Origin of the sequence: Thermogemmatispora aurantia (assembly GCF_008974285.1) — a bacterium.
Lineage (GTDB): Bacteria > Chloroflexota > Ktedonobacteria > Ktedonobacterales > Ktedonobacteraceae > Thermogemmatispora > Thermogemmatispora aurantia.
In genome coordinates this window covers 1,667,975-1,725,645 of sequence record NZ_BKZV01000001.1, presented here as the reverse complement: position 1 = coordinate 1,725,645, position 57,671 = coordinate 1,667,975, and the positions used below count along the sequence as shown (strand labels likewise).

Annotated in this window: 48 protein-coding genes (2 of these 48 running past the window's edge); 15 read left to right on the top strand and 33 right to left on the bottom strand. The window is 60.1% G+C overall.

From position 1 onward, the window contains the following. Window positions 1-439: the 3' portion of an MBL fold metallo-hydrolase gene (locus KTAU_RS06750; protein ID WP_151727598.1), read on the top strand. The gene continues 302 nt to the left of window position 1, outside the view; 439 of the gene's 741 nt are visible here — the last part of the coding sequence; the start codon falls outside the window, past its left edge; its stop codon occupies window positions 437-439. A 27-nt stretch (window positions 440-466) separates the two neighbouring features. Here KTAU_RS06750 and KTAU_RS06745 read toward each other — a convergent pair whose 3' ends face one another. Further along, window positions 467-3,859, bottom strand: a complete 3,393-nt coding sequence (locus KTAU_RS06745; RefSeq protein ID WP_151727597.1) for a glycosyltransferase — start codon at window positions 3,857-3,859, stop codon at window positions 467-469. 36 nt (window positions 3,860-3,895) lie between these two features. Next, the gene (locus KTAU_RS06740) at window positions 3,896-4,693 is read right to left on the bottom strand and encodes a glycosyltransferase family 2 protein (RefSeq protein WP_151727596.1); all 798 of its coding nucleotides are present in this window, start codon (window positions 4,691-4,693) and stop codon (window positions 3,896-3,898) included. 356 nt (window positions 4,694-5,049) lie between these two features. On the opposite strand from KTAU_RS06740, the gene KTAU_RS06735 reads away from it, so the two are divergent. Together KTAU_RS06735 and KTAU_RS22510 are read left to right on the top strand one after the other, a co-directional pair. Beyond that, the gene (locus KTAU_RS06735) at window positions 5,050-6,114 is read left to right on the top strand and encodes a DUF488 domain-containing protein (RefSeq protein WP_151727595.1); all 1,065 of its coding nucleotides are present in this window, start codon (window positions 5,050-5,052) and stop codon (window positions 6,112-6,114) included. After that, window positions 6,009-6,476, top strand: a complete 468-nt coding sequence (locus tag KTAU_RS22510; RefSeq protein ID WP_503827348.1) for a DUF8757 domain-containing protein — start codon at window positions 6,009-6,011, stop codon at window positions 6,474-6,476. Before KTAU_RS06735 ends, KTAU_RS22510 begins: the two co-directional genes overlap by 106 nt. Before the next feature lie 23 nt (window positions 6,477-6,499). Here KTAU_RS22510 and KTAU_RS06725 read toward each other — a convergent pair whose 3' ends face one another. Further along, window positions 6,500-7,318, bottom strand: a complete 819-nt coding sequence (locus KTAU_RS06725; RefSeq protein WP_151727593.1) for a lipoate--protein ligase family protein — start codon at window positions 7,316-7,318, stop codon at window positions 6,500-6,502. A 32-nt stretch (window positions 7,319-7,350) separates the two neighbouring features. Then, window positions 7,351-8,589 (bottom strand): tRNA guanosine(34) transglycosylase Tgt, encoded by a 1,239-nt coding sequence (gene tgt, locus KTAU_RS06720; RefSeq protein ID WP_228026337.1) that lies wholly within the window; start codon window positions 8,587-8,589, stop codon window positions 7,351-7,353. Between the two features lie 563 nt (window positions 8,590-9,152). On the opposite strand from tgt, the gene KTAU_RS06715 reads away from it, so the two are divergent. The 3 genes from KTAU_RS06715 (at window position 9,153) to KTAU_RS06705 (ending at window position 15,650) form a co-directional block, all read left to right on the top strand. Continuing rightward, a complete protein-coding gene (locus KTAU_RS06715) occupies window positions 9,153-9,458 on the top strand; it encodes a zinc-ribbon domain containing protein (RefSeq protein WP_112430092.1) in 306 nt (101 codons plus the stop codon). Between the two features lie 438 nt (window positions 9,459-9,896). Then, the gene (locus tag KTAU_RS06710; protein ID WP_151727592.1) at window positions 9,897-12,527 is read left to right on the top strand and encodes a RelA/SpoT family protein; all 2,631 of its coding nucleotides are present in this window, start codon (window positions 9,897-9,899) and stop codon (window positions 12,525-12,527) included. 525 nt (window positions 12,528-13,052) lie between these two features. Continuing rightward, window positions 13,053-15,650, top strand: a complete 2,598-nt coding sequence (locus tag KTAU_RS06705; RefSeq protein WP_151727591.1) for a RelA/SpoT family protein — start codon at window positions 13,053-13,055, stop codon at window positions 15,648-15,650. A gap of 157 nt (window positions 15,651-15,807) precedes the next feature. Here KTAU_RS06705 and KTAU_RS06700 read toward each other — a convergent pair whose 3' ends face one another. From KTAU_RS06700 to der, 19 genes are all read right to left on the bottom strand, one after another. After that, complete coding sequence (locus KTAU_RS06700) at window positions 15,808-17,277, bottom strand: ATP-binding protein (protein WP_151727590.1); 1,470 nt, start codon at window positions 17,275-17,277, stop codon at window positions 15,808-15,810. Between the two features lie 247 nt (window positions 17,278-17,524). Beyond that, window positions 17,525-18,337 (bottom strand): pseudouridine synthase, encoded by an 813-nt coding sequence (locus KTAU_RS06695; RefSeq protein ID WP_151727589.1) that lies wholly within the window; start codon window positions 18,335-18,337, stop codon window positions 17,525-17,527. Beyond that, window positions 18,334-19,521, bottom strand: a complete 1,188-nt coding sequence (locus tag KTAU_RS06690) for a DUF2851 family protein (RefSeq protein ID WP_170293104.1) — start codon at window positions 19,519-19,521, stop codon at window positions 18,334-18,336. Before KTAU_RS06690 ends, KTAU_RS06695 begins: the two co-directional genes overlap by 4 nt. 133 nt (window positions 19,522-19,654) lie before the next feature. Continuing rightward, window positions 19,655-20,062: a hypothetical protein gene (locus KTAU_RS06685; RefSeq protein WP_151727587.1), complete on the bottom strand. Its 408-nt coding sequence runs from the start codon at window positions 20,060-20,062 to the stop codon at window positions 19,655-19,657. Window positions 20,063-20,174: 112 nt separating this feature from the next. Then, window positions 20,175-21,653, bottom strand: a complete 1,479-nt coding sequence (locus tag KTAU_RS06680) for a hypothetical protein (protein WP_151727586.1) — start codon at window positions 21,651-21,653, stop codon at window positions 20,175-20,177. A 606-nt stretch (window positions 21,654-22,259) separates the two neighbouring features. After that, on the bottom strand, window positions 22,260-22,754 hold the full coding sequence (locus KTAU_RS06675) for a DUF3054 domain-containing protein (protein WP_151727585.1): 495 nt from the start codon (window positions 22,752-22,754) through the stop codon (window positions 22,260-22,262). Between the two features lie 118 nt (window positions 22,755-22,872). Beyond that, window positions 22,873-23,019, bottom strand: coding sequence for a CcmD family protein (locus KTAU_RS06670; protein ID WP_112430076.1), 147 nt, complete (start codon window positions 23,017-23,019; stop codon window positions 22,873-22,875). 105 nt (window positions 23,020-23,124) lie between these two features. After that, window positions 23,125-23,868 (bottom strand): cytochrome c biogenesis protein CcsA, encoded by a 744-nt coding sequence (gene ccsA / locus KTAU_RS06665; protein WP_151727584.1) that lies wholly within the window; start codon window positions 23,866-23,868, stop codon window positions 23,125-23,127. A gap of 83 nt (window positions 23,869-23,951) precedes the next feature. After that, window positions 23,952-24,638 (bottom strand): heme exporter protein CcmB, encoded by a 687-nt coding sequence (locus tag KTAU_RS06660; RefSeq protein ID WP_151727583.1) that lies wholly within the window; start codon window positions 24,636-24,638, stop codon window positions 23,952-23,954. Beyond that, the gene (gene ccmA, locus KTAU_RS06655) at window positions 24,638-25,462 is read right to left on the bottom strand and encodes a heme ABC exporter ATP-binding protein CcmA (RefSeq protein WP_151727582.1); all 825 of its coding nucleotides are present in this window, start codon (window positions 25,460-25,462) and stop codon (window positions 24,638-24,640) included. The genes KTAU_RS06660 and ccmA overlap by 1 nt, the downstream gene beginning before the upstream one ends. Window positions 25,463-25,563: 101 nt before the next feature. Further along, window positions 25,564-26,976: a carboxypeptidase-like regulatory domain-containing protein gene (locus KTAU_RS06650; protein ID WP_151727581.1), complete on the bottom strand. Its 1,413-nt coding sequence runs from the start codon at window positions 26,974-26,976 to the stop codon at window positions 25,564-25,566. Further along, the gene (locus KTAU_RS06645) at window positions 26,951-27,346 is read right to left on the bottom strand and encodes a hypothetical protein (RefSeq protein WP_151727580.1); all 396 of its coding nucleotides are present in this window, start codon (window positions 27,344-27,346) and stop codon (window positions 26,951-26,953) included. The genes KTAU_RS06650 and KTAU_RS06645 overlap by 26 nt, the downstream gene beginning before the upstream one ends. Then, window positions 27,346-27,915 carry a cytochrome c-type biogenesis protein gene (locus KTAU_RS06640; RefSeq protein WP_151727579.1) on the bottom strand — a complete coding sequence of 190 codons (570 nt, stop codon included), beginning with the start codon at window positions 27,913-27,915 and terminating at the stop codon, window positions 27,346-27,348. Before KTAU_RS06640 ends, KTAU_RS06645 begins: the two co-directional genes overlap by 1 nt. After that, the gene (locus KTAU_RS06635; protein WP_151727578.1) at window positions 27,912-30,095 is read right to left on the bottom strand and encodes a heme lyase CcmF/NrfE family subunit; all 2,184 of its coding nucleotides are present in this window, start codon (window positions 30,093-30,095) and stop codon (window positions 27,912-27,914) included. The genes KTAU_RS06640 and KTAU_RS06635 overlap by 4 nt, the downstream gene beginning before the upstream one ends. A 129-nt stretch (window positions 30,096-30,224) precedes the next feature. Further along, the gene (locus tag KTAU_RS06630; RefSeq protein WP_170293103.1) at window positions 30,225-30,689 is read right to left on the bottom strand and encodes a cytochrome c maturation protein CcmE; all 465 of its coding nucleotides are present in this window, start codon (window positions 30,687-30,689) and stop codon (window positions 30,225-30,227) included. Window positions 30,690-30,889: 200 nt separating this feature from the next. Continuing rightward, a complete protein-coding gene (locus tag KTAU_RS06625) occupies window positions 30,890-31,369 on the bottom strand; it encodes a CopD family protein (RefSeq protein ID WP_112430060.1) in 480 nt (159 codons plus the stop codon). A 125-nt stretch (window positions 31,370-31,494) separates the two neighbouring features. After that, window positions 31,495-32,139 carry a TlpA family protein disulfide reductase gene (locus KTAU_RS06620; RefSeq protein ID WP_151727576.1) on the bottom strand — a complete coding sequence of 215 codons (645 nt, stop codon included), beginning with the start codon at window positions 32,137-32,139 and terminating at the stop codon, window positions 31,495-31,497. A gap of 298 nt (window positions 32,140-32,437) precedes the next feature. After that, window positions 32,438-33,001, bottom strand: coding sequence for a type 1 glutamine amidotransferase domain-containing protein (locus KTAU_RS06615; RefSeq protein ID WP_151727575.1), 564 nt, complete (start codon window positions 32,999-33,001; stop codon window positions 32,438-32,440). Window positions 33,002-33,270: 269 nt separating this feature from the next. Next, entirely contained in the window at window positions 33,271-34,698 is a 1,428-nt protein-coding gene (der, locus tag KTAU_RS06610; RefSeq protein ID WP_151727574.1) for a ribosome biogenesis GTPase Der, read from the bottom strand. A 355-nt stretch (window positions 34,699-35,053) separates the two neighbouring features. On the opposite strand from der, the gene KTAU_RS06605 reads away from it, so the two are divergent. Further along, window positions 35,054-35,530 (top strand): Clp protease N-terminal domain-containing protein, encoded by a 477-nt coding sequence (locus tag KTAU_RS06605; RefSeq protein ID WP_151727573.1) that lies wholly within the window; start codon window positions 35,054-35,056, stop codon window positions 35,528-35,530. 83 nt (window positions 35,531-35,613) lie between these two features. On the opposite strand, the gene KTAU_RS06600 is transcribed toward KTAU_RS06605, so the two are convergent. From KTAU_RS06600 to KTAU_RS06590, 3 genes are all read right to left on the bottom strand, one after another. Continuing rightward, the gene (locus KTAU_RS06600) at window positions 35,614-39,060 is read right to left on the bottom strand and encodes a beta-sandwich domain-containing protein (RefSeq protein ID WP_151727572.1); all 3,447 of its coding nucleotides are present in this window, start codon (window positions 39,058-39,060) and stop codon (window positions 35,614-35,616) included. Between the two features lie 208 nt (window positions 39,061-39,268). Next, window positions 39,269-40,561 (bottom strand): NAD(P)/FAD-dependent oxidoreductase, encoded by a 1,293-nt coding sequence (locus KTAU_RS06595; RefSeq protein ID WP_151727571.1) that lies wholly within the window; start codon window positions 40,559-40,561, stop codon window positions 39,269-39,271. A gap of 153 nt (window positions 40,562-40,714) precedes the next feature. Beyond that, window positions 40,715-40,939, bottom strand: coding sequence for a hypothetical protein (locus KTAU_RS06590; RefSeq protein ID WP_151727570.1), 225 nt, complete (start codon window positions 40,937-40,939; stop codon window positions 40,715-40,717). 223 nt (window positions 40,940-41,162) lie between these two features. Here KTAU_RS06590 and KTAU_RS06585 point away from each other — a divergent pair, with 223 nt between their 5' ends. From KTAU_RS06585 to KTAU_RS06575, 3 genes are all read left to right on the top strand, one after another. Further along, window positions 41,163-42,230: a phospholipase D-like domain-containing protein gene (locus tag KTAU_RS06585; RefSeq protein ID WP_151727569.1), complete on the top strand. Its 1,068-nt coding sequence runs from the start codon at window positions 41,163-41,165 to the stop codon at window positions 42,228-42,230. A gap of 210 nt (window positions 42,231-42,440) precedes the next feature. Further along, complete coding sequence (locus tag KTAU_RS06580; protein ID WP_151727568.1) at window positions 42,441-43,229, top strand: helix-turn-helix domain-containing protein; 789 nt, start codon at window positions 42,441-42,443, stop codon at window positions 43,227-43,229. 699 nt (window positions 43,230-43,928) lie between these two features. Further along, on the top strand, window positions 43,929-46,211 hold the full coding sequence (locus tag KTAU_RS06575; RefSeq protein ID WP_151727567.1) for a transglycosylase domain-containing protein: 2,283 nt from the start codon (window positions 43,929-43,931) through the stop codon (window positions 46,209-46,211). Between the two features lie 17 nt (window positions 46,212-46,228). On the opposite strand, the gene KTAU_RS06570 is transcribed toward KTAU_RS06575, so the two are convergent. Both KTAU_RS06570 and KTAU_RS06565 read right to left on the bottom strand, forming a co-directional pair. Continuing rightward, entirely contained in the window at window positions 46,229-47,095 is an 867-nt protein-coding gene (locus KTAU_RS06570; RefSeq protein WP_228026336.1) for a PHP domain-containing protein, read from the bottom strand. Window positions 47,096-47,354: 259 nt separating this feature from the next. After that, entirely contained in the window at window positions 47,355-48,089 is a 735-nt protein-coding gene (locus tag KTAU_RS06565; RefSeq protein WP_228026335.1) for a response regulator, read from the bottom strand. 348 nt (window positions 48,090-48,437) lie between these two features. Between KTAU_RS06565 and KTAU_RS06560 the strand changes: the two genes are divergently transcribed. The 4 genes from KTAU_RS06560 (at window position 48,438) to KTAU_RS06550 (ending at window position 51,943) form a co-directional block, all read left to right on the top strand. Continuing rightward, entirely contained in the window at window positions 48,438-49,067 is a 630-nt protein-coding gene (locus KTAU_RS06560) for a histidine phosphatase family protein (RefSeq protein ID WP_151727565.1), read from the top strand. Between the two features lie 444 nt (window positions 49,068-49,511). Then, window positions 49,512-51,059: an MFS transporter gene (locus KTAU_RS06555; RefSeq protein WP_151727564.1), complete on the top strand. Its 1,548-nt coding sequence runs from the start codon at window positions 49,512-49,514 to the stop codon at window positions 51,057-51,059. Between the two features lie 22 nt (window positions 51,060-51,081). Next, complete coding sequence (locus KTAU_RS21505; protein ID WP_170293102.1) at window positions 51,082-51,231, top strand: hypothetical protein; 150 nt, start codon at window positions 51,082-51,084, stop codon at window positions 51,229-51,231. Between the two features lie 181 nt (window positions 51,232-51,412). Next, on the top strand, window positions 51,413-51,943 hold the full coding sequence (locus KTAU_RS06550; RefSeq protein WP_170293101.1) for a DinB family protein: 531 nt from the start codon (window positions 51,413-51,415) through the stop codon (window positions 51,941-51,943). 54 nt (window positions 51,944-51,997) lie between these two features. Here the strand turns inward: KTAU_RS06550 and KTAU_RS06545 are convergent, their stop codons facing one another. From KTAU_RS06545 to KTAU_RS06525, 5 genes are all read right to left on the bottom strand, one after another. Continuing rightward, entirely contained in the window at window positions 51,998-52,276 is a 279-nt protein-coding gene (locus KTAU_RS06545) for an Lrp/AsnC family transcriptional regulator (protein ID WP_151727562.1), read from the bottom strand. A 311-nt stretch (window positions 52,277-52,587) separates the two neighbouring features. Further along, on the bottom strand, window positions 52,588-53,553 hold the full coding sequence (locus tag KTAU_RS06540; protein ID WP_151727561.1) for a ribonucleotide-diphosphate reductase subunit beta: 966 nt from the start codon (window positions 53,551-53,553) through the stop codon (window positions 52,588-52,590). Then, window positions 53,534-55,180 (bottom strand): long-chain-fatty-acid--CoA ligase, encoded by a 1,647-nt coding sequence (locus KTAU_RS06535; RefSeq protein WP_151727560.1) that lies wholly within the window; start codon window positions 55,178-55,180, stop codon window positions 53,534-53,536. The genes KTAU_RS06540 and KTAU_RS06535 overlap by 20 nt, the downstream gene beginning before the upstream one ends. A gap of 42 nt (window positions 55,181-55,222) precedes the next feature. Next, the gene (locus KTAU_RS06530; protein WP_151727559.1) at window positions 55,223-55,657 is read right to left on the bottom strand and encodes a MaoC/PaaZ C-terminal domain-containing protein; all 435 of its coding nucleotides are present in this window, start codon (window positions 55,655-55,657) and stop codon (window positions 55,223-55,225) included. 356 nt (window positions 55,658-56,013) lie between these two features. After that, on the bottom strand, window positions 56,014-56,499 hold the full coding sequence (locus KTAU_RS06525) for a hypothetical protein (protein WP_151727558.1): 486 nt from the start codon (window positions 56,497-56,499) through the stop codon (window positions 56,014-56,016). Window positions 56,500-56,891: 392 nt separating this feature from the next. Between KTAU_RS06525 and KTAU_RS06520 the strand changes: the two genes are divergently transcribed. Then, window positions 56,892-57,671: the 5' portion of a thiamine pyrophosphate-dependent dehydrogenase E1 component subunit alpha gene (locus KTAU_RS06520; protein ID WP_151727557.1), read on the top strand. Its footprint extends 258 nt past the window's final position; 780 of the gene's 1,038 nt are visible here — the first part of the coding sequence; the start codon lies at window positions 56,892-56,894; the stop codon falls past the right edge of the window.

Here is a 57,671-nt window from a genome sequence, read left to right as displayed (position 1 = left end):
CGATGGACTGATGCGCCTCTTCAGTCCACACAGCTTCCGCCAGCCCCATTATCAGATTCTGGTCCACGAAATTACAGAAGATGCGTTTCAGATCGGTCCTTACCTCTTTGATTTCATCGAACTGCCGCCTGCGGGTAACCACGGCCTGCGTTTCAGCTGGCAGGGGCAGCGCTACGCCATTACCGGCGACTCCTCCTTTCATGAGCAAGAGCGCCTCTTTCTGCAGGGCGTGGACCTGGCCATCATCGACTCTGGCCATCTCAGCGATGACGAGATCGTCCAGCTGGCCGCTGCTACCCAGGTCAGGACGCTCGTCTGCTCGCATCTCTACCGCGAGCTTGACGCGGCCCGCCTGCAGGAGCGGGCACGCGCCGAAGGCTATCGCGGCCTGATCATCGTTGGGCGTGATCTCATGACCTTTGCCTTGCCTGACGAGTGAGCCAGCGAACAGACGAGCACTGAGACCTTAGTCGTTTGGGCAGAGACGATGAGCAGTTAAGAGTTCCGGTGGAATCGGGCGATCTGGCAGCGGAGGACGCCCGCGGTGATGGTAGAGGTGCATACCGCTGCGAGAATCGATCAGCACCAGCGTGAACTGGCGCAGCAGGGGGCTGCCCGGCGGCAGCGCTCGCGCCACGCGATCGCCCGGAAGCCGTGGATTGAGCACGATCCAGTCAATGCTGGCTGCGGGATTGCGCAGGGCCTGCTGCCAGAGCCGGCCCGAGCCATCGTAGATCACATTGCGGAAGTTGATGCCGGCCTCCGACACGTCGAAATTGGTGGGAGAGACGTCCTCTAAGATCAGGCCGCCGTTGTAGTGTCTGGCCAGGTAGATGCTGACCGGGTGGGTGCCGGTGCAAGAGTTCCCGTAGAGGCCGTCCTGCAGGGTCACAATACCGGTCGCGGCGATGAAGCAAGCCTGACCACAGATCGCTCCGGCGCAGGCCAGGCGCCCCAGGAGATGGAGCCTCCCCCGCAACAGGCGCAACCCACTGCTCATCAAAGTGGCCAACAGCAGGGCCGCCGGCACCACGACCGCCGCGCCGTGCCGATCGTTGTAGAGGCGCCCGGGATCATGGCCCGGCCCGATCTCCGGTAGCAGGATCAGCGCCTGCCCACTGTAGATCGAAAGCACATAGAAGCCGAGCGGGGCCATGAAGGCAATCAGGGCCAGGGTCTCCGGCCTCAGCCGGTGACTGAGCAGAAAGAAGATGAAGGACAGCAACGATAGAAAGAGTAAGAATGGCCCAAAGGTTTTCACTGAGAGCAGCATGTAGGTCAGTAACGAGAGACTGACATTGTGATAGGTATAGAAGCGACCAGCTCGGGCAAAGCTGGAGAGCAACATCTCAGAGGAAAAAGGGCCGTGCAAGAAAAAGAAAGTGTCGCCGAAGATGATGCGGTTCCAGGCCAGCCAGAGTGCGATGCCGAGGCCTCCCAGGAGGGCAAAAACGAGGGTGTTAGCGCAGATCTCGGCGAAGGAGCGTCGCTTGAGCAGGCTGGTCAGGCTGACCAGGAGAAGCAAGCAAACAAAGAAAGACCAGCCTTCGTAGCGGGAGAGCGTTGCCAGGAAGGTGCTGGCAGCCGCCAGTACCAGGTAGCGCGGGCGATTCTCCTGGGCCCAGCTCAAGAAGTAGTAGCCGGCCACTGTCATCATGCAAATCAGGGTCAGCTCGGTGAGCGGTGTCGACTGAAGGTAGAGGATATTGGGGTTGAGCATGAAGACCAGGGAACAGAGGAAGGCGGCCCAGCGGTCGCGTGTCAGGCGCAGACCACCGCGGTAGAGGTAGAGGGCAGCGATGATATAGCAGATCATTGAGACGAAGCTGCCGGCTAGCCCAGAGTGCCAGAGGAAGTCATTCCAGACGAAAGGCAGCATCAGCACGTGAGGCAGTGGCAGCCAGACGCCGCCGAGCTGGGCCAGGCCAGGTGTAGCGCTATCAAAGACGCTGCGAGCGATGCGCAGGTGGGCGTAGGCATCGCCGTAGAGCAGAATCTCCTGATGCAGAAAGAAGTAGAGGCAGGCGGTGATGCTGCTCAGGCAAGCGCAGAGGAAGGTCACCAGTGCTCCCAGGTCATGGGGGCGCGAGCGGCGAATGCGTGGCAAGGGGCGGATGGTCGTCTCTGGTGTTAAAACCAGGCGCAGTGGCCTGAAGGGGGTATGGGCGCCCAGGCGGATAGGGGTCAGACCAACCTCGATCTCGCTCGGCCCGCGCTGAGGAGTCGCGGGGATCACCGTGGAGCTGAACTGATTGATAGGTTGTGGCTGCTTGAGCAGGTGGAAGCCGTGGAGTGTCTTCTGCCAGTAGTGAGGTCGGATCAGTAGCTCGACGAGGGCCAGATAAGCGGCCAGGCTGTCCAGTAACCAGCAGCAGGGCATCAGCAAGGCCCAGGGCACCAGCGCATAATAGCGGCGATGCAGCAGCGCCAGCAGGTTGAGGTAGAGGTGGAAAAAGTTGCCGAAGATCAGACAGAAGGCGCCTGCGTAGAGGATGGGACCGGGGAAGAGCAGGTGATAAAAAGCCTGGTAGCGGCCACTGGTGCAGACGTAGAAGATCGAGAGCGCCCAGACGAGGGGGTTCAGTAGGAGGCTGGCGGCGCTGGCGCCGATCACCAGTTGCACGCTGCAGAGTTCGCGCAGGCGCCGCTCGCGCCAGTAGACCAGGGGGTGGCGCATATAGACCAGGTAGGTCTGCATATAGCCCTTAATCCAGCGCGAGCGTTGGCGCAGCCAGTTGCTAAGGCGAGAATTCGCCTCCTCATAGGTCGTTGAATCGAGAATCACTGTCTTGAAGCCATGCTGAAAGAGGCGCAGGCCGAGATCGCAGTCCTCGGTAACATTGAAGGCGTCCCAGCCGCCGACGGCGCGCAGCACCGAGACGCGGAAGTGGTTTGAGGTGCCACCGAGCGGCAGCGGCAGACCGAGCCGTTGCAAGCCCGGCAGCACCAGATCAAACCAGAGGGAATACTCAGCAGTAAAGAGGCGAGTCAGGAGATTTTGCGAAGGATTATAGCAATTCAGACGTGCCTGCACACAGGCCAGCGAGTGGTCGTGCTGAGCGAAGGTCAGCACAGCTTTTTTCAGCTGCAAAGGATCGGGGATATCCTCGGCATCGTAGATGACCAGGTAGTCGCCCCGGGCGTGTAGTAGTCCGTAGTTACAGGCGCGGGCCTTGGTGCGGGGATAGCCGCGCGGCACGACAAGCACCCGGAAGTGGGCGGGGAGGGCCAGCTGCTTGAGGGCGGCGCGCGTCTCCACGTCATCTTCCTCTGTCAGCAGGAGGATCTCCAGGCGATCGCGAGGGTAGTCCAGGGCGCGCAGAGCGTTCACCATCTGGCCGACCACGGCAGCCTCACGGTAGAGCGGGCACAGGATAGTGTAGCGGGGCCAGTCGACATTATTGAGGGCGCTGATCAGATGCTCGTCGATCCCCTCATCGCCGCTGGCCTCGGCTGGGGCCAGCAGGTGGGTACCCAGAATGGCGAACTGCAGCAGCAAGTGGGCAACATAGAGCAGCGTGATCAGGGTCGAGGCCACAACGAGCAGCGTTGGCCCTTTCCAGGCCAGAGCGCCGCCCCAAAGCAGCAAGAGGCTGCCCAGTATCGCGAGCTGGGCCCGGCTGAAGGTGTGTAGGGCGGCGCGCTCAGGGTGGAATGGTGCAAAGACGGTCACCTCCTTGCCATGAATCAGGATCGGACGGCAGGCCACACGCTGGTATTCTGCAAGCTCGCGACTGTTGCTGCGCGTCGCGCTGGGGCTGACGTTGCCCTCTAGCCAGCGCCGATAACGCGCCACACGGTTGCGAAATTGTAGCTCGCTGAATTTAGGGGATTCTTTTGTCAGAAGACCGGACGCCATTGAATCCTCTCCTCCACACTCCTCCAGTGATACTGCTCAAATACATCCATGCTCTTCCTGATAGCAGCGACCGCTATAATTGCTCAGCTCGCAGAGGGCTTCCCAGTAGAGGGCGAGCTTGCGCCGCAGTGACGGCCTGACGGGCTCGCTCGCTTTCTCTGGGCCAATCGCGATCTCGGTGTAGACGTAGCCAGCGCGCACAAATTTATGGATTATTTCGGCATTAATGAGGTGCCCCTGCATCTCCAGGGCTTGCTGGCGGAAAAACTCGGCGCGGTAGAGCTTAAAGGGACAGGAGAGATCGCGCACACGCAGGCCCAGGGTGAAGCGCAGTAGCCAGCTCCAGAGCAGCGCGGTCAACTGCTGCCAGCCCTGGCGCTGGCGAAAGCCAAGCACTGCGTCGTAGTCGCTCAGCAGGGCAAAGCTGCGCTTGAGGAGGTCCACATTCAAGCCAGGCTGAGCCTCCGTGAGGAGGACGAACTCTTTGCTGGCTTGACTCAAGGCGCTGACCAGGGCCTGGCCATAGCTGCAACTCGCGGGCTGGTGCAGGACGATCAGACGCGGTTCCTCCGCGGCAAGGCGTTCGAGCAGTATGCCGGTGCGATCGTGGCTCCCGCGATCGACAGCGAGAATCTCCAGGTCATCGGCCCAATCTGCCAGGTTGCTCAGCAGCGAGCGCACTACCGGTTCGATGCTCGCTTCGTCGTTCTGCGTCAAGAGCACGATCGAGAGGCTGCGTGGAACAGCGGCGGCTCCACTATTGGACAGGGCTTGCGCCCTGCCCGACGCCTCCGTATCCTTGGTATCGCTGTGTGCCAGGGACGATATGCTCATTGTGCTAGATATCCTTTCTCTAGATATGTGGCTACAGGTGCTTATTACCGTCTTTCTTCACACCGTAGAAGAAAGCTTTCCTTGCCTTTCTTAAGCTATTATGTGGGTGAAGAACGTAATATATATTTGCATGCAAAAGAGTCACGATCGAAACGGGACGGAGGGCGTACTTTGCCTCCCGATGGCACGCTTGCAAAATGATTTTGCATGAAGTACAATCGGAATAATGGAGTATTACCGCTGCTCTCAGTGGTGGAGGTGCGATGTAGGACTCCTTCCCTGTGGGTGTAGCTGGGCGGTCGGCTTTTCGTTGTAGTAGCTGAAAAGGCGATAAAGTGAGAGGAAGCTACCGACCCATGACTATGCTCTATCGTCAGCGGTTGCTCTTAGCGCTGGCCGAGCTGGCGGGGGGAGAGCTGGATGAGGCGAAAGCGCGGCTGCTGGTAATGCTCTTGTCTGTCGATGCTCAGCGCGAGCGAAGACAGGCTCCTTATGAATTCGTTGTTTGGGGGAAGCACTGGCGCAGCTTCGTCCTGGAGCATGATCTGCAGACGCTGCGTCTGCGGCGTTATCTGACGCCACCACCGCGGGTGGCGCTGGCTGCTGCGGCAACGGGAACCTCCTTCCTGTCCCGACTCCGTCCGGATGATCGCCGCTTGCTGGAGCAGGTGTGGGAAGAAAGCCAGGGCTTCGCTGCTGATCAGCGCAGCGCCTTGCGGCTGCTCGGGCGAGAGCTTGCCGCCTCGTCGCTGCCGAAGGAGGTCTCTCGCGGAGCGGAAGAAGCTGTCTGCCTCTTCACGCTTGGCTATGAAGGCTTAAGCCTGGACGCCTATCTGTCCCTCTTGCTCTCACATGGGGTACGTCTCCTGGTCGACGTGCGGCGCAATCCATTTTCGCACAAGTTCGGCTTTGCCAGGAGGCGCCTGGCTCAGGCCCTCTACGAGGTAGGGATCGCCTACCTCCATTTGCCAGCTCTGGGAGTACCCTCTGAGCTACGGCGGGAGCTGGCGACCGAGGAGTCCTATCGTGCGCTCTTTGTCCATTATGCCACTGACCTGCTCCCGCAGGCGAGGGCGAGCATCGAGAGGCTGGCGGCGCTCATTGCTGAACAGCGACGGGTGGCGCTGACTTGTTTTGAAGCTGATCCCGGCCACTGTCATCGTGCTGTGCTGGCTGCTTATTTGCAGCAGCAGGGGTACATTGAGGCCCCTATCGTGCATTTAATGTGTAACGCTGTCTCTCATCCAGCGCGGCAGAATCTCAGTAGTCACGACCAGCGCCAGCAGATACTGCCCGCGCTAGATGACAGCTCGCCGTGCTCAAGCCTCGGGAGATCATCGACTTCAGGATCGAGCCAACGAGCCGCTGCTGGAAGCAGAAATGGAACGATTATTTTTTACAAAGCAATCTATTGGATATAGATAGTACTGGAGAGGTAAAGAGGAGAGTTCCAATTAGAAAGCTTCCTTACAAGTACTCCTATGTCTTTATGAGTAAGGGAGATACAAATCCACGCAAGCTCTTTATAGAAGATTGGGAACTTGGCGCGCTGTACTGGAACTGCTTGACGGAGGCGCAAGGCGATGAAGCCGAAGCCAATCGTCTCGTGCGCCAGAAGTACCTCGATGAGTTCTGCTCGACGAGAGATATCTATCTGTTTCTGGGTACAACCTGGCAGTACCATCGGATAAGTCCTAACCCTTTTATTATTATTGGTGTTTTCTATCCGCCAAAGCAGTCCCAAAGGCAAAAAACCGCCCCTATTCAGCTCAGCCTTTTCTAAAGGGGAAAAGTAGCAGCAACAGTTCAGACCAGCGTTAAACGCTCCTTGCGCCACTCCAGCTTGCTATATTTCTCGGCCACGAGCTGCTCCGCCAGCTCCAGCTCGGAGCGGCTCAGTTCGCCCGGCAAAAACTCTTGAGCCAGCGCCTGACTGAAGCCCTGGCGAAAAGCCTCTGCTACCTGCTCCCAGCTCACGTCTGGCACAAAGGCGTGCAGCGGCTGTGTCTTCTGGCGATAAAAGGCCAGAGCCTCGGCCCGGGCTGCCTCATTGGGGAAGCGTAAGAGTTCATAGAACTCCTCGGCCCGATCGTCCAGAGGCAGAGACCCTTGCTGCAGCAGGGCATCCTCGCGCCAGACCTGGGCGCTGCCCACGAGCTTGTAGCCGCCGCTTGTCAAATCAGCCTGAGTTGACGAAGCGAAGCAGGCCGCCGAGGGATGCTTCTGGACACGACCGTCGCTGATCTCCGCCTGTACCCCCAGCAAGGCCAGTGCCTCCAATAGGCCGCGGGCCAGATAGGTATAAGCCGCCACCACCCCGGACGGTACCCCATAGCGCCGACCGATCACCACACTGTAGGTGAACTCATCGCGGTGATAGACAGCGCGGCCCCCTGTTGGACGGCGCACCAGAGCCACGCCGCGCTCGCGGCAGAGATCGCTGAGAATCTCGCGCTCCACGTTCTGAAAGCGGCCCAGTGAGATCGACGGCTGTGACCAGCGGAAAACACGCAAGGTTGGCGGCGCCTCGCCGCGCAAATGGTGAATGAGAATGGCCTCATCGATGGCCATATTCAGGGCCGCATCGTGTACACCGCTATCGAGAAAGCGAAACATCTCGGCCATAGGCTGCTATCCTTCTTCTCTCCAAACCGGGCTTAGGACGACGTTGCGCGGGAAGCCACTCGGGCCAGCCACTTCGCTCGCTGTTCCTCGCGTGCCCTCTCTGAAGCTGGCACATAGCTGGCCAGGAAGGCATCGCGGAAAGCTGGAAAGGTTCCGGCCAGAATCGCCGCGCGCGCCTCCGCGGCCAGACGCAGCATGAAGCGCAGGTTGTGAATGCTCCCCAGGCGATAGTAGAGCTGCTCCTCTGCCCGTGCTAAGTGGTGCAGGTAGGCAGCGCTATAATTGCGACAGGTATAACAATCGCAGCCCTCCTCGACAGGACCATGCTCTGTGCGAAAGCGGGAGCGCTTAATATTAACCCGTCCGTAGCGCGTAAAGAGGCCGCCGTGGCGCGCCACCCGCGTTGGCAGCACGCAGTCGAAGAGATCCATCCCCAGGTCGATCCCCATAATCAGGTCCTCTGGTGAACCGACTCCCAGCAGATGGCGCGGCTTCTCGCGCGGCAGTGCGGGCGTTGTCGCGCGCAGCAGCTCCCACATCAGTGCTTTCGGCTCGCCGACCGACAGGCCCCCAATTGAGAGACCGAAGAAGGGCAAGGAGCCGATGAAGCGGGCGCTCTCCTGGCGCAACTCAGGCTCGAAAGCCCCCTGGACGATCCCAAAGAGGGCCTGGGGACGCTCCGGGCGATGCGGGTGCTGCGTGAAGGCCTCCAGGGCGCGCAGGGCCCAGCGGTGAGTGCGCTCCATAGCCTGGCGGGCCTCCTGGGGCGTACAGGGATAACCGCTACAGATATCCAGAGGCAGGACAAAATCGGCGCCCAGCTCGGCCTCGATCTGCAAGCCACGCTCGGGAGTCAGCAAGTGCAGCGAGCCGTCCAGATGCGACTTAAAAGTCACACCTTCCTCGGTGAGCGTGCGCAGGTGGCCCAGACTAAAGACCTGGAAGCCGCCGCTATCGGTCAACAGCGGACCGGGCCAGCGCATAAAAGCGTGCAAGCCGCCGAAGCTATCGATCAGCTGCGAACCGGGGCGCAGCATCAGATGGTAAGTATTGGCGAGGATAATCTGCGCGCCTGCGGCCTGCACCTCCTCGGGGGTCAGACACTTTACCGTGGCCTGCGTGCCAACGGGCATAAACATCGGCGTCTGAATCAACCCGTGGGGGGTCTGGAGCGTACAGGCGCGCGCCCAGGTTGGGGCCGACGGCACTGGAGGATTCTCAACGTCGATCGTAAAAGCAAACGAGCTGGAACGAGCCGCGAGTGCGTCCACTGGCCACTCCCTTTGCAACAACAAGCTTGCCTGATGAGAGGGGGCCGGCCCAGTCAAGTCAGCGCCGCCGGGTGGGGATGCCGGGCCGCGTTTGACGAAGCCCTGAGTCACCAGGCAGCAGCTCAGATCAGCTCAGGAGAGCGAGAGGGCGCGAAACCTGAGCCAGGCAACCTCACTCACACCTATCTGCCGGGCGCGACTCCTCTGTTGAGAGAGTATAGCCAATTGGCAGGGTTTACGCAACGTCTTGCCCGACGCAAGCTCTATCTGGCTGCGGCGCTGGCTCTTTTTGACAAAGCGAGAAACATCGTGAAACCAATGTAAGGCCGTCCACTTCACATGAAAAGCGCGTAAAAATATCAAAACGCTGACTGATTGGGACTAGAATCACTTGAAAAACAGCAAAAGTTGGTGTATGCTTTCAAGCGGTAATCCGAGACTGGTCTTGCGCACAGTGCCATCAGGCATGGGTCCCACGCTGCTCAGGGCGACAAACAGACTGGTGACAGAGGCCAGAAATGGACCTGAAAGGATACCGACCATACCACTAAGGAGGTCCTTGGTTGAGTTTCGTCGACAAAACTCTCAAGTGCCGTGATTGCGGAAACGAATTCGTCTTCACAGCAGGGGAACAGGAGTTTTTCCAGCAGAAGGGCCTGCTGAACCAGCCTGCGCGTTGCCCGGCCTGTCGGGCCTTGCGGCGTCAGGCAGCGGGAGGAGGCAGCCGGAGTGAGCGCGCGCCGCGTGAGATGCACACGGTGATCTGCGCCGAGTGCGGGCAGGAGGCCAAAGTGCCCTTCCTCCCTCGCAACGACCGGCCTGTCTACTGCAGCAGCTGCTATGATAAGGCGCGCGTGGCGCGACGCTAGCTGGAGACGTCCGCTGCAGATCAGTCCCTGATCGGACGAGCTGGACAGGTCAGGTTCATTGCCTGCATCCGGGCTGTGAGGTGGCCAGGAGCGCAGGAGAGACGGGGACAGATAGCGTACCCCTTGTTCGCCTCCCTCCACTGCGCGGCTCTGCTTGTGGCTCGCGCTCTTGTGAGGGACGGTGATCCTGGAACGTAGGAATCATTGTAGCAATTTATCTGCTTCACGGACAAGACCAAGGTCTGCTCTTGGCCTTGTCTCTTTCTTTTCTTCGTTCATCGGCGCTCGGGTGCTCGCCGCTCGCCGTCGACTGCTTGACAGTAATGCCTCGCACCTTATAATTACAAGGTAATACACAGGCAGGTGTCTAACATTTCTCAACGGCCAGCTAAATTCGTTGAACAGTATACGCACAGGCAGAGGATCGGGTACCCAGATATGGATTCACGTGAACAACATGGAAGCCGGCATGAGGCGGGTACCCTGATGGGGCCAGAGGGAACTGATGGCCGACTCGTGGCCTCGATGGTTTCCCCAGATATGAGCGTGGACACCGATGCACTCATCACTGCAGCCCCGGATGCCGCCAGTCAGGATCAGGATCGGCAAGGGCGGCGACAGCGAACCTGGACGGTGATCTATCCATATCAGCCCTCTGATGGGCGTCTGGAGGGCGATGCCCTTGAGCAATTGCTGGCGGAGACACGGGCTTATCTCTCGCCACAGGATCTGGCGAAGATCGAGCGGGCTTACGAGCTGGCGAATCGGGCCCATATGGGGGTACGGCGTCGCTCGGGCGAGCCATATATTCAGCATCCGCTGGCGGTGGCGCTTATTCTGACTCAGATGCGCATTGACGCCGATGGCATTGTGGCCGCCTTACTCCATGATGTGGTTGAGGACAGCGATTATACCTTGGAGGAGGTACGGGCCCAGTTTGGTCCGGCGGTGGCGACCATTGTGGACGGGGTGACAAAGTTTGATGCTCTGGCCGGCAAGCCCGGGTCCGGCTCCCCGTCCGGGAGCGAAGCGTGTGCGCCTGCCCCCGAGTCCGAACGCGCAGAGGAGACTGTACGCGATCTCAAGAGCCGCCTGCGCTCCGAGACGGTGCGCAAGATGCTCCTGGCGATGGCGGAAGATCCGCGCGTGGTCGTCATTAAGCTGGCCGACCGCCTGCATAATATGCGTACGCTCAGCGCCATGCCACCAGCCAAGCAGCAGATTATTGCCCGCGAGACAAGCGAGATCTATGCGCCACTGGCGCGACGCTTGGGCATGGGCCTGGTGCAGGCCGAGCTGGAGGATCTGGCTTTTTATTATCTGGAGCCGGAACGCTACGAGCGTCTGGCGCGTGAGGTCGAGGAAGAGCGGCGCAAACGTCAGCCGTATGTCGATGCCGTCTGCAGCGCCATTGATGAGGAGATGCGCCGCGCCGAGATTCATGCCGAGGTGCTGGCCTGGCAGAAGCATCTGGCCAGTATCAACCGCAAGTTGCTGCAGAGCGGCGGCGAGGTTAGTCAGCTGCATGACCTGGTCTCGTTCCGTATCCTCGTTGATAGTGACCACGACTGTTATCTGGCCCTTGGCCATATCCATGCTCTCTGGCGGCCAAAAGATGGGCGCATCAAGGACTATATCGCTACCCCCAAGGTCAATGGCTACCAGTCCCTCCATACGACGGTCTTCTGCCTCGATGATCGCCTCGCTGAGATCCAGATCCGCACCCATGAGATGCAGCGCACAGCGGACTATGGGATCGCCAGCTATTGGTACCTGCGTGAGCGCGGTGGCTCTCGCCTCTCCTATCGGGAGATGATCGCCTGGATCGAGCAACTGCGCGAGTGGCAGCGTGAGCTGCCGCAGAGCGCCGATGATTTCATAGAGGCCGTCAAGGGCGATATCTTCCAGGAGCAGATTTTTGTTTTTACCCCTAAGGGGGAAATTAAGGATCTTCCCCGAGGATCGACCCCGGTCGATATGGCCTATCGTATCCACACGGATATCGGCGATCACTGCGCGGGGGCGCGAATCATCACCAGCCTGGGCGATAGCGAGCGCCTGGTGACGCGTCTGGTCCCGCTGGATTATGAGCTGAAGAGTGGCGAGATTGTCGATATTGTGACCAACCAGGCGATTCATCCGACACGCGACTGGCTGACCTTTGTGCGGACGGCCAATGCGCGAACCAAGATTAAGCGCTACCTGAAGAATCACGAGCGTGAGATCAATCTGCAGCTTGGACGCGAGCGGCTGGATCTGGCGCTGAAGGCGGCGGGAGCGGTGGGCCTTGAGGCTCTGCGCGATGAGGAGCTGCTGCCCTTAGCGAGCGCGCGCAAGTATCAGTCGGTGGAGGCCCTCTATGTGGCGCTTGGACGAGGTGATCTGCCGATAGAGGACCTGGTCGAGCAGCTGCTACCGGTCTTGCGCGAGCGTGGGGCGCTGCGGCAGGCCGAAGCTATCGCTGGATCATCTGACTCCGGGGGGCTGCCGGTGGTCGCCGGTCCGGCACTCAATGGGCACCGTTTGCCTGCACCAGGTGCGGAGGCACAGACCAGCGAACGGCCTCTGGCCCCTGGCGTGGCCACACGCCTCGCTCATTGCTGTTGTCCCCTTCCGGGGGACACCATTGCTGGCTTTCTAAGCCCGAATAAGGGATTGATCGTTCACCGCCAGGATTGCCGTACGCTCCAGCGCTTCCGCGAGCGTGTCAAAGGTCGGATCTTTGCTCTGGACTGGTCGCAGGTCAAGACGCAGTCCTATCTAGCCCCTATCACTATTGTGGCCCGTGATCGGGCTGGCCTCCTGCGTGATGTAGCGGCGGTAGTCAGTGATGCTGGCATCAACATGACGGCGGTCTCCTCAACGACGAATCCGGCCTTACAGAAGGCCGTGATTACGGCAACAATGGAGATCCAATCGGTGGACCAGATCGAGCGCGTTTTCAAACGCTTGCTCCAGGTCAAAAGCGTGGTTAGCGTGCGGCGCAACCTGGGGCATCGGGCTGGCCAAAGTGGTAGAGTCAATAGCCGCATAGGCGAGGAGAGCACTCTTTCTGAGCCACTCAGCTAACCCGGCAAGGCAGGCGCAGAGCGTTTTTGAACAGCAAGCGAGCGGAACGCTGCTCTGTGGCCGCGCTCTGGCTGGTGCTCTCCCTCGTTGCCAGGCGACGTGCTCCCTACCTTTGACTGAGTAGGCAGGCATGGACGGCTGAGCTTGCCGCTGTTGCCTCTGTGGCGGGCTGGCTGCGAGCCATTTCTCTCCTCTCTGGTGGAATGGTACTCTTTACCCTGGGGTTGTCCAGGAGATATCATCTGTATTCGCCGAACTGATTGCGCGTTGGTTCCGCGCTAGCAGGGGTTTCCCTGGAGTCTGTGCCTGCTGAGCGCAGCTAGACAAGGCTATCTGCAAGGTCTATAATCTGAAAGGATGTACTGCTAGAACCTGTGGAACTCTAGGCCCGGGATGCTGCCAGGAACGAGTGAAGGGGCACATTGGTCAAAAAGAACGGTGGCAGGGCCTCTGGCGATTCTTGTAAAGCTACCCTGGAAGAACGATAAGTGAATCTGCACGAGACCATATCCTGCAGTTTTCTGCATGAAATATAGAAATGTGCACATGGTAGAGATGACGATCGAGCCTGAGTCAGGCCGGCAGTTGGGAGAGCGCTTATCCGTGTCTGCGGCGGGGGCGCCGGGGGAAGTGGGAACCGGCGGAGGTCTGACGATTGCTGTTGGAGAGAAGCCCCCCGACGAGCGTGCGGCAGAAGCCTTGCTAGCTCGCGTCCGCGAATATATGTCTCCCGCTGAAATTGAGCAGGTGCAGCATGCTTTGCGCCTGGCACAGGAGCGCTGTCGCGGCGTCAGGGGAAAGCGTGCCCTTCCTCCCCTGGAACATGCGCTGGGGGTGGCCTTAATCCTGGCCGAAATGCGCATCGATGCCATCGGCGTCGCCGCGGGCCTGATTTTCGAGGCGGTTGATGCCGAGCTGCTCTCGTTGGAGCATGTGGCTGAGGAGCTGGGGCAGCCGGTGGCGCGAGTAGTGAGCAGTATGCTGCGCCTCAACATTCTGGAGCGCAAGAAGCAGGTTGGCGCTCAGCTCTTGCCAGCGGGCCGTAGCGAGGTGGAGAGCAGCCGCGAGAGCCGCAAGCGGCGCAACCGCGATGCGCTGCAGCATCAACAGGCGGAAACGGTGCGCAAGATGTTCCTGGCCATGTCCGATGATCCGCGGGTCGTGCTGCTGAAGCTGGCCTATCGCCTGCATGCGATGCGTATGTTGCGCGATCCAGTTTTCCAGTATGACCCGCAGGAGCGGCTGACAATGGCGCGCGAGACACGCGAGATTTATGCACCGCTGGCGGGCCGCCTCGGGATGTCGCGCGTGGAGTGCGAGCTGGAGGATCTGGCTTTCGAGATCTTGCAACCTGTGCAATATGCCTGGGTCCGCGATCAGATGGAGGCCGAGAAAAAGCAGTGGGGGGCCTATGTGGAGAAGGTCTGTGAGATTCTGCGCCGCGAGATGGCGGCCATCGGCCTGAAACATGTGGAGGTCTCTGGGCGCATTAAGCACCTCTACAGCTTCTATAAGAAGATTCTGCGCGCCGCTGGCCTGCCAACCCAGCCGAGCCTGCTTGGCACGGAGAGCCTGGAGGACTTGAAGCGCGGCCTGGATCTGAATCAGATCCATGATGTGATCGCCTTCCGCATCCTGGTGGAGACCACCCAGGATTGTTATCTGGCCTTGGGCCATGTCCATAGCCTCTGGAAGCCTAAAGAGGGCCGTATTAAGGACTATATTGCAAATCCCAAGCCGAATGGCTATCAGGCCCTCCATACGACGGTCTTCTGCGTCGACGAGCAGTTGGTGGAGATTCAGATCCGCACCTTTGAGATGCATCAAATCGCCGAGTATGGGGTGGCCATGCACTGGCACTATAAGGATGTGGGGGATCACGCTTCTCCTTCGGCCAAGGAGCTGTTGACCTGGCTACGCCAGCTGGCTGAGTGGCAGCGCGAGCTGCGGGCTTCGCAGAGCGGAGAGCCTGAACCGCCGGAGGCTTCGCGCAGCGATCCGTTCTCTGAGCAGATCTTTGTCTTTACGCCCAAAGGTGAGGTCAAGGATCTGCCGGTTGGCTCGACACCGATCGATTTCGCTTATCGCATCCATAGCGAGATCGGCAACCACTGCGCTGGCGCACGTATCATTACGGAGATGGGCGCTGGCGAGAGTGAGCGGCTGGTAGCGCGCATGGTTCCCCTCGACTACGAGCTGAAGAATGGGGAGATCGTCGATATTACAACAAGCCGCACGGCTCATCCGAGCCGCGACTGGCTCAATTTTGCGCGCACAGCCACGGCTCGCAGCCATATTCGCCGTTATCTGAAGGCCCACGAGCGCGATATCAATATCCAGATTGGGCGGGAGCGCCTGGATCGCGAGCTGAAGGCCCTCGGCGTCCGCGGACTGGAGGTGCTGACAGAGGATCTGCAGGATCGCTTGCTGGAGGAGTACAACGCTCAGCGCGAGCAGCGGGAGCCGCGCCTGGCTTCCTTTGAGGATCTGCTGGCGGCTATTGGCAGCGATAAGATCCGCCAGCACTGGGTAGCGGTGCGCCTGGGCGAGTATCTGCAGATCCGCGACCGCGATGGACGTGAGCGTGAGAACGGCGCTCACCAGGAGGAGGAGCCGCTGCTGCCAACGAGCGCTACGAAGGAGGCTCCGGCGGTCAATCTCTGTGTCGATGGCGTCACTGGCCTGCTGACACGTCTGGCGAACTGCTGCTGCCCTCTGCCCGGCGATCCTATCGTGGGCTTTATTAGCCGTGGCCGCGGCGTGATCGTGCATCGGGCCGATTGCCCCAATATCGCCCGCTACCGCGAGCATAGCAGCGAACGCTTGATTACGGTGAGCTGGGCTGGCGTGGAGCAGTCGCACTATCTGGCCCCGATCGTAGTGACGGCCCGCGATCGCCCGGGCCTGATGCGCGATATTGCTGGAGCCATCGCCGAGCTGGGCATCAATATGGCTGCTTTGTCTACTCATACCAACGGCTCACGTGAGCTGGCGGTGGTCAATGCAACGCTGGAGATCGAGAACCTGGAGCAGCTCCAGCGTGTCATTGCCCGCCTTGAACGAGTAAAGGATGTCTTGCAGGTAGGACGCGATTTGAAGCGTACCCGCAGGCGCCAGGGTTGAGGCCGCTCTGCTCTCGCTGACGCTCGCGACGTTGAGCTTCGGCTGGCTGCGGCGCCATTGTCGGTGATTATCGGTGAATGCGAGTCAATTGCTCGCTGTGGTTGCTCCTCCTCTGCCATCTCCCTGGTAACTTTTCCCCGGGGCGAGAAGACTCCGTCTACTCCAACCAATGGAGACGCAGGGCGCTGACTATCGCCTGAGTCCGATTGCGGGCTTTGAGCTTGCGCTTGATGGCCTCAATCTCTGCTTTGACGGTCTCAACGCTGAGCGCAAGCTGCTGAGCGATGGCCTGGTTGCTGGCTCCAGTGCTGAGCAGCTGCAGTATCTGGCGCTCGCGCAGTGTGAGTGGCGAGTCGGCGCTCCCCTGGGGAAAGCGAGCTTCAAGGCGTGTGCCCTGCCGGGGGGCGCTCTGGATCGTCAGGCTGCCACCGGCCCGCTGGACGCGCTCGCGCATCAAGTAGAGCCCCAGCTGGTGCTGTAGGCCACTCTCGCGTTGCTCTGGCGTAAAGCCCTTCCCGTTATCTTCGATCCTCACAACGAGTGTGCCATCCTGATGCTGCATCCTGATACTGACATGGCTGGCCTGCGCATGCTTGCGTACGTTATTGAGTGCCTCTTGCACGAGGTGGAAGATCGTTGGTTCGAGATGGTGAGGGATGGCAAGCGGCTGCTCTATCCTTTCTTCCAGGATGATGGACGGCTCGGCTCGCTGGAAGTCTTCCAGCAGCGAGTGCAGGGCCAGCTCAAAGCTGACCTCACCGAGCGGCGCGGGAGCAAGGGTCGCGATGGTTTCGCGTAGGCGCTCCAGGCTCTGGCGCAGTTGCTGCTGGGCTTCAGTCAGGGCGTGTCTGGCTTCCTCTGGCTGGCTCACCAGCTGGCGGCTTGCGGCCTCTAGCTGGTGAAGGATATGCGCTAATTCCTGAGCCAGACCGTCGTGGAGAGTGTGGGCAAGGCGCGCTCGTTCTTCTTCGATAGCCGCTTCTGACGGTGGTAAGGGGTTGGGCGCAGCGGCTACCGCTGCGGAGCTGCTGCGCCTTCTATGGGGACGGCTCTCGGTCGCCTGCTCATAAGCGACTGCCACTGTTGGCGACGAAACGGAGGGGAGGTAGTGGGCGAGCAGCGACAGGCAGAGCTGGAAGAGGTTGCTCTTGAGTAGGGTCGCAGGATCACTTTGAGTGGCTAATTGGCTGCCCTGGCGGCGACTGAAGCAGAGGACCAGGAGACCGCTGGCAGGCTGGCCAGTCTGCCCAAGAGGACAGAGGAGCAGGCTCCCGACGGAGCCGCTCCAGTAGCGCTCGCTGGGCAGGGCCTGCGGCTCTTGCTGGATAGAGGAGATGAAGCGCGGGGCCTGTGTGCGCATGACGCTGCCGAAGATGCCGCTCAGTGGGATGAGATCGATGGTACCAGCCTGACGCTGGCTGTGACTGTGAGCAGGAGGGCGCGAAGGCGGGCGACCACTGCTCGCCAGCAGGCGCAGATGCTGGGTGTCTTCTTCACTGAGGAAGAGCAGGCTGCGCCGGGCAGCGCTACCCTGGCGCAGAAAGTCGAGAAGCAAACGTCGTCCCTCTCCCTCGGGCAGGCGTTGGAGGCGCTCGATGATCTCTAGAAGCCGCTCCGCTCTGAGCATGGGAGGTCTCTCTCGATCAGGGCTGTGGTGAAGAGCAGGCACGCTCGCTGGTGAGGTTGGTACGACGGCATGGCCTCTGTTCTGGTTTGCGATGCTCTTGCTCTTACCATACCCAGGAGATACAAGCCATGTCTTCCTATGTAATAAGAGGAAGCTTCTATGACGAGCAGTGGGTAGCCATCAGGGGGAGAAGATTCGCTGTTGGCCTCCGCTCTCCTGGGAAGCGATCAGAGGCCAGGGCGGATGACTAGGTGCGGCCTTTTTTGGGCTTGGCCGAGGGTGGTGCTGTGCTGGGAGAAGCTGTCTGGCTCCTCGGAGAGCGAAGAGCTGCGATTTCGGCCTCAGTCAGCGGGCGCCAGGCGCCGGGCGCTAAGTCACCCAGGGTCAGGGGGCCAATCGCGACCCGTTGCAGCTCCAGGACGGGATGGCCGACGCTGGCCAACATGCGTCGTATCTGCCGTTTTCGTCCCTCGTGCAGGCATAGCTCTAACCAGGTGCCGGTCGCGGTTCGGCGTAGCTGCCGTACGCCAACGGGAGCGGTGCGGTAGAGGTGGCCATCGTCTTCCTTGATCATCACTCCCTGGCGGAGCTGTTCCAGAGTGTTGGGGGAGGGATGGCCCCGCACGAGTACGCGATAGCGTTTCTCTGGAGAAAAGCGTGGATGCGTCATCTGCAGCGCAAACTCGCCATCGTTGGTCAGCAGCAGCAAGCCGGTGGTCTCCAGGTCGAGCCGCCCCACGGGATAAAGGCGCAGGTGGCGCAGCTGCTTGGGCAGCAGGTCGAGCACTGTGGGCCGTCCCTGGGGGTCACTCACGGTGCTGACGTAGCCCGCTGGCTTATGAAGCATGAGATAGAGATGGTGCTTCGGCGCCTGGATGGGCCGACCGTCGACGGTAATCCTGTCTCGCTCGGGATCGATGCGTGTCGCCGGCGTGGTCACGGTCTCTCCATTGACCTGTACTCGCCCGCTGCGGATGAGGGCTTCAGCGTGGCGACGCGAGGCGACTCCGGCATGGGCCAGAAAGCGAGCGAGGCGCTCTGTGCCTGTCGATGCGCTCATAGTGACTTCTTTCCTGCCATGCAGATGCCGCAACGTTTGGCGCGGCAGGTTTCTTGATAGATGTGGTGTAGGCCCTGTTGCTGACAGGCGAGCCGCGGCTCGACGGGGAGCAGAAGCTGCCGAGACATGGCTCGTGTAACCTGATTGGAGGGCAGGGCTGGATACGAGTGATAGAGCTGCCGGGCCTGGTGAGCAAGAAGCTCGCTCCCCTCGATGAGGGCGACAGCGTAGGCAAGAGGCAAGACAACGTTACAAATGAGAATATCACTACGCGCACTGCTGAGAGGGGCCAGGGCGGCCCGCAGCTCGGCGATTGCCTGTTGGGGCTTCTCGATGCTCAGGGCGGGCTGCAGCCTCGCCCAGGCACCCGTCGTAGACCAGCGGGCTACCAGCAGACCCAGGGTCTGGAGGCGCGCCGCATCCAGTGGAGGCGGTTTCGACGCTCGTCCTTCTGGCTCGGGCAGCGCCGTCGTGAAACCAAGCAGACGCTGACCACAGGCGCGGAAAAAGCGACGATTACGCCCATAGCCCAGGCCCTCGGCCAGCGCTGTGATCAGGCAGACATCGTAGGCAGAGAAGGGATCTCGGCCTTCGGCCTGACGCAGGGCGGCTACAAAGCTGGCGGCTTTCTCTTCAAAGCGCAGAGTGCCGGCCAGGGTCAGGAGACGTGCACGACCCTCTGCTGTCATCTCGGGCCAGAGACGCTGACAGGGCCAGCGCACTGGAGAGCCATCGGCGGCCAGTGGGAACAGTCGTAGATCAGCCGGAGTGATCACTGCGTCGTAGAGAGAGCAGACGGGGACGGGGCTGCCGTCCTGACGCCGTGGGGGCATGGTTTGATCGCAGATCAGCACGACATGGAGAATGACCTCATTGTAGCGTGTGTCGCGATGGTGACCATGCGTCTGCCAATCGCTGGAGCGCACGTGCAGCTCGACATCGCCGACCAGCTCCTCCTCTCCATTGTGGAGGACAGCGTCGCGAACATCCGGCCCACAGCGGCCACCGGGTCGCCCCGGAAAGAGCAAGAGCAGCGAACCGCCCTGACTCAACGGGAGCAAAGCCCCGGGCTGGAGTGCCCACCAGCGACGCGCCACCTCATCCTCGCTCAAGTTGCTACCTGGATCTGGGGCCTGGCTCTCGGCCACCACTGGCGCGCCGCTTCTCCCTCTCTCCGGTCCCATGAACTCCTTGCTTCGCTGCCTCTCACCCTTGTGCATCACAATCACAATCCTGCCTCTCCTCTACTTGTTCTCTTCTCCTCTGGAGGTAGCTTGGGTAGCTTGCGCGGGCAGCGTCGTCACCTTGCCAGTGACCTCAGCTGCTCTCACTCTGCTCCGCCTCGATGGTTGTCTGGGCCAGCTCAGCGCTAAGCGTTTCGAGCTGGGCCTCCTCCTGTCCGGCAGCCGGCAGTGGGGTCTCAGGAACGAGGCTCTCCTCTTGCTCTCCCTTTTCGTGGTGGGTCGTGGTCACTGGCTCCGCAGCCTCCTCATGGTCCTCGTGAGCCTCGCTCTCTGGTGGAGCGTTCGTCTGGGCGGCCTCTTCCGCTGTGCTCTCTTCCGCCTCGACGGGGACCGACGAAGGCTCTGGAATGGCAGTGGCTATCTCGCTGGGAGCAGCTGCCGCTGAAGAAGTTACTGTCTCGGCTTCGGCAGAGGCTCCCTCTTCAGCGCTCGCTGGCTCCTCACTTTCCTGGGTGCTCAGTGTTGCCTCCCCGGCTTCCATAGCGGCTGCAGCCTGCTCCTGGGGCAGAGTCACAGGCAGGGCTGCTTGCGCTACCGAGACTGTCTCCGCTGGCTCTAGCTGCTCTTCCTCTTGAGACGATGCTGGCTCAAGGTCAGCTTTGCTCTGCCTCGGAAAGCGAGATGGCCTCTGCCGGTTCCATCTCCTGGCTGAGTGCAGTCATCTCCGAACCGGGCTGCACCGCCGCTGACGTTTCTGCCGATGCTGCTTCCCCTGCACAAAGAGTCGCTTCTATTTGGCTATCGAAATGGTTTTGCTCCTCTTGCTTCTCAGGCTCGACTGATTGGCTAACTACCGTGTTCTGGGCAGGGGCTGGTGCGTCAAGGTCATCCACTGCCGGGGCAATGGCCTGGGCCCACTGCTCGACCTCGCGCGCCGTTGTCTGGGCCACCTTGGCGGCGTGGTTTGCCTGAGCTACCGCTTGCTCAACCTCTGTCAGCTCCTGCGCGAGATGACGGCCTGACGGCAGCAGTTCAAGGCGAGCCACCGCCAGAGTTGCGCGCTCGATTGCCAGCCTGGCAGCCTCCTCTGCGGCCTCTGCAGCGGCCCGCGCCTCGCGCACCAATTCGGCGGGCGAAGCTGGTAGCAATGACGAGGCAAGCACTGCCGGCGTCACGGGAGAGAAATCAGCCTCTTCATCGTCGCTCTCGGTCTCGGGTAGCTCAGGAGGCTCATCGAAGCCATAGAGGGCTGCCTGGCGCAGACGCTCAGACGGGGGTGGCGCTGGGGAAGCTTGCTGGCTGGTCTGCTGCGGCGCGGCAGGTGCCGAAGAGGCATCTTCCTCAGCCGCATGGGCAAGAGGCTTGCTCAGCGACTCCTCCTGCATCGAGACAGCGCTATTCTCGTCAGCCGCCAACTGACTCACCCAATCTGGTTCAGGTGGTCGTTGCTCTCCAGAAGCTGCCTCCTGATCCTGGTCAGGCGCGTGCCAGGCAGTGCTTGCTGGTGCAAACGCAGCTGGAGTCTGGTCGGCGCTGCTCTCGGTGATCCCTTCCGCCGTAGCTGCTGGCGAGGGAGAAGACAGGCCAGACCGCCCCCAGCTGGCCCGCAGCTGCTCCTCGCGCCGCCCTTCCTCCAGGAGCAGGTGTGTCAAAGCCTGCAGCTCCTTAAGCGCCGGATTGCCACTAGCGGTCTCGCCGATCTCAGCTGAGATTCCGGGGGCAGCCGCTTCCCTCTCCGCCGAAGGAGGTATCGGAGAGGCACCTCCCGAGGGAACCGCCGTTTGCTCTCGATCCTCATCATCCTCTCCTGCGGAGAGCGCCGTCCCTGGCAGTCCGCTGGTGGTTTCGAACTGGGGCTGGGGCGCTGAAGCTGGTGCTCCCTCAGTCAGCGCCTTCAGGGTCTGTAGTTGCTGACGAACCAGCGAGAGCCGTTCTTCAAGACGTTGTAGGCGGGCTGTCCGCTTCTCCAGGCGAGCCTGCGCCCGATTCAAGCGCTCGACCGCTTTCGCCCGGGCGGTCTGGGCTTTCTGCAGGCGTTGAAGCAGGCGGCGCTCGCGCTTGCGCAGCTTCTTTGTCAGGTCGACTAGAGCCTCTTGTGGCTCTGCCTCATGGTCAGATGGCACCTGCGTCATGGCGCTCTTCTCTCCTCTTGTCTTCTCTTCTCTGAGACTGGTTGATGACTGCCGCTGGATAAAAACAGGCGAATGAGCGAACGCCCCTGTGCCCTCAGCCTTGCCTGGCTGCACTGAGGTCGGTCGGACAACCCGCCGCTCTTTCCGGGGTCAACTCATCCAGCTATCCAGCTCTTGATCCACCAGACCACGCGATCAATCAAGCTACCTGCCTCGTTGCCATCTGCCTACCTCAGTTTGCTGCGCTCACGGCGCGACTGCGGCGGCTGGTGAAGGGAAGGGGGTCGCTTCACTGGCCGGATCGTGTCCGGCCACAGTCTAAGTCGGGCCAGGGTCTACTTGCGGTGATGAACGAACGAATCGTCAATGAGTACGAGTGTGTGCCCCACCCTCCTTTCGGAGAGGATAGCGCATCGTCTCCGAGATTGCAATAGACGCCTGCTGGAAGCCAGTGGGCTGGTAAATCTGGGGGAGAGCCAGAGACAGACAAGACAGACAGACGCCCTTGCCAGGCAGGGCAGAGAGGAAGAAGCGAGTGTGTTGTGGGATCTCTTGACGAGCACAGGCTTCCTTCCACTGTCCAGTCAGCTCTGCCCCTGCTGGCGGCTAGTGAAGACCACGGGTCCGTCCGCTCCGATACCAGGCGAATGGCCAGCGCCAGACCATCAGGAGCACCAGGACAGTGAAGAAGACCACCAGCGAGAATGTCAGGAAAGCATCGAGGGGGACAGGATGCTGGCGCTCGACGAAGAGCCAGCGCATTCCCATTGCCACCGGCCAGGAGATGATCCAGGCGCGCAGCGTATAGAACGTCATGAGGCGCGTGCTCGTCTCCAACTTGCGACGATAGACTCCCAGCCAGGGGGCGACCAGGAACCAGCCCAGCATGAAAGGCAGAGCCACCGTCACGATTTGAGCAAGAAGGACCCCGCCGTTCAACTCATGATGGCTCGTCAAGCCGACGAAAGCAAACAGTAGAAAGACGAGTACATCCCCAACTACCAGGTTGGCCACGTAGCCAGGCGTCGTCTTCAGGGGGGCAGGGGACGACGCCGGCGGCTGCTGACCAGGCTCTTCGAGGTTTCTCTCCATTGCTGCCATTATTCTGTTTCTCCTGAACAATCTATGCCAAAGATCATATCACAAAGGAAAGGCAAGAGGGACCTGGCCCCTTAACTCAGGCAGGTCATGCCTCTCTCCACGTCTGATAGCGTGGCGGCTACTCCTGTCGCGCTTCGTGCTCACGCACCAGCTCCTCAACCGCTGCCAGCTCGGTGCGCACCGCGCGAATGCGCAGCGCGATGAAGGCCAGATAGGCGAACAGCCCGGCCCATACCAGGGCGTAGGCGATGACCATATACACCATGTTGTCAGTACCTCCTCTTCCTCGACGCTGGCTCCGTGCCGGACAGGCAGCGGGCCGCAGCGTGGGCCGACATCATCGACGCTTTGCACCTTCCTCTGGTTATTATCAATCGACTACCTGCAGACGGGCGCGCAGCCGCGACGTCAGATGTTGGAGACGCACCAGCTGATAGAGTTGGATCAGCAGCACGCAGTAAAAGAGCGTGAAGCTGATCAGGGAGAGCATCAGGACCAGCACGACCGCGGGGGGGAGGGCACCAGGGGTACCGATCTCCGCGGCTGGGTGAAGGGTACGCCACCAGTTTACCGATTCATAGATGATAGGGACATCGATCACGCCCAGGATTGCCAGCACCGCGCCGGCGCGCGCACTCGTGGACGTTTTGCCAAGGTAGCTGCGCAGCATCAGATAAGCGATATAGAGGAACCAGAGAATCAGGCTCGTCGTCAGGCGAGCGTCCCAGGTCCACCAGGTGCCCCAGGTCGCGCGGCCCCAGAGTGAGCCAGTCACCAGCGTCAGCGTCGTAAAGATTGCGCCGGCCTCTGCTGCAGCCAGTGCCAGCCAGTCCCAGCGCTCGTCTTCACGCCACAGATAGATAGCCCCTCCCAGGGCCACAATCACGAATGAGAGCATGGCCAGCCAGGCCACCGGCACATGAAAGTAGAAAATACGCTGTGAGAGGCCCTCGATAGCATCTGTGGGGGCATAGAGAAAGATCGCCCAGATAGAGATCATCATGCCCGCAAATGCCAGAGCACCTAGCAGCAGCGAGGCAAGGGGCAAGGAGGGCCTTCTCACCGGTGCCGCGGCCTCCTGAAGGGGCGCGCCTGTCTTATTGATCACAGCCATACGTGCCGTTTTCCTCCTGGCGGGCTGCCGGCCCGCCATCCCTCGTCAGCAACAACGACAACAACAGCTTACTCACGCTTCGTTTACTCCTCAATCACATAGGAGAAGGTCAGGAGTGCCAGGCTTAAAAAGATCACGTCGAAGGCGGCCAGCAGTCCCAGCCAGGGAGGCTCGTCAGGAGCCGTGATCATCAGCGCCCCTGTGGCCCGCACTGCAGCGATCACGACTGGCACAATCAGCGGAAAGACTAACAGCGGCAGCAGCAACTCGCGCGCGCGCGTGGCGGCAGTCATTGCCGAAAAGAGAGTGCCGATGATGGCCACGCCGAGGGTGCCGAGCAGGACGATCGGGAACAGCTCGCCACTGAAGAGAGGAACCGAGAAGAGAGCGGCGAAGATTGGCAGGGCAACCAGTTCAACGATGCCGATGAAGAGCAGGTTGCCGAGCAACTTCGCCAGGTAGATAGCGCGGCGATCTACTGGACAGAGCAGCAAGCGATCCAGAGAGCCACCCTCGCGCTCAGCGGCAATAGTGCGTCCCAGGCCGAGCAGGCTTGCGAAGACGAAGGCCACCCAGAGGGCACCGGGAGCCACAGCCGCCCGATTCTCAACGCGCAGATCAAAGGCGAAATTAAAGATCACAAAGACCAGCAGGGCGAAGAGGCCCATGCCCAGCCAGGTTTGCTTGCTGCGCAACTCGTAGCGGATATCTTTGCCAAGAATCGCCAGCACCTGGCTGCAAAAAAGACGCAGAGTGCTCAACGTACTCATCAGCCAACCACCTCCTGATAGGCCCGGCGCACCTGTGCCAGCTCCAGGCCCGCCACGGCCTCGTGATAGACGATCCGCCCACCTTTGAGCATCACCAGGCGATCTGCCTGCTGCAGAGCAAACTCGGGCCGATGGGTTGTCAGAATCAGCGTTCCGCCTTCAGCCATATGCTCGGCCAGCAACGTAGACAGGAGGGCCGTGCCAGCTTCATCCAGCCCTGTTTCAGCCTCATCCAGCAGGAGCAGGCGCGGCCCATGCAGCAAAGCGCGAGCCAGGGCCAGGCGTTGCAGCTGGCCGCGCGAGAGCGAGCCAACGCGGTCACGGGCACGCCGCGCCAGACCGACCCGCTCTAGCAGCAAGAGTGCGCGCTCGCGTCCTCTTGCTACCCCATACATGCGCGCGAAGAAGAGCAGGTTTTCCAGCGCTGTCAGCTCCTCATAAAGATAGGGTTGATGCGCCACGAAGCCCACCAGCCGCCGTACCTCCTGGGCCTCGTGCACACAGTCCAGGCCCGCCACCAGGGCTTGACCTGCTGTAGGACGCGTCAGACAGGCCAGGATACGCAGGAGCGTCGTTTTGCCAGCTCCGTTGGCGCCTAGCAAAGCAAGCCGCTCGCCGGCCCGCAGGCTCAGATCGATCCCGCGGAGCACGGGGCGAAAGGCGAAACTCTTCCTCAGCCCCTGGATCTCCACAAAAGGCCGCTCCGCCTCTGGCCGGGGAGACGTCTCCTGCCTTCTGGCTGCTTGAGCCAGCGAAGACCCCTCTGTACAGGTCGGATCAGGCCGTCGCTTGCTTGCTCGCTCATCGCTACCTATGTATGTCATCCCACTCCGCTTCTCTTCTTAATCGTAAGCCTCTAGCGCCTGCTCTCTGCAGCAGCCTGGCCAGTCAGCGCCAGTGTCTGGTCTCGCGTGGTGGCCGCGCTTCAGCTTTTCCCTGACCGACGTTTGGCATTGGAAGGCGAGCGCGAACTCCCCGCGGTCTGGCGCTCCTTCGCTCCACGGCGGTGCTCTTTTTCCTGCTCAAGACTCAGCAGAACGCGCAGACGCTCCTTAATCCTGGCGCGTTCCTCGGTATACTCCGTCTTCTTGAGCCGTCCCTCCTCGAAAGCCTTATCCAGCTCCAGCAACTGGTGCAAGAGGCGATCCTGCTCGCTGCTCCCGGCGTCGGCCTTGCCACGGGTGTGTATTGCCTCTGGCTCAGCCTGCGTATGAGCAGGGCGCTTCTGGGCATGCTGGCGCCCCCGAGGCTTGCTCTCGCGCCAGCGCTGGAAGAGATGATAGAGCAGCGAGGATAGCACAATGATCGCCAGCATCACCAGCACGCCCCCGACCAGCCAGACCCAGGTTGGAACCAGGAACAACCCCTGGTGTTGGCTCTGACTGCTGCCCAGTGGCAGACCCTGCAGCCTGACATGAACCTGGTCGCCGCTGCGGAAATTCTGGTTCTGCAACAGCAGGTAGGGGTGGCTATTCGCTGTCATCAACCCCTTGGAGGACAAGGCTCCCGAGCTGGCCTGCAGGGCAGGTGGCGTCAAGACCGAGAGCTGAACCGTTGGATAGAAGAACGTATAGGCAAAATCATAGCTGGTGCTCTGATAGGGCACCTCGAATGAGAAAGAAAATTGTGTCTCGCCTGGAGGCACCGCCGCATCGCTGGCGAAGCCACCTGCGACCTGAATGGCCTCGACGCTGTTAAAACCCTGGTCCAGGGCCACGTTGCGTGCTCCCTGGGGCAGCGAGAAGAGCAGAGCATTAGGGCGTCCCTGGCTGGCGTTCAGCGACCCCACATAGGTCGTCTTCCCCACGTTCTGGAAAAAGTAGATCTCCGAAACCGTGAACGTCCCCTTGCTGGCATCCGGCTCATGAATCAGAATCGTAGCCTGGACCACAGCCAGATCCGCGCTACTGCTGGTAGCATCGTAGACTGTTAGCTCGATCTGCTGTACCGCCTGTTTACTGAGGTCGACCAGGTCAGAGACGTACTGAGCCCCCTGGTAGCGGGTATAGACCGCATACTTGACCGTGCTGGCAGTGGCCAGGCCGGTGAAGAGAAAAGCCCCCTGGCTATCAGTCTTGAGCGTAGTCAGATCGCGGGCCGAGCCGTCCTGCGCCATCTGCAGCGTCACACTTTGTCCCGCTACCGGCGCATTGTTATGGGTTCCATTGACCAGATGACCGCGGATCGTGCCCGTGCCGGCGCCGCTCGCTGCCTGCGTTGGAGCTACTGATATCAGGAGCCAGAGCAGCGCAAGGAGCGATAACAGAAATATCGTCAAAGTCAAAATAAGGCGACCAACGGCAGGCCCACCACTAGACACCGTTGCTTCTTCCGACATCTTCCTCCCTCAACAGGCGCAATCGCTCTTCAATCAGGGCATCGAGTTCCTTTTCGCGTGTATGGCGCTCCTTGATAGCGAGCAGCGCGCGCCGCAGATAGCGCTCCCGCAAGGAGCGGTAATCACTTTCCGTCAAATTGCCAAGTTGATATTCCAGCTCCACCTCATGGAGGGCAGCACGCGCTGCTGTCTCCTCTTCAGACGGAGCCAGCGGCAGTGGGGCAGCCCCGGCCAACTCTCTCCCTGCTTCAGCGGAGACGCCTGCTTGGCGGCCTGCCGGTCTTACCAGCGGGTAGAGCACCAGGGCCAGGGCCAGCAGCCCGAGCGGGACAGCTAGCAGCAGAGCCAGCGGCGAACCAGGGAAGATCATCAGTACCCCCTCTGCGCATGCGACGGTTGGAAGAGCGGATCATCGGCGGCCAGCTCGGCCTCCAACTCAGCGCGATAGCGTTCCAGCTCCTCATCCGGCTCGGCCTCCGAGGGCTGTATCTCCGCGGCAGCCGAAGCGGTGAGAGAATCAGCCGCCCGGCGTTGACGCCACTCCCGCACGACAAAGAAGATGAGCACGGCGCCACCCAGAAGCATGGCCGGCGGGATCAGCCAGACAAGGAGACTGAAGCCCTGGCGAGGCGGATTCCAGAGGATCGTCTCCCCGTAGCGATCCACAAAGTACTGGATCACTTCCTGCTCCGAGTGGCCCTCTTGGAGCTGTTGGCGAATGACCGCGCGCATCTGCTGCGCCAGCTCTGAAGGCGAATCCTGGACTGACTCGCCCTGGCAGATGGGGCAGCGCAGCTGAGAAGCCACCTCGGCTACCCGCTGATCCAGAGTCGTTGTCTTTGGATGGGAGAGGTAAACAAACCACCAAACGAGCGCGATGCTCACAACGAGCAGCAGCCCTACTGCTGGGACCAGCGCTCGGATCAGCAGTCGTCTCATTGGCTCACCTCCTCTCCAGGCTCCCTTGAACGAGAGTCCGAAGGGCCAGGCGTGGGTGACGTTGCGGCGCGCTCAACGGCCTGGGCTGAGGCGACGACAGCTTTCTCCTGCGCACTGGCTTCCCCGGTGACGGGGTCTGTAAGGGCCTGCGAGGCCTGAACAGGTGGCCTGTCAGAGGCCGTGGTCGCCTCGGCGACGGCGATGGTGAGCGAGCGCGCCAGACGGCCTGAGCGCAAGGGCGCGGGTGGCTCCGGCCACCAGCAGACCACGCCGCCCAGTATCAAGACCAGTCCGCCGAACCAAACCAGGACCGTCAACGGATTCACATAAATATGGATCGTTGCCTGGGCAGCCCCCTGCCAGTCTTCGAGGAAGACGTAAAGATCCGTCAGCCCGTAGGTTGTAATCGAGATCATACTGGCCGGCTGGTCGCTGAAATTATGGTAGATCTGGCGCCCGGGGTAGATATAGCGGAGGAGCTGACCATGTTGCCAGATCTGGAACTGAGCTACCACCACATCTTTCTCGGGATAGAAGTCCTCGATGTTGCCCAGATAGACGAGCTGATAGCCGGCGATGCTCACCTGCTGGCCAGGCTTCAAGGTCGCGTCGCTCTGTTGCTGGAAAAAGTGGGAACCAATGACGCCGACGGCCAGAATCAGCAGGCCGAGATGAACCAGGTAGCCTCCGTAGCGGCGGCGATAGCGTGCAAAGAGCATCAACAGCGCGCGCACGTACGACTCGCCGTGGCGGTGGCGTACCCGTACCCCGCGCCATAACTCATACAGGATCGCGCTGCCGGTGAAGCTACAGACTGCAAAAGCCACATTTGCCCACAACGACGGGACCCCGAGCAGAGGCAGAATGGCGGCGCAGAGAGCCGCCAGCAAGGCGGGGAGACCCAAATTGCGGCGCAATGCCTGGAATGACGTACGGCGCCAGGCCAGGAGCGGGCCAATTCCCATTGCCAGCAGGAGTAGCAAGAAGAGAGGGCCAGTCACCTGATTATAGAAAGGCGCTCCGACGCTCATCTCCTCATGACGCACAGCGGCTGAAATCAGCGGGAAGAGCGTCCCCCAGAGCGTGGCGAAGGCGATCCCGACCAGCAGCAAATTATTCACCAGAAAGATGCCCTCGCGCGAGACCACCGAATCGAACTCCTGCTCCGCGCGCAGGCGGGGCAGGCGGAACAGGAAAAGGCCCAGGCTGAAGACGATCACCAGCGCCAGGAAGGCCAGGAAATAGGAGCCGATGGTCGAGTAGGCGAAAGAATGGACCGAGCTAATGACACCACTGCGCACCTCGAAGGTGCCGAAGATAGACAGGGCGAAAGAAGCGATGACCAGCGCCAGATTCCAGACCTTCAGCATGCCGCGGCGCTCCTGTACCATTGTTGAGTGCAGGAAAGCCGTCGCCGTCAGCCAGGGCAAGAGCGCCGCATTCTCCACCGGGTCCCAGCCCCAGTAGCCGCCCCAGCCGAGGACATGGTAGGCCCACCAGGCGCCCATGAGCAGCCCGGCGCTCTGGATCGTCCAGGCTGCCAGCATCCAACGTCGGAGCGCCCGCAGCCATTCACTATCGAGCCGGCCTGTAATCATCGCTGCCACTGCAAAGGCAAAGGGCAGCGAGAAGCTCATATAACCCATCAGCAGCAGCGGAGGATGCAGCAGCATGCCGGGGTCCATCAGCAGTGGATTCAGCCCCACACCGTCGGCGGGAGGATGGGCAAGGCGTACAAAAGGACTGGAGACTGTCGCCAGTACCACCAGGAAAAAGGCCTCGATGGCCATCAGTGTCGCCAGGACATAGGGAACCAGGGCCGCGGGTGCGCGGCGCGAGGTCATCACGAAGATGGCTGAGAACAATGCCAGCGTCAATGCCCAGTAGAGCAGCGAACCCTCCTGACCGCCGTAGAAAGCCGCTGTCACGTAGTACCAGGGCATGCTCAGGCTGGAGTGCTGCGCCACATAGCTGACGCCAAAATCGTGCAACAGAAACGAGGCCACCAAGGCCCCCGAAGCCAGCAGCAGGAAAGCCGCCACCGCCAATGTCGCCCGTCGGGCGCTCGCCACCAGCGCCTCACTCTGCCGCAAAGCTCCGGCCACCGCCGCCACCGGTGTGTAGATCGCGAAAAGCAGCGCCAACAGAATAGCGCTCGCGCCCAGATCAGAAACGTACACAGCTCTCTTCTCCCTCGAAAACACTCCCACAGTTGGGCAGTCTCTCAAGCGGGCTGCCGCTGTGGCGGGCAGAGAAGGCAGAGATCAGTCAAAGACAGAAACATAGCAGAGCCATTACCAGGCCCAGCCTCAACTGCTGCTAGGCGTTGGTGTCGCGGCCTGGAACTTCGAAGGGCACTTGGCCAGCAGCGTCTGAGCCTCGAAAGTGCCCTGACCATGATAGTAGCCCTCGACCACCACCTGGATACCCGCCTGGAAAATATCAGGAACGACGCCGCTGTACACCACTGGCAACGACTGCCGATTATCCGTAATCACAAAGCTCAGCGTCTGATCGTGGCGCTCGATCGAGCCAGGCTGTACCACACCCATCACCCGTACTGCCTGACTACTGCAGGTCGTACAGTGCTTCAACTCGGCGATCGTCATATAGTAGACAGCGCTGGAGCGCGTATTCGCCACGATCAAATAGACGACAGCAGCGGCAATTGCCAGGCCAGCGACCAGCAGACCAGCCGGCAAGCGCCGGCGCCGGCGCACTGGAGCCTGGACGGTGTCCTTCTCAGTCTGAGTAGAAACCACAGCCGACTGCACGAAGGGAACCTCCATACAACTAGAAGGCGAGCCTGAGTTACAGGCGCACAAGCCCGCGCTTCTCTCTCATGCTTACTTCCATGCGCTCGCTCTTGCTCGCGTCGCCCGCCCCTCTGGCTGTCGAAGCATGACACCCTGACCATGACCACCGTCAGCAGAGCGACGTGGGCAGTCAGCCAGAAACGCGCCACCTGAATCGGCTAACGATTGGTGAGGCTAGCCTCGAACAGGATATTGAGCAGGGCGCCGAGGGCGAAGACTACCACACCCAGGGCCAGCATCAAGCGAGGGGCAACCTGAGCAAAGCGAGATGAGCGACGAGCCAACCGGCGGATCGCACTTTGTCCCAGATAAAAAGCCAAAGCGAACAAAGCCAGCGCCAGCGCGATTTTCACACTCAACGTCAGCAGATAAGGCCAGCCGAGGCTCGTCTCCGTCAGGCGGTCCACCGTTAAGAAGGCTCCGCTCACCAGGAGCAGGCCGACGCAGCCATTGACCAGGCGTCTAAAGCGCGCTGCGATTTTGGCGGCCAGCTCAGGCGCGGGAGCCAGGCGCAAGGCCGGCTGAACCACCAGCAAATACATGGCACTGCCACCGACCCAGGTAGCAGCAGCCAGCGTATGGATCACTCGCATAATCAACAGCAGCCCCTGCGGCAGCAGCGCCGGCAGCCAGTCCATAGCCAGCCCCTTTTATCCTCGTAGGTCGACTTCTCGTTTTCTTCCTTGCCTGCCTGGGTAAGGTATCTTCCTCTCCTAGCTTCCAAACGTCTTTCTCACCAACAGGGGCCTGCTGTCCCCTTATCTCAGTGGTTCAGCAGTTGCAGGCCCTGCTCCAGTAGCTGCACCGTCAGCTCTCCCTCGTGCCAGCCCACGATCGTGCCTGCGCGATCGATAAAGATCGTCGTTGGCAGATTGGCCACGCCGTAGCTGATGGCCGTCGCGCCACTACTATCGCTCACATTCGTATACGTAATCCCATGCGCCTGCAAGAAGCTCAGCGCATCGTTGCGATTATCCTGAAAATCGAGGCCCAGAAAGACGATGCCCTGTCCCTGGACGCGCTGCCAGGTTGCCTGGAGGACTGGAGCCTCATGCTGGCACGGCTCACAGGAGGATTGCCAGACGTTGAGGACAATCGCCTGTCCCTTAAAATCGGAGAGAGCGACCGAGCTATTAGATCCGGTGCCCGCGGCCAGCAGAGGCAGGCGGAAATCCGGCGCCTTCTTTCCTACCATTGGGCCACTGAAGCCCGCTGAGGCCGAGCTGCTGCTTGCATTCTGCCCCGGGGCGGGAGTCAGCAACTGCGACCAGAGCACGGCCAGGAGCGCCACATTCAGCAGGCTGACAATCACAAAAATTGCAATGCTGCGCTTCCGTTTGCGCCGTGCCAGGGCCAGCTCGCTGGCCGTCGCGGGGCTATCGTTAGCCGGTAGCGTTTCACTGCTCATCGGTGCCCTGTTCGTTCTGCGTCAAGATGATGCCAGGCTAGATTATGAGGGTGCTGCCTGATAGCGGGCTTGCAATCGTTGACCCATACCTTACAATAGCCTGAATATCAATTGCTGTCAAATGACAGTGGCCGGGGACGCGAATGGCCTGCTCCCGTAGCGCTCGCTGGCTTGTGACCATACATCAGCATATAACCAAGCCAAAAAGGCGCCCGCCAGAGCGCGCTCTTGCTCTTCGGACGCCTCCCTTGTAGCTTGACGCAGAGTCAGATTCCCGATTGTCGTTGGGTGGTTCGAGTTAGCCGCGGGCGCTCACGCGGCTCTGTGCGAACAGCTCGATCATCGCCCGGTTGAAGGCGGGAAGGTCGCGAGGGCTACGGCTACTCACCCAATTGCGATCGCGCACGACCTCCTGATCGACCCAGTTGCCTCCGGCGTTGCGGATGTCATCCTGGATCGTGTGGTAGCTCGTTAAGGTACGCCCGCGTACCAGTCCTGCGGAGACCAACAGCCAGGGGCCATGACAAATGACGGCAATAGGCTTGCCGGCGGTGTCAATGCGCCGTACAAATTCCTGGGCCTCACGCTGCACACGCAGGGCATCAGCGTTCAAGGCCCCGCCTGGCAGAAGGACGGCATCAAACTCGTCGGGATTGGCCTGCTGCAGTGTCAAGTCGACTGGAAAGCTGTCACCCTTCTCGACGTGGTTGACGCCCTGGATCTGACCCGCCTTTGGGGCCACAATGGCCGTGCGCGCTCCCGCCTCCTCCAGGGCCTTCTTTGGCTCGCTCAGCTCAACCTGCTCAAAGTAATCCGTTGCCAGAATAGCCACACGCATGCCTTGCAGATTCGTCCCTTGCATCGATCGCAACCTCCTTTGCAAAGGTCAACAGGCAAAGACAACCATAACCATTGTCAGGGAAACATGTGCTATGCGCACGCTGCTCCCTCCACCCACAGGTACACGCATGGCCCCCCATGCAAGGAGACTCTGCCATTGATGCTGGCCGTCGGCGTGCTTGTGCTATAAAGTCGGGATCACCCAGGTCTGGGTGGTTAAAGCAGACAAGAGGGCAAGCGAAAGCGAAAACGATCCCCAACCTTTGGAGCAGGCTGGGCAGGCCCGCTGGCCTAGCCCAGGCGCGGCAGCTCCACCTTTGACCGCGCGCGGAAGATTAAGCGAATCCCTGTTCCGGCGAAGCCGAAAGCCTCGCGTAGACGGTTTTCCAGATAGCGCTCGTAGCTGAAATGAAGGTAATCCGGGTTGTTCACGAAGAAGACGAAGGTTGGCGGATTAACCTGAACCTGAGTGGCATAGAAGATCTTGAGCTGGTGCCCGTGAACCGTGGCCGGGTGATGGCGACGGATGGCCTCCTGCACAACCTCGTTCAGACGCGCTGTGGGAATGCGCACGAAGCGCGTGTCGGCAATTTCGATGGCCTTACGCAGCAGCGACTGAACGTGATAGCCGGTTTTGGCCGAGGCGAAGACCACCGGGGCATAAGGAATGAACTTGAGGCCCGTGCTCAGAATCTTCCGATACTCTTCGGCCTCGGCGATTTCCCTCGCCAGGCTGATAGGCTCTCCCCGGCGGGTAGCACGGCGCTGCTCCTGAACAATATCCCACTTATTGACCACAACGATGATGCCTTTGGCCTGCTCGTGCACATAACCCGCGATATGTGTATCTTGAGCTGCCAATCCCTCAACAGCGTCGATCAGCAGGAGGGCCACATCACAGCGGTCAATAGCGCGCATCGAGCGTATCACACTGTATTTCTCAATACCTGGCACGATGCGTCCACGTCGCCGGATGCCGGCGGTATCGATAAGCACGAGCTTGCGATCCTCAAAGAGCAGCTCGGTATCGATCATATCGCGCGTCGTTCCGGGCACATCGCTCACAATAGCGCGCTCGTAGCCCAGGATGCGGTTGAGCAGCGACGACTTGCCGACATTCGGACGCCCGACGATGGCGATGCGCACTTGCTCTGTCTCGTCCTCTTCGGTATGCTCCTCGGGCGTCTCCGGTGGCAGAGACTCGACGATCTTGTCCAGCAAGTCGCCGGTTCCCAGGCCATGCAGGGCTGAGATATCGATTGGTTCGCCCAGGCCGAGGGCATAAAACTCGGGGGCATACTGGCGCTGGCTATCGTTATCGGCCTTATTGGCGGCCAGGATCACAGGCTTATTGGTACGACGTAGGAGAGCCGCCACCTCCTCGTCGGCGGTAGTGATGCCTGTGCGCACATCCACCATAAAGACAATAACATCGGCCTCCTCGATGGCCAGCTGCACCTGAGAGCGCACATGCTCCATCAGGTCGCCGCTCAGGCCGCTCAAACCAACCTGACCTGGCGGTGCCCCCTCGCCGAGGGCCAGGCCACCGGTATCGATCAGTGTAAACGTTCGTCCATTCCAGTCTGTATCTCCGTAAAGGCGGTCGCGCGTTGTCCCAGGCAGATCCTCGACAATAGCGCGCCGCTCACCGATCATGCGATTGAAAAACGTGGATTTGCCGACATTCGGTCGGCCTACAATGGCGACAAGTGGCTTCATAGCCCCTACCACCCCTTTCTTGCGATCCCGCAGAGTAGTAAGTGAGAGAAAAAACAGCCTGAACTTGATTATAACACAAACTCAGACTGGCTTTGAGTCCCTATTGCCCGCCTCTGGGCAACAGTGCAATCTTTATTGCGATATGCTATAATGCCAAGGTTGGTACCCTACCTGGCCTAGCGCAGCCAACTGAGAAAAAGGAGGGCGAAAGCTGGAGAGCGGGGTGCGGCTCTTAGTGCCAGGGCAGGCTAAGCCAGCGATGCAAAAGCAGTGAGTAGTTTATTCGGGCTGAGAGCAGGAGAGAGATCATCTGTGGCACGATCTTCTGCTACTTGGCGGAAAAGGCAGGAGAAGCATGGTCCAGAGTCGTTTTCACTACTTTACCGACAGCGCTAAGCTTGCCCTCAAAGAAGCGCAGCAGTCCGCAGAGCGGTATCAGCAAACGTATATTGCTCCAGAGCATTTGCTGCTGGGAATAACCGCCGGTGGAACAACAACCGTTTCAAAGCTGCTAGAGAGACTGGAGGTTGATCCGTCTCTGCTTCATAGGGCCACGGAGCGGGCCATTGTAGACTGGCTGGCGGCTCATCCTGGCGGTGAGACGAGCTGGCAGGGTCTGACCACAGAAACCAGGCAGGCTATTGAATTAGCAGTCGGTGAGGCCAGCCGGGAGCAGCAGGGCTTTATTGGCAGCGAGCATCTACTCCTGGCTCTTTTGAGCCAGAGTGGAACCCTGGCCAGTGAGGTTCTTGAGCGAGCCGGTCTCGACCTGGAAAGGGCGCGGGTGAAGCTTCACCGTCTGCGGCAGGAGGGGCATGCCTCTGAGCCTTGAGCGACGCAGCTAGTGAGATCTGCAAACCAGGGGGGAGCAGTCGGGGCTGTAGGTCTGCCGACTGCTCCCTTGCTATGTTAAGGCTACTTGAGAGCGATGGCAAAGACGTGTAAATGACCGCCCAGGACCGTGGTGGGCAGCGTAATGCTCTTAACTGTCTTCTCCGGGTCGAGTGGTAGCTCGGCGTAGAAGACGTAGGCTCGTTGGAGCTGCGGGCCGCTGGGGCGGTTATAATAAGCGGTCACGATGGCGATGCTATTGCCGCAGCTGGGAGCAAAGGAGCCGTCCCCGAGGGTCCAGTCACTCAGGCAGAGCGGCAGCGGCTGAGCCGAGCCATCGCTGTAGCGGACCAGCACCTGGCCGTGGGCGCCCGAGGCATCGCTGTGGTCTGCGGCGCCCAGCAGGGCTAGCGCGGTCTTATGAGCGGTTCCACTCAGAAGAAGCGTCTGGCCGCTGGCCAGGTAATTATTGTTGGCCCCTGAAGCGACGTTTGGCCAGCTAAAGGTCACGCCATTGTAGGTGAACGGCTGCCAGGGAAAGATCCCGACCGCAGCCAGGGCCTGAGCGGAATAGCTGGCTCCTGTGCCGTCAAAGTTAGCGCTTTGGGGGTTGCTATCGTCGCTTGTGCCGGCATTATTGTAGGGAGAATCCTCCGCCGTCTTGGTAGCCACGGCAAAGACGTGCAGCAAGCCCTGGTTGACTGTGGCTGGGAGTGTCACGCTTTTGACCGTCTTGCCGCTCTGCAGGGCCACCTCGGCATAGAAGATGTAGGTCTTGACAAACTCCTGTCCCGTTGGCTGATTGCGGTAGGGCAGGGTAACAAAGATTCCATTCCCGAACGATGGCTCGCGTGCCTTGCCCTCATTGAGGGTCCAGTCGCTGAAGCCAAGGGTAAACGGTTGGCGGCTGCCATCGCTGTAGTTGACGTAGGCGGTGCCATACGAGGGACCGCCCGAGGCCGCTCCCAGGAAGGCCAGCAGACTGGCATTCTTCTGAGGGGCCACTGGCAGCGTCTGGCCGGCGGCGATATAGTTGTTGAGCTGGCTGGCGGCGGCGTTGGGCCATTGAAAGACCACACCGGACACGCCACGGTAGAAAGCATTGTCGCCGGGATTGATCCCCGCCTGCTGCAGGGCTTGCAGCGAATAGCTGTGGCCAGCGTTGTCGAAATTGGCCTGGGCGGGCAGGTGGTCGTCGCTCACCCCAATGTTGTTGTAACTGCCGTAGAGTCCTTTGGTGGCAATAGCGAAAATGTGCAGGCGGCTGGGGCCGGCAGGTTCTGGGGGCAACGTCACACTCTTAATCGTTTTGCTTGGATCGACCGTCACGTCGGTGTAGAACAGGTAGACTGTCACCGGTTGCTGACCACCGGGTCCATTGCGGTAGCTCATCGTCGCCACCAGCTTATTGTTAAAAGCAGGTGGGCTAGTAGTCCAGTCGGTCAGGCCGAGTGTAAACGACTGCGTCGAGCCATCGCTATAGTTAATACGTGCGGTGCCGCTGGTCGACCCCTGGGTAGCCGAGCCGAGGAAGGCCACCACTGTCACGCCTGGTCCACTACTCAGAGGAATCGTCTGGCCATTGGCCTGGTAATTATCCTTGACCCCGGCGGGCAGATCTGGCCAGATGAAAGCCAGGCCGTTACAGAGGACACTTGCCCCTGGGGTAATGCCGGCCTGGGCCAGAGCTGTTGCAGAGTAACTATAGCCCAGGCCATCGTAGTTAGCTGCCTGCACGTTCTGGGTAAAATCATCGCTGATGCCGACGTTATTGTAGGTCACTGGAGGTGGGGGGGCGCTGCTCTTATTAAGCAGCCCGTAGATGGTCAGCGTTGTCTTGGTTGGCACGAAGACCCGGCCATCGGCGATGGTTGGCGTACTGAACTTCACGTAGCTATCGAGCGTATCGTAGTCCGGGTCCTGGGCGCTGCTATATAGCTCATGGCTCAGGTTCGTCGCATCGTAGGCGCGCAAAGCGCCGCTTGGATCGATCAACCAGAGGATCCCGTTACTCGTCCCATTGCTAGAGAGCGAGGGATTGCCGCCGGAGAAGAGGAAGCTTCTCTCTGGGGTCTGGGAGCTTGGTGTTGGTGAAAGCAGGACCTGCCCTTTACTGTTGCGCTGCAAGCGGTAGGCCAGGGTAGGGTGTCCGACGCTGGAGACGTAGACGTACTCTGCATTAGCGCTGCGCCAGTAGGCGGGGGTTCCATACAAGCCGCCGACGGTGCTGGGGGGTGTTTCCTGCAGCACCTGATCCAGATCGGTGCGGCTCCGGTTAGCCTCCGTGCAAGGTTGGCTGACCGTCGTGAACTGGCCCAGCTTATTGGTATCCAGCACATAGATGCGGCCCTCCTTGCCGCCGCCGATCAGCTCTGAGTAGGAGGGGAGCAGCAGTGGCCCGCCCGAGCCGAGGTCGGCGTCGGCCTCTCCCAGGCACTCCTGGTTGAAGGGGGCGAAGTAGTCCAGCAAGCGCAAATCGGGGCTTAGCTTGACAAAGCTATCGCCGAGCGATGGACGGGGAGCGGAAGGCTCAAAGTCGCCGTTACCGCTGATGAAGTAGATATTGCCCTCGCTATCGGCGGCCAGGCCGCCACCGCCGTGCCAGACGCCAGCGCCGGCTCCATCGGGGGTCACGTTGAAGGCATGGGTTTGACGGAAGCTGCTGCCATCGTAGGCATAGCTGATGATCCAGCCGTGGTATGGCATATTATCGCAGAACGATCCCCAGGCGATGTAGATCTGGCCATTGGCCAGCAGCAGGGCGGCGCGCTGGCGCTCGTAGCGGGGGTCGAAGCTCACGCTGCCGTTCTGGCTGCCGGCCCCCTGGCCAGGGACACTGGCCCGGACCACCACCGGACTGCCGGGGCGCTCGCGGCCCGTGCTGATGTCAATGGCGTGGAGCCGATCGAAGAACTGCCCGCTGCTATTTTCCGAGAAGGTCACAAAGAACATTGTCCGGGTGGCAAGATCGATGACTGGTGTACCGGTAATCCCGACCTCCGGCACCGTATCGCCGCAGGCCACGTCCTCCCAGGCAACTGTCGTCTCCCCGGGGGGCAGATAGTTGACGTGCCAGAGCGGAGGAGGAGCGCCATTGATGGCCTGTGCGTCGGCGTCAAAAGCGTAGATGCTATCGTGCTCAGTTGCCACAAAGACCACATTGTGGAGTGTGCCGTTGACGTTGAGATTGGGCACATAGAGTGGCTGGGTATAGATCTGGCCATCGACGGGGTAGGCCACGCGCTTGCCGAAGGTTTGGGCGTTGACATTACCTGGGGTCAAGAGTGTTTCCGTTGTATTCTGACCGCTACGCCAATTATCGTTTTTGTAGGTCAACACGGCGGTATGGCCGCTACTGCGTGGGGCTTTGGCCTGGCTCTGGCGAGTGGTGATCGCCAAATGGGCGCCGGACCACTGGGGATGTAGCCAGGCGCCCACGAAGGGACCAGGCAAGAGTGTTGTGGCAAGTGCCAGCAGTGTCAGCAGCCCAAGCAGTGGGTGCTGCTGACGAGAGAAGCGAGCCTGGTTCATCAAATCCTCCTCCTCCTCTTCTACTGTACCAGAATATTGCTGCTTCCGTGCAGCTGTAAGCGTAGTATTTTCTGAATGATAGTCTGCATTCGACAGGATTCAAAACAAGAATAGAGGAGCAAGTCTGCTGAAGTATGAAGCTGCTCTAATTGTAGTGTAGAATGAAGAAAAAGAGAGGAGGGAGGCAGGAGGGGGAGAAGGAGCTTTCTCAGCGTCGAGAGGGAGCTGCTTCCTCCTCCAGGATCTGGCGAACCAGGCGCTCGGCCAGAGCGATGGAATAGTTCTGGCCGCGATCGTGGGGATAGACCTGGAACATATTAGCCAGCCAGAGGCCGGGCAGGGGGGTCTTCAGGGGTGGAATATGCTCGCGGTAGTCTGGGGTCACGATCGGTTGAGCGAAGGGAGCGCGGAACATCCAACTCTCGCGCACCCAGGAGGGATCGAAATCGGGACGGATGCGGCGCAGATGGGGTAAGAACTGGGTCAGGACCTCGGCTTTCTCCATCTGGAAGAGTGGGTCATCCATTGGGCGGTAATTGCCCAGGTAGAGCAGATGGCGACCGCCGTACTCCTCGGGAGGGCGCAGATTGGTATGTTCGACGATGCTCAGGAAAGGATAGCCCGGATCGCAGATATTGAGCCAGTAGGTAGCCGTCAGGCGGCGATCGAGAGCCAGAATCAGGCAGTGGGCGCCGTAAGCCTGGCCCCACTCGTAACGAGCGCGGTAGTCTGAGGGCAGAGCTGGAATCAGGCGCAGGGTCAGGCGGGTAGCCAGGGTAGAGATTACCCGATCGACCGTCCAGGTGCCGCGGGTTGTGCGTACCTGCCAGCCGCCGTCGGCCAGCGGCTCGGCGCCTTCGATGCGGGTGCCGAGCAGAACCTTGCCGCCGAGGGAAATGATGCGTTCCGCCAGGCGGTCGTAGAGCTGTTGGAAGCCGCCTTTGAGGTAGCCCAGGCTGGTGGTGCGGTCGTGGAAGCGGGCCCAGAACCAGGGCAGAGCGATCTGCTCATGGAGAGCGCCAAACTTGCTTACAAAGAGCGGTTCGAAGACCAGCTCATAGGCACGTTTCCCCATCCAGCGTCGCAGCCAGGGGGCGGCAGTACGGCCCTCCAGGGGCCAGGATGGAGAGAGTTTCAGGAAGGCGGCCACTGCTCCGACGCGCAGGCGCTCGTAGAAGCGCAGGGGGCGGAAGGCCAGCAGCGAGGTAGGCGAATCGAGACGATAAATCTGGCCTTCGATCAGAGACTCTGTGCGTGGGGTGGACCAGACCAGTTGTGGGCCGAGGCCCAGCTCGTTGATCAGGCGAATAGCGGCGCGATCGGTACGGAAGAGGTGGTGATAGAACTTCTCCAACCAGATGCCTGGCGCGACCTGGAAACCGGCGGCCAGGCCACCGGGGACCTCCTCCTGCTCGAAGACCATGACCGACTGACCGGCCTGAGCCAGGCGATAGGCGGCCACCAGACCGAGTGCGCCGCCTCCGAAGATAGCGTATTGCATAGCGAATATTGCTCCTCTCCCTGGTGCTTGCGATAGCCCTTGTTGGAGTTCTGGTAGCCTGGTATAGCCACAGCGCGGCCTTAGCGCCGGGGCAGAGCTTTGCGGTTACGGCTTGCGTTTTTTACTCTCTCCAGTTGCCCGAGTTGGAGTGATCTATGGCGTGTGCCTGCGGGCCACGGCCATGAGGGGTGGAGGAGTGAGCGTATGCAAGCCGGCAAAGCCAGCCAGCCGGCTTGGCTGATCTGTGCTGGCTGGCGGGAGGGCCTCGCCTGCGTCCTTGCTCTCGTGCTGATTGGCATCTATTGTACCATAGCCGCGCGAGGCCTGCCAGCCCCCTCCCTTAACAGCGCAGATGGCCAGATGTCCGCTGTAAACCATTCAGCTTTGTCTTCCCCGCCCTCCTTGGCTTCATCAATGACGAGCATGACCAGGTTCATTAGCGGATTCCTTTCCTGGACTGTAAGTCGAGAAAAAAGCAAGCTAGAATGAGTAACTGGCAAGCAGTATTATAGATCCCTCTCGCTCAGGGACTCCTTGCTTTTCTCGTTGCCGGAGCGAAGAGAGGGACTGAAAGACGCCTGGAGCAGAGGAGGAGCAACTCATGGCCAACGTGAGCGTATGCCTGGTTCATCAGCCCCTGGAGAAGCTGGAAGAAGTAGCTCAGCGTTATAGGGGTATGGATCTAGAGCTAGCAGTAGCCTATATCTCACCTGGTGGAGTACTCAATCTCAGTCAGCTCATCAAAGCCGCCAGATGCACGCGGATCACCGTAGGCATCGCTCCCATCAATCGCGTAGTGGCCTTCAGACAGCTGCAGGAGCTGGGAGCAGAGGTTTTTGTCTACCTCGCCGAGCCTGGCAGCATCTTTCATCCCAAGGTCTATTATGGCGTTAACAAGGGGTTAGCCTGGGCTATGATCGGCTCGTCGAATCTGACCAGTAGCGGTCTTGGCCTCAACATCGAACTCAATCTACTTATTGAAGGGCAACGATTCACTGAGCCATTTACCAGGCTAGAGGCATTGCTAGAAGGCTACCGGCTCCAGGCTCATCCCCTTACAGAGGAGCTATACAGAAGTTTGGAAGCTGCTGAACAGCGATTGGAACGTCATATACGAGAGCGGGAGTACACCGATTATTTGCGCAGAGAAGGGATACCATCGGCGGCGCGTCCTGCACTCGTCGTACCGGAACCGCTACAGCGCCAGGCCCTGGAAGAGCTGGAGCACTATCTCCAAGGGACGCGCTTGGTCTACGCTTATCAAATGCTCCTTTGTCTTGTCATGCTTGCTCATACCGATAATCGCGGCTTCTTTTCGCAACATCAGGCTGCCACCTGCTTTCGTCGCTTCTACCAGTTGCGGGATCAGAGGGGGTTACCGCGTGAGAAACAGCGAGGTAAGAGGCGAGCAGCGATTGATGACCCAGAGCTTGAAGAAAGCGCGTTCATTGAAATCATACGTATTGATCCCTTTCCACGTTTTGAACGTCGAGGGCTACTGGAAGCCAGTCCCGAAGGGGACTACTACATTGTCAATCCGGCATTGATGCGAGCGCTCACTCCTGAAGTGCGTGCTCGGCTAAGGGATCTGGCGATTCAGCGTCTAGCGCAGCATTTTGGTGAGGATCGGGCCACTATCGAAAGGTTAGTAGAGGAAGCCATTGGTTGATAGCAGCGTAGTCAGTCTTAGAGCCGGAAGAGAGCGGCCTTGACGGGCATGCGCAATTCCCATACAATCTATTTACAGGGGAGAGACGTGCTGTCAGCTTGTGAAGCTCGGGAACCATTACGCATACAAGATACTCCAGACCTTTGTTAAGCCGTTTGCCGTTCATCTGTCGGCACCACACCGGCCCTGGTTCTGAAGGGAGGTCGGGCCATGACGTCTGCTTCTACACCACGGCCAGAGGAGGAGTGGCTGAGTCTGCGCGAGGCTGCAGAATTACTGGGAATGCATCCAGCGACGGTGCGCCTGTGGGCCGACCGCAATGCCTTGCCCTCACGACGTACCAGCGGAGGCCATCGCCGCTTTCGCCGCTCCGACATCGAGGCCCACCTACGTCAGGAAAGCGAGCGCAAGCCGCGCCCTGCTGCGCGCCTTCTCGTGCAAAGCGTGCTGGGGCGCGTGCGCGAGGCTTGGGCCGAAGGCGTGCTGGATCGCTTGCCCTGGCACCGCCATTTCGATGAGGCTGCCCGCGAAGCCTATCGCCGCCTCGGACGACGCCTGCTGGAGCTGCTGCTGCACGCTCTGACAGATGCTGGCGCCTATCCCGAGCTGCTGCATGAGGCCGCCCGTCTCGGCTACGAATATGGCTCGATTACCCGCTCTTCCCATGTGCCAGTGGCCGACGCTGTACGCGCCTTCCTCTATTTCCGTAGCCTCGTCGACGAGACTCTGATCCAGCTGGCCGAAGTCCAGGGAACTCGCGATCATCAAGAGATACCCTGGGCCGAAAGTCTCTACCAAATCCAACGCCTGACCAACGAAATCTTGCCTGCCCTGATCGAGGCCGCCCTCGGCGAGAACGAAAGTCGGCCACCTGCTCCTGCCCAAACAACGGGCAATCCGAGCGGAAACAGCCTGGCTCAAGAAGAATCCCTGTGCCAGCCCTCCGACGACATACTCTCAGCCAGAGAAGAAAGAGCGCACTCAGGCCGGTCGGATTGACTCCCCAATGGCCAGCTCCTCTACTATCTCCCCTCGTCTGGTCCCTGACTGACTCCTCCCTTACCACCCCGCCCCTGACTTCGTCGGCCCGCTCTAGCCGTCTGCTTACCTTTCTCTCCTAGGGAGCCAGCCCACCCGATACGAAACAGGAAGAATCGACGTATTATCACCTGTAAGCAATACAGGTTCGCCACGCTCCGGGGGATGGGCCGGCGATAGATCTCAGCAGTAATCTAGAAAGTATTCCGTAACTCCCGATCTGCAATTGAATTAAAGATACATTCTGTGTTACAATATCAATATAACTCGGGAAACGGCGCGGAGGAGGGGCTGGTGACTGGCAGTGCCGCTCATTCGTTCGTGAATAAGGGTACGACCAGAAGCAAGCACAGCAGTAGTAAAGCCATGCTCTTGTGGCGACTCCAGCCCGGAGGGCGGAGCGGCAAGAGCAGACATAATTCTGCATTTCCTGTGAAATCCACTCCATTGAGATAAACTGTCAGTTTCTGTTATCTGCTATCCTGGATATAAGGACCCGCTTGACTCTCAAGCGACTCCCCGTCTTGGAGAGGGCGGGTCGGCGCGAGAACTGTCTCCGAGGAGCAAGATCAGCGGCGAGCAGTGCAGGCAGGGAAAGCCTCAGCGCAGACCCTGCCGTGCAGTCAGCAAGCAAGCAGGAGAGAGAAGAAGGGGTAGACTATGTCCGACGAGAGGCAGATAGAGGTTCTCGAAGAAGAGTCGGCAGGAGAGAAAACGGAGGTGCTCCACCTTCCTGCTCGTCTGCCGGCCAATAGCCGGGCAGCTGCCGCACAACGGCTAGAGGAACGCCCTGAGAAACCGCCGGTGGGTGTCTACTATGAGGCTCCCCATCTGGTGACCCACCCGCGCGGCTGGCGTCTCAGGCGTCACTATAAGCGCAAGAACCTCCATCGCAGTAATTTGCGTTACGCGCTCGCTGAGAAGATTGGCACCCAGTGGACGCTGATGCCGCTAGCCGTCATCTCCCTGGCGGTGATCGTCGTCCTCACCAGCGTGCTGGTTGGAGTAGCGGGCCTGGTCAGCGCTACCCAGGAGCGCTTCGGACAACAGGTTGTCACTTTGGCTGATATTCTTCCCAAGGATAACCTGAAGATGTATGATGCCAATGGCGATCTGATCTATCAGATGACAAGCGAAGGGTTGCAGACGACGGTCCCGCTCTCGCAAATCTCTATCCATCTACAGCATGCTGAAATCGCTATCGAAGACCAGAATTTCTGGAATAACCCAGGCTACGATATCACCGGTATTGTGCGCGCTGCCCTCGACGATCTGACCCACGGTCGCATCGTCTCTGGTGGTAGCACCATCACTCAGCAGCTCATTAAAAATGCCATTGTTGGTAATAAAGATACCATTATTAGAAAACTTCAAGAAATCATTCTCGCTCCGCAGGTGACACGGTACTATACCAAGGAGCAGATTCTCTCCATGTACCTGAACACCGTCTACTACGGTGAGCAGGCCTATGGAGCCGAAGCAGCAGCTTTCACCTACTTCGGCCTCAAGGATACTCCGACAAAGAAGGCTGCGGCTCAGCTCGACATTGCTCAGTCGGCCATGCTGGCTGGCATCCCTAGCTCTCCGATCGCGCGCGATCCTTTCATCAATTGGCCAGCTGCCTTCCAGCGCGCCAAGGATGTGCTCCATCAGATGCGCGTTCAGGGCTACATCACTGCCCAGCAGGAGCGGGCTGCTATTGTGGAGATGCAGCAGCCGAATTTCCTGCACCGCGGCGTGGTACAGAACAGCCCCGATGCCCCACACTTCATCAATTACGCGCTCAACGAGCTGGCCCAGGTCTTGCATGTGAAGGTCTCCCAGCTCGCACGCAGTGGGTTGATCGTTCACACAACGCTTGATCTCAATCTGCAGAAGCAGGTCTTCAAGATCGCGCAGCAGCAGATTCAGAAGATGGCTGCCCACCATATGAGCGATGCTGCGGTGGTCGTGATGGACCCCCATACGGGGGCCATCCGCACCCTGGTCGGCAACATTCATCCGAATGATCCCAACACAGGCCAATTCGATGTGGCAACCCAGGGCTATCGCCAGCCCGGTTCGGCTTTTAAGCCGTTCATCTATGCCACGGCCTTTGCTCAAGGAATCAGTCCGGGCATGCCAGTCTACGATGGCCCATTGACCATTCAGATGTGCTGCGGCCTGCCGCCCTATACGCCTCATAACTATGATATGAGCTATCACGGCCTGATCACGTACCGATTCGCTTTGCAGAACTCGTTTAATATCCCAGCGGTCAAACTGCTGATGCAGGTCGGTGTTGATAAGGCCCTCAAGACGGCGGAGGCCATGGGCATTACAAGCTATGTTGGTACCCCCAACTACACGATGGTGCTGGGTACGCTCGGCGTCCATCTGCTGGACATGACCGCCGCCTACGCCGTTTTTGATAACGGTGGCATTCGCGTCCCACCACATGCTATCGACACGGTGACCGACTCACAGGGGCGTCTGATCTATCGCTTCGTGCCCCAGGGCAAACGGGTCATCAGTCGCCAGGTGGCCTTTGTGGTCACTAATGTGCTCAGCGATAATAACAACCGCACCTATGAGTTTGGTAAGTGCAGCGCCCTCTACCTCTATAGCAACACTCAGCAGCAGTGCTATGCTGGCAATCCCGGCGTGGTCCGTCCCGCGGCAGCTAAGACGGGTACATCGGAGAACTTCATGGATAACTGGACGGTAGGCTATACGCCCGACGCGGTGGTGGGGGTTTGGGTTGGCAACGATGATAACTCGCCGATGATCAACGTCATTGGTGTCGATGGTGCTGGCCCCATCTGGCACGATACGATGCTGCTGGTGGAACAGGGCAAGCCTGTCGAACAGTTCCCTGGTCCGCCGCCGGGCGTTGTGAAGAAGACGGTCTCCTATCCGGGACTGACCTCAACCGATTGGTATATTGTCCACAATGGCGAGTAGGATAGAGGCAGCCGCCTCTATCCTACCTGGACGCCGAGACGCTCCAGCAGGCGCTGGCTAATCTCGGCGCGGTACTTGATAGGCATGCGCCCGGCATGCCCATGTGAATCCGAGCCGGTGCTCAGTAGCAGGTCGTGCTCGTTGACGTAGGCGAGATAGCTCTCGATTGTCTCGGGACTGTGGTAGGGATGGTAGACCTCAAGACCGTCTAGCGGCACCTCGGCCCGTACCTCCTCCAGGAGGGCGGTGTCGTAGAAGGTAAAGCCCCGCTCCCGCCGCCCTGGATGGGCGATCAGGGCCACTCCCCCGCTGCGGTGAACGGCCTCGACAGTCGCTGCCATCTCAGCATGAATGCTGTGTTGACCAGCCTCGCGCAGAATCTCCATTGCACGCGGCCAGTCTGGAGCGTAACCGTGTTCGATGAGGAGAAGGACGTTGTCGCGCAGTTGCTGCGGCTCGCCTCCGCTGGCGGCGAGCAACTCGGCGGCGCGCGGAAAGCTATAGCCCCGCCTCTTGAGGGTCTCATAAACTTCGCGTGTATGTTCATGCTGCCGGCGCTTGACGTCTGCAATGACCTCGCGCAACAGGGTGGTTTCGGGATCAAAGCCGTAGCAGAGAACGTGCGTGGGATGGTTGCGCCAGGTGGTGCTCATTTCGACACCAGCGAGCACTGGCAGCCCTCTGCTTGCTGCTAGCTGACGCACTGTGTTGATGGTGTCAACACGATCATGATCAGTGACGGCAACCAGCGCGAAGCCTTCTTGTACCAGATAGGCGATCAGTTGCTCTGCTGTCCAGCGCCCATCACTGTAGGTCGTGTGCATGTGCAAGTCAATGGGCGCTTCTGGAGAAAGCTTGAGTGGTGCTGTAGTCAACAGGTCCAATAGTGAACTCCTTCTGCTGATGAATTTGGGTTGCTTGGGTTGGCGCGCTCCCCGCCCGCCCTTCTGCTTGCGGAATGCCTGCCCTGGAGCCGGAGAAGCAGCGTCTTCTTGGGGGGAAGGGGGGACCGCTCTGCTCGGTTGATTCCCGCCAAAGCAGGTGGAAGTGTGGGCGGACTGTTGGCTCGGCCCACGCTCTTTCTCATTCCCTCTCACTCGCTCGCGCTCGCTGCTGCCTCGCCCCGCCTTGCCTCCTCAACTCCTAGCGACGGAAACAGTAGCCGACGCCACGCACAGTCTGAATGAGCTTGGGATTGGCGGGATCTTCTTCGATCTTCTCTCGCAGCCAGCGCACGTGTACGTCCACGGTGCGTGTGTCGCCGACATAGTCGTAGCCCCAGACGTTATGGAGGAGCTGGTCGCGGGTGAGAACTGTGCCACGGTTACGCACCATATAGACAAGCAGATCGAACTGCTTGGGTTGCAGCTCAATTTCTTGATCGCGACAGAAGATGCGTCGACCGTCGAGATCGATGCGCAGGGGGCCAGCTACAAGCTCGCGCCTGGGCCGCGTGGGCGCTTCGATACTACCTCGAAGACTCTCTTCCTCAAAGGCGCTACCGTATTCAACGCGACGCAGCAAGGCCCGAATACGCGCCAGCAGCTCCCGACGCCCGAAGGGCTTGGTCACGTAGTCGTCCGCTCCCACTTCAAGGCCGACGACTTTGTCGATCTCGTCTCCTTTGGCGGTGAGCATGATGATGGGGATGGTAGCGGTCTCTGCCTCACGCCGCAGCTGCCGGCAGACTTCCAATCCATCGAGGCCTGGCAGCATGATGTCGAGCAGAATGACGTCGGGGCGCTCGCTCCGAGCCGCTTCCAGGGCGCTGTAACCATCTGCCGCTGTGATCACCTGGTAACCGGCCTGCTCCAGGTTGTAGGCGATGGTTTCAACCAGAACCTCCTCATCGTCTACGACGAGAATCTTGCGCGCCACGGTTCTTCTCCATCCTCGTCTCTCTGGCTGGCTAAGGTAGGAAGGCATCACTCTGAATCACTTCATTTCATTATACTATACCGTTCATCTCTGACTGCCAGCCAACGCTTGCTACCCCCAGTGTTGTGCGACTGCTTTGAGAGATGGTAGCATGAGAGAAGGAAAGGAGCGGACAGGACTGACTGCCTAAGCCTGCCTGGCACGGCCAACGAACGATCAGACTGATCAGTTGTCAGCCTGATCCATTCATGGTCAGTTGCTCGCTTAGCCCCAGCATCCTTCTGCTTGTGGCTCAGCGTCGACTCCTGAGCCTGTTTCCTGGAGAAAAGAGCAAAGGAGACCCTGCTTATGACTCATCTCTATCTGATCCGGCACGCCGAGGCTCTCAACGCTGTTCAGCACCGCTTCGGTGACCTGGACCTCACTCCTCGGGGCATCAGGCAGGCCGAACGTCTGCGTGATCGCCTGGCTACGGGTGAGATCGCCGCCGATGTGCTGATCTCCAGTACCTTGCGCCGCGCCTATCAGACCGCTGAGATTATTGCACCAGCTCTGGGCCTCCCTATTATCCCGGATGACGAGGTGCAGGAGCTGCGCGAGGGAGAGGCCGCCGGCTTGAGCGAGGAGGAGTTTGTCGCGCGTTTCGGCCTCCCCAATTTTGAAGAGAATCCTTTCCGGCCAGTCGCCCCAGAGGGCGAAAGCTGGCCAGAGTTCATGCTCCGCGTCGGGCGCGCCCTTCAGCGCATTACCCATGAGTATGCAGGGAAAACGATCGTGGTGGTCTGTCACGGCGGCGTCATCGATGGCTCGTTTATCTATTTCTTTGGCCTCAGCTCTTTTTCCTTACCATCGGTCCGCTTCTATACCGAAAATACCTCTATTACCCATTGGCACCACGGTACTTCGTTCCCACAAGAACGCGCCTGCTGGCATCTGCGTTCTTACAACGATACCTGCCATCTCCGCGGTATGGAATAAGGCTTGTTCGGGTGGCTGTCTTCACCCCGCCCAGTAGGAGTAGATGTGTGCATTGTCTACCTGGCTGGCTGGCTGGCCCGGTTGATCCTCGCCTACTATGGGGCTGGAGCTGGGACCGTTGCTAGCCCAGAAGCGGGCATGATGGGGCGGTTGGGCCGTGTTCTAATGTAATAGAAGAAAGGGAAAAAGGATGCAGCAAACCAAAGCAGGCAGATAGGCGTCTTGCGCCTGCGAGCGGGCCGGTCGAAGCGGTGCTATGGCTCCCCGGCGCTCTCCCCCAGCGGATTTGATGGAGCAGGCACGGGGAGCAGGCGTAGCGCGTGGCCTCGTTTGTTAACCAGCCTTAAAGCTGACTTAACAAAGCCATAACATTGACGCGCTACGATTCTGCTAGGACTGGTTTGAGTCGCGAACATGTCCCTGAAGCAAGGAGACACAACACATATGGTTGATGGCGGAGAGCCATCCCGGATTGTAGCCGTGGATAGTGCTATTGAAGCGCGTAAATCTGTCTTACATGCCCTTGACAACAGTAGCCTGTCGGGCTTCCACTGGAAAGCGATGATCACCTCAGGCATGGGCTTCTTCACAGATGCCTATGACCTGTTTATTATTGGTGTTGTCCTCGCGATCCTGACGCCCCTCTGGCACCTCGGCAATTTTGAGATTTCTCTCGTTGGCAGCACCTCGCTGATCGCCGCGGCCCTCGGCTCAATGATCTTCGGGCGTCTTGCTGACTTCGTGGGACGGCGCTCGATCTACGGTTTCACCCTGCTAGTGCTGGCGGCGGGGGCCCTGGCTTCAGCACTGGCGCCCAACGTGGTCTGGCTGATCATCTTTCGCTTTATCCTGGGCCTGGGGATCGGTGGCGATTATCCCCTCAGCGCAACGCTCATGAGCGAGTATGCCAACCGGCGCGATCGTGGTAAGCTGGTGACGATGGTCTTTGCAATGCAGGGGGTCGGTCTGATCCTGGGTCCCCTGGTGGCTATTGCACTGCTGCTGGCCGGACTGGACCACGACCTGAGTTGGCGCATTATGCTGGCTCTAGGCGCTGTGCCCGCGCTGGCTACCTTCTATCTGCGCCGCCAGATCGCTGAGACGCCCCGCTTTGCGTTGATGATGCAGGGCGATCTGGAGGCCGCTGCGGCAACGATCGATCAGGTGACGGGCCAGAATGGCCATACCCACAACGGCGCTCGCTCCTCGTCCTGGACTCAGCCGCAGGCTCGGACCACTCAGCCTGAGCCGGCCAAGAGCACGAAGCGCTCCTGGCTTCCCCTGCTCTGGCGCGCCCCTTACCTGCGCTGGCTGATCGGTACCGCCGGCGCCTGGCTGTTGCTCGATATCGCCTACTATGGCACGACCATCTCCAGCCCGCTGGTCTTGAAGGCCCTCAATGCCCACTCAAGCCTGCTGCTCAACATGGTCTATACGCTGCTAGTCTTCCTGGTGGCCGCTTTCCCCGGCTATATTGTGGCGGCGCTGACCATTGATCGCCTGGGTCGCAGGTGGATTCAGTGTGTTGGCTTTGCGATGATGGCCCTGGCCTATGGGCTGCTGGCAGTTTTCCCGGCCTTGACCCAGTTCACGGTGCCGTTCCTGCTCGTCTACGGTGTGAGCTACTTCTTCACCGAGTTCGGCCCCAATGTGACCACCTTCGTCTATCCCGCTGAGATCTTCCCGGTGATGGTCCGCTCCACCGCGCATGGCATTGCGGCTGCCTTGGGTAAGGTGGGCGCCTTTATCGGTGCCTTGATTTTCCCCTTCCTGCTCAGTAGCTTCCATCTGCCGGGCGTGATGACCTTCACGGCCATTATCTCGGTGGCTGGCCTGGTCCTGACCCTGCTCACGCTTCCCGAACCCAGCGGTCGCTCGCTGGAAGAGATCTCTGGAGAGTATAAGCTGGTCGAGAACGAGACGCTTGCCGCCTCCTCCTCTTCTCCCTTGCTGACCGAGAAGGTGGCTGTCGGTGAGCTGCTTTCGCGCTAGGCTTGCCGCTCCAACAATGCACATGGCCAACCAGACGGGCAGCAAGAAAGAGCAGCGCAACCGCGTGATCAGGCCATCTGGCTCGCTGCCACGGGACGGCTTCCCGCAGCAGCGAGAGATGTTAGCCAGCAACATGGTAGAGTGTAACGACGGCGTGTACAATAGCTTCTGAAAGCGCGCCGTCTTTTCTTTGCTCGCTGTGGACCTGTCCAGGAAGGCGAGCACAAGGCCAGAAAGCTAGCCGGCGCTGAGGTTGGCTTGACTCGACCTGGGGTCTTCGGCAGCCAGCAGCCCAGCCCGCGATGCAGCGGAGAACCAGGCCGGGTGAGGACAGAAAGGGGAAACCTCTTGCCATGAATATTATCGATTTCTTCCGACGAGAGCAGCGTCGCTTGCACGAATGGATGCGCGCGAGTGTGAGCGATCTCAGCGTAGAGGAGTGGCACTATCAGGGGCCAGGGCGAGTCAATACGATTGCATTTCTGATCTGGCACTGTGTGCGCACGGAAGATAATATTTTGCGCTTTATTTTGCAGGGCCGGCAACCGCTCTGGAACGAGGAAGAGTGGCATGCGCGTCTGGGCTTGCCGCCGCGTGTTCAGGGTACTGGCATGAGTACTGAGGAAGCGCGGCAGTTTCGGATCGCTGACCCGGCTTTGTTTCTGCAATACGCGGACCGTGTTTGGCAGGAGTTTGAAGACTATCTGGCGGCTGTCGAGGACGGCGGAGCTGAGCTATCTGCGCGCATCGTCAAGGTCAAACCCCTGGGCGAAATGCCGGCCATCCAGGCGATTGGCCAGATCTGCCTGACACATTGCTTTACCCATCTCGGCGAGATCGCCCACATTCGTGGCGAACTGGGCAAGCAAGGGATGCCCATCTGAGTTGAGAGAGCAGCCGGCGCGGCCTGGTGGCGAGCGCGGCGCTCGTCTCGCCTGCTATTCGACGCCGAGGTCCCACGCCTGTTGCAGATCGGCCCGCGAGTAGCATTGAAAGGCCATCAGGGTGTGGGTGCGGCTAATCGTAGGAATGGCGGTCATCTTCCCCGTCACCACTTCGGCCAAATCCTCATAGCGAGGCAGGCGCAGCAGCGCCACCAGGTCGTAATCGCCGGTAACTGAGTAGACCTCGGCTACGCCAGAAATCTCCAGCAAGCGCTGCGCTGTCTCGTTGATTTGTCCTCGTTCGACGTTCATCAACACCAGGGCCGTGATCATCTCTTTCCCTCCTTCTCCTGGCGATGAGCCTGCTTACTCATCATTAGTAGCATACTCCGCGGATGCGAGCGACCCAGACCGTTCAGTGGCGCAAGGCACAGTGAACTGACCCGCAGGTCGACCGCCACCGCCTGCGCAGGCTGAAAGCCAGAAAAGCGCGTGGGGCGGACGAGGCAGACTATGGGCGTTGCCCTGCCTCAGTCCTGTTGCTCACTTGCTAGCTTGATCAGCCTGCGCAAGGCGCTGCCCCACCTCTGACTTAGATTAAGATTGGAGGTGGGGGATCAATTGGGCCTTCTCTTGCTGCTTCCCTATGCCTGAAAGACGGGCGGCGGTGGCACGCTGGGTAGCTCCATGCTCAGCCCAATGCCCTTGAGCTTCTTACGGAGCGACTCAATAGCGTAGCGCGGGGTCTGCCAGGGATCGACGCGGGCCGCCAGGTACTGCGGAATCTCCCGCTCTGGGGGAGTGAGACCGGCCAGAGCGGTTGGCAAATACTTCTGAACGGCAGCGTAGACAATCTGAGCGCGCTCGTGGTCCTGCTGGATCATGTCGCGCAGAAATTTGACACCGAAGAGCACATGGCGCGACTCGTCGCGGGCCACCGCCGTAAAGCCGGCGCGGAAAGCGGGGAAGAGATTGAATTGCCGGTAGGTCTCCAGAATAGAGCGCTGGCCAGCCAGGGCCATGGTGCCCTCGACGATGATGTGGTAGAGCGTCACCCCTTCGATCAGATGGGCAAGCTGGCCCGGCTCCTGGCGGATACGCTCGGCGATCTCCGCCAGCGCCTCGATCAGAATGGTGCGCAGATGCTCATTCATATATCCGACGGCCACCTGCAAAGCGCCGTCGAGGCTCTCCTGCTCCACACCCAGCACCTCGCGGAAGAAGCGATCAAAGAAGACCGTATGACGGGCCTCGTCGACGAGCTGGGTAGTCAAGAAGAGCCGCATCTCCTCGTCGGGCATGGCCACCACATAGGGGGCTAGAGTGTTGGTAACGCACTCTTCCCCTTTGAAGAAGGCCGAGAGGCCATACATGCGTGCCTGCCGCTCCTCGGGGGGCATAGACTGCCACTGCTGCTGGTCATAGCTGAAATCCAGCTCCTGTGCCTGCCACTGCTGGCGCTCCCAGCGATAATACAGCTCGCGGTAGCTGGGCAAGTGCACCAGTCCCTGGTCGATGATGCTGAGCACCGCATCGATCGGCGTCCCCTGCAGCTGGGCGAGGGGGGCAGTCTCTAAGGGGTTGCTATTGTTATGAGGGCTGTTGGACATAACGCCTCCTCAGCTCCTTCTTATCGATCTTGCCCACCAGGTTACGCGGCAGCGAGTCCACAAACTCGATCTCGCTCGGGGTCTTATAATTGGCCAGGTATTCGCGGCAAAAAGCTTTGAGGGCCTCGGCGTCAACCGGCTCACGCGTGACCACAAAAGCCTTAACCTCCTCGCCCATACGCTCAGAAGGAATGCCGACCACAGCGGACTCGATGACCGCGGGATGGCGGTTGAGAACCTCCTCGACATCACGAGGATAGATGTTAAAGCCGCCGCGGATGATCAGATCCTTCTTGCGCTCCACCACGTAGATGTAGCCGTCCTCGTCCATGCGCCCCATGTCGCCGGTATGGAGCCAGCCATTGCGCATGGCCGTTGCGGTCTCCTCGGGCAGATTATAGTACTGTTGCATGACATTAGGGCCACGGGCGATAATCTCGCCTACCTCGCCCACTGGCACATCCCGGTCGTTCTCATCGACAATGCGGATCTCGACACCCGGCAGTGGCTTGCCGACCGAGCCTGGCTTGCGCGGCATCTCGCGATTGTGGCCTGTGAGAGCGGCGGTGGCTTCCGAGAGGCCGTAGCCTTCGAGGATGCGACAGCCGAATTTCTGTTCGAAGGCTTCCAGCACGGCCACCGGCAAAGGAGCCGAGCCGCTGACACAGTACTGCAGGCTACTGGTGTCGTACCTGTCGGCGTCGGGGCTGTGGAGCAGGGCCACAAACATGGCGGGAACGCCGGCGAAGCCGGAGACGCGGTAGCGTTCAATGGCTGAGAAGACGGCGGTGGTGTCGAAGCGTGGCAGCATGACGATGCGCGCGCCATTCAGGTAGGCCACATTGGAAGCCACCAGACCAAAAGCATGGGCCAGAGGTAGGATGGCCAGATGCGTTTCACCCTGGCTCTCGGCGACGCTTGGGTCCTCATCCCCTCCAACGCCACGTCCGCTGACGGCATTGGCGACAAGGTTGCGGTGGGAGAGCATAACGCCCTTGGGGCGGCCCGTGGTGCCGGAGGTATAGAGGATGACGGCGGTGTCATCGGGGGTCAGGTTGATACCGGGCAGGTCGCTCAGGTAGTAGTCGGCATACTCTGCGCCGCGGGCGAGGACATCCTGGTAAGTGTGGACTTGCGGCCTCCCCTCTGAGAGAGATCCCAGCGGCCCGGCGGCTGCCAGATCACCGACGCAGACGATCTGTTCCAGCGTAGGTACCTGGGCCAGGGTGGTCCCGTGGAGCGGGAGCAGGAGCGGGCTGGTGATCAGCAGGCGGGCTCCCGAGTTCTGGGCAATGTACTGCACCTCGGGTGGCTTGAGGAGAGGGAGAACAGGGATGACGATGGCGCCGGCGCGCGCAATGGCCTGGTAGGAGATAATGACCTCCGGGCAGTTCGGGATCATCACCATCACACGGTCGCCAGTCTCTATGCCGAGCGCGCGCAGGCCGGCGGCCAGTTGCACGGCCTCGCGGGCGATTTCCACGTTGGTATAGCGGCGGGGCTCAGCCAGCTGGGGGTCCTCATAGACCAGGGCCTCATAGGTGCCAAAGCGCTGGCAGTTGTAGATCGCCAGGTCGTACTGAAGCCGCAGGTCGGCGATGTCCCTGATGTTCCTGGCTTCGACCATGCGCAAACCTCCTTGTTAGTCGACCGATGCACACTCACTCGCTCAGGCGGATGGCAGAGAGACGATGGCTTCGCCGCTCGTCACTCGCTCACCGCGCTGGTTCTCGGCCCAACACTCGATGGTGATCCGCTCATGCCCATCAGGCTCGCGGCTGCGCGCTGTGACTCGACCGCGACAGGTCAAGACATCGCCTGGACGCACCATGCTGGCGAAGCGAACCTTCAGATGGGCGAGCAGGGCCTCGGGATAGGCGGCGATCTGCTGCTCGATAAATTGGCCGAGGAAGGCCATGCTGAGCATCCCATGAGCGATAACCCCATCAAGCCCAACACGGCGGGCGGCCTCGTCGTCCAGGTGAATCGGGTTGTAATCGCCGGAAGCCTCAGCATAGCGGTGGAGCTGTTCACGAGTAACCGGCGGCTTCACCAGTGGGGGAAGTTCTGTGCCGATAGCTGCCTCGACAATGCTACTAGTCATAGCCTGCCTTTCGTTACTGTGGGGAGCGTGGACTCTCTCCGTCCCACCAGGGTGATCCGCTACGATCGCCCCGGTACTGACTGGGGAGTACTCACTCGCGTACTAATGCGCTTGCGCAAGGATGCACTCTCACGCTCGCAGTTTGACATCACTGAAATGCGGCAGCGGCAGCAACCGCTCTCGATAAAAACTGTAACATGATCAGGCCGCTTAGACAAGGGGCTGAGACGGCACGCCAGTGAACCTGTCTTTCATAACACCGGAGCGAGCGGCGCAGACAGAGGAAGGCGGGCGTTTGTTGCCAGACTGACTGGTTGGCCGAAAGCTGGCCAGGAGCACGGCAGGTTTAGTCTGACTCACCAGGGGACGAGCTGGTTGCGCCACTCGCTCGGCGGCTCCTCGATGACCGCCGGCTGCCAGCCTGGCTCGCCGTAGAGAATGTCTTCCTTCCAGTTGGGATTTTTTCGACAGAAATGGTAGCGGATGCGCCAGCGCTGATTGATCCGTTGCTTCTCGTGGTAGGCTGTCTCTACTCCTAGATGAAAGCTGAGTAGGCGGGCATAGTAGGGCTGCAGGCGATACTCCAGATCGTCGGTGTCGAGGTCATGCTCGGTGAAAGTCAGCTCCAGCGTGAAAACATAAGGATAATTGAGGACTTCGGGTGCCCGATCTTCTTCTTCAAGATAATGAAGTATGACCAGCATGCCTAACATTTCAAATTGGTAATAGAGCGCGTCGCGGGTCCGCTGCCGCTTGAAAGGAGGCAAGGAAAGATGCGTGCCTATCTCACTGGCCAGTTGATGCAGGGATTTCTCTGTTTTGATGAAGACCTGGAAAGACATACAGATACTCCTTACAGGGGCGGAGATCCGAGGACAGTCGCGCCATCTAGGTGACAACAGGTCTGATAGTGCTGTATGCCTCATCTTACTGCTCATGAGAGGGCCTGTCAATGTTTATCAAGCCACTTCTATCTTTGCCTTGACAGCTGCGTGAGGCATCGAGTAGAGTTGAAGCAGGCTAACGAGCAAGCAAAGCTGAGCCAGACGATCGAGTTGCAGCCAGGGCAGGGAAGGCAAGAGAAGAAGAGGCAACTCAGCCTTGGATGGTCTTTCCTGCGTCCGGCTGGTCCTGCCAGGCGATCTATCCTCATCTCGGGCCTTCTTCTTCCGTAGCCGAGCGCGGCTCGGTGACTTTCTTGTAGCGCCTTGCTTCCAGCCAGAAGGAGGTGACCATGATTAAGCCTGAACCCAGCCCGCAGGACCTGCAGTATCTTGTTGCCCAGGCCGGGCTGGATGCGGACCAGTTGCGCCGGGCCTATCGGCAGCTCTGCCTGATCCGCTCCTTCGAAAACCTCATCGCCGACCGCTACTATATCGGCAAAACGCCCGAGTTCAACATGGCGGCGGGGCCGATCCGGGGCGAGATGCACCTGGCTGTTGGCCAGGAGGCGGTAGCTGTTGGGGTCTGCTCCCTCCTCGGGGACGGCGACGCTGTTGTCAGTACCCATCGGCCTCACCATCACGCTCTGGCCAAAGGGGTCGAGCCAAAGAAGCTGGCGGCTGAGATCTTCGGTAAAGCCAGCGGCCTCTGCCACGGCAAGGGTGGTCATATGCATCTCTTCGACGCGGGCAGGCACTTCGCCTGCAGTGGCATCGTGGGTGCCTCCTTCCCCCAGGCAGCGGGAGCCGCCTTTGCCTTTCGCAAGCTTGGTCAGCGCCATGTAGCTGTCGCTTTCGCCGGTGAGGGGGCGGCCAATCATGGGACGTTTGCCGAAACGTTGAACGTTGCCGGCCTCTTCCAATTGCCCCTGGTAGTAGTCATCGAGGACAATCTCTACGCGGACTCGACGCCAAAATGGGCCGCTCTCTCCACGGTTCATCACTTTCAGCGAGCCCAGAGCTTCAATATTCCCTCCTATGTCGTCGATGGCATGGACTTCATCGACGTCTACCGCGTGGCGAAGCTGGTCATCGAGCGAGCGCGCAATGGCATGGGGCCAGCCCTCATCGAG

Coding starts and splice junctions, on each gene's coding strand:
- KTAU_RS06700 (WP_151727590.1), bottom strand. CDS start 17,277: ATGCTCAGAGCGGAGCGGCTTCTAGAGATCATCGAGCGCCTCCAACGC.
- KTAU_RS06605 (WP_151727573.1), top strand. CDS start 35,054: ATGGTCCAGAGTCGTTTTCACTACTTTACCGACAGCGCTAAGCTTGCC.
- KTAU_RS21505 (WP_170293102.1), top strand. CDS start 51,082: ATGGCCAACCAGACGGGCAGCAAGAAAGAGCAGCGCAACCGCGTGATC.
- KTAU_RS06680 (WP_151727586.1), bottom strand. CDS start 21,653: ATGACGCAGGTGCCATCTGACCATGAGGCAGAGCCACAAGAGGCTCTA.
- KTAU_RS06735 (WP_151727595.1), top strand. CDS start 5,050: ATGACTATGCTCTATCGTCAGCGGTTGCTCTTAGCGCTGGCCGAGCTG.
- KTAU_RS06550 (WP_170293101.1), top strand. CDS start 51,413: ATGAATATTATCGATTTCTTCCGACGAGAGCAGCGTCGCTTGCACGAA.
- KTAU_RS06525 (WP_151727558.1), bottom strand. CDS start 56,499: ATGTCTTTCCAGGTCTTCATCAAAACAGAGAAATCCCTGCATCAACTG.
- KTAU_RS06745 (WP_151727597.1), bottom strand. CDS start 3,859: ATGGCGTCCGGTCTTCTGACAAAAGAATCCCCTAAATTCAGCGAGCTA.
- KTAU_RS06670 (WP_112430076.1), bottom strand. CDS start 23,019: ATGGTGTATATGGTCATCGCCTACGCCCTGGTATGGGCCGGGCTGTTC.
- KTAU_RS06615 (WP_151727575.1), bottom strand. CDS start 33,001: ATGCAAGGGACGAATCTGCAAGGCATGCGTGTGGCTATTCTGGCAACG.
- KTAU_RS06650 (WP_151727581.1), bottom strand. CDS start 26,976: ATGTCGGAAGAAGCAACGGTGTCTAGTGGTGGGCCTGCCGTTGGTCGC.
- KTAU_RS06710 (WP_151727592.1), top strand. CDS start 9,897: ATGGATTCACGTGAACAACATGGAAGCCGGCATGAGGCGGGTACCCTG.
- ccmA (WP_151727582.1), bottom strand. CDS start 25,462: ATGACATACATAGGTAGCGATGAGCGAGCAAGCAAGCGACGGCCTGAT.
- KTAU_RS06660 (WP_151727583.1), bottom strand. CDS start 24,638: ATGAGTACGTTGAGCACTCTGCGTCTTTTTTGCAGCCAGGTGCTGGCG.
- KTAU_RS06740 (WP_151727596.1), bottom strand. CDS start 4,693: ATGAGCATATCGTCCCTGGCACACAGCGATACCAAGGATACGGAGGCG.
- KTAU_RS06560 (WP_151727565.1), top strand. CDS start 48,438: ATGACTCATCTCTATCTGATCCGGCACGCCGAGGCTCTCAACGCTGTT.
- KTAU_RS06585 (WP_151727569.1), top strand. CDS start 41,163: ATGGCCAACGTGAGCGTATGCCTGGTTCATCAGCCCCTGGAGAAGCTG.
- KTAU_RS06555 (WP_151727564.1), top strand. CDS start 49,512: ATGGTTGATGGCGGAGAGCCATCCCGGATTGTAGCCGTGGATAGTGCT.
- KTAU_RS06620 (WP_151727576.1), bottom strand. CDS start 32,139: ATGAGCAGTGAAACGCTACCGGCTAACGATAGCCCCGCGACGGCCAGC.
- KTAU_RS06725 (WP_151727593.1), bottom strand. CDS start 7,318: ATGGCCGAGATGTTTCGCTTTCTCGATAGCGGTGTACACGATGCGGCC.
- KTAU_RS06625 (WP_112430060.1), bottom strand. CDS start 31,369: ATGGACTGGCTGCCGGCGCTGCTGCCGCAGGGGCTGCTGTTGATTATG.
- der (WP_151727574.1), bottom strand. CDS start 34,698: ATGAAGCCACTTGTCGCCATTGTAGGCCGACCGAATGTCGGCAAATCC.
- KTAU_RS06645 (WP_151727580.1), bottom strand. CDS start 27,346: ATGATCTTCCCTGGTTCGCCGCTGGCTCTGCTGCTAGCTGTCCCGCTC.
- KTAU_RS06640 (WP_151727579.1), bottom strand. CDS start 27,915: ATGAGACGACTGCTGATCCGAGCGCTGGTCCCAGCAGTAGGGCTGCTG.
- KTAU_RS06690 (WP_170293104.1), bottom strand. CDS start 19,521: ATGGGACCGGAGAGAGGGAGAAGCGGCGCGCCAGTGGTGGCCGAGAGC.
- KTAU_RS06535 (WP_151727560.1), bottom strand. CDS start 55,180: ATGGTCGAAGCCAGGAACATCAGGGACATCGCCGACCTGCGGCTTCAG.
- ccsA (WP_151727584.1), bottom strand. CDS start 23,868: ATGGCTGTGATCAATAAGACAGGCGCGCCCCTTCAGGAGGCCGCGGCA.
- KTAU_RS06590 (WP_151727570.1), bottom strand. CDS start 40,939: ATGGTTTACAGCGGACATCTGGCCATCTGCGCTGTTAAGGGAGGGGGC.
- KTAU_RS06540 (WP_151727561.1), bottom strand. CDS start 53,553: ATGTCCAACAGCCCTCATAACAATAGCAACCCCTTAGAGACTGCCCCC.
- KTAU_RS06545 (WP_151727562.1), bottom strand. CDS start 52,276: ATGATCACGGCCCTGGTGTTGATGAACGTCGAACGAGGACAAATCAAC.
- KTAU_RS06575 (WP_151727567.1), top strand. CDS start 43,929: ATGTCCGACGAGAGGCAGATAGAGGTTCTCGAAGAAGAGTCGGCAGGA.
- KTAU_RS06580 (WP_151727568.1), top strand. CDS start 42,441: ATGACGTCTGCTTCTACACCACGGCCAGAGGAGGAGTGGCTGAGTCTG.
- KTAU_RS06530 (WP_151727559.1), bottom strand. CDS start 55,657: ATGACTAGTAGCATTGTCGAGGCAGCTATCGGCACAGAACTTCCCCCA.
- KTAU_RS06695 (WP_151727589.1), bottom strand. CDS start 18,337: ATGAGCGCATCGACAGGCACAGAGCGCCTCGCTCGCTTTCTGGCCCAT.
- KTAU_RS06595 (WP_151727571.1), bottom strand. CDS start 40,561: ATGCAATACGCTATCTTCGGAGGCGGCGCACTCGGTCTGGTGGCCGCC.
- KTAU_RS06600 (WP_151727572.1), bottom strand. CDS start 39,060: ATGAACCAGGCTCGCTTCTCTCGTCAGCAGCACCCACTGCTTGGGCTG.
- KTAU_RS06685 (WP_151727587.1), bottom strand. CDS start 20,062: ATGGAAGCCGGGGAGGCAACACTGAGCACCCAGGAAAGTGAGGAGCCA.
- KTAU_RS06675 (WP_151727585.1), bottom strand. CDS start 22,754: ATGGCAGCAATGGAGAGAAACCTCGAAGAGCCTGGTCAGCAGCCGCCG.
- KTAU_RS06705 (WP_151727591.1), top strand. CDS start 13,053: ATGAAATATAGAAATGTGCACATGGTAGAGATGACGATCGAGCCTGAG.